Source organism: Chryseobacterium sp. LAM-KRS1 (assembly GCF_013184525.1).
GTDB classification, from domain to species: domain Bacteria; phylum Bacteroidota; class Bacteroidia; order Flavobacteriales; family Weeksellaceae; genus Chryseobacterium; species Chryseobacterium proteolyticum.
Window position 1 is genome coordinate 1 of sequence record NZ_JAAOIZ010000003.1, and the last position, 57,671, is coordinate 57,671.

Annotated in this window: 54 protein-coding genes, 1 pseudogene and 1 riboswitch (1 of these 56 running past the window's edge); of the genes and pseudogenes, 17 read left to right on the plus strand and 38 right to left on the minus strand. The window is 35.6% G+C overall.

Annotation, left to right across the window (positions count from 1 at the left end; genetic code table 11):
• The 5 genes and pseudogenes from G9C87_RS07455 to G9C87_RS07475 all read right to left on the minus strand — a co-directional run.
• Nucleotides 1-209 (minus strand): annotated as a pseudogene (locus G9C87_RS07455) (hypothetical protein); the annotation flags it as partial.
• A 65-nt stretch (nucleotides 210-274) separates the two neighbouring features.
• The gene (locus G9C87_RS07460; RefSeq protein ID WP_172279737.1) at nucleotides 275-1,234 is read right to left on the minus strand and encodes a hypothetical protein; all 960 of its coding nucleotides are present in this window, start codon (nucleotides 1,232-1,234) and stop codon (nucleotides 275-277) included.
• Between the two features lie 299 nt (nucleotides 1,235-1,533).
• Nucleotides 1,534-3,000 carry a RagB/SusD family nutrient uptake outer membrane protein gene (locus tag G9C87_RS07465; protein ID WP_172279739.1) on the minus strand — a complete coding sequence of 489 codons (1,467 nt, stop codon included), beginning with the start codon at nucleotides 2,998-3,000 and terminating at the stop codon, nucleotides 1,534-1,536.
• An 11-nt stretch (nucleotides 3,001-3,011) separates the two neighbouring features.
• On the minus strand, nucleotides 3,012-5,843 hold the full coding sequence (locus G9C87_RS07470; protein ID WP_172279741.1) for a SusC/RagA family TonB-linked outer membrane protein: 2,832 nt from the start codon (nucleotides 5,841-5,843) through the stop codon (nucleotides 3,012-3,014).
• Nucleotides 5,844-6,268: 425 nt separating this feature from the next.
• The gene (locus G9C87_RS07475; RefSeq protein ID WP_172279743.1) at nucleotides 6,269-7,597 is read right to left on the minus strand and encodes a hydroxymethylglutaryl-CoA synthase family protein; all 1,329 of its coding nucleotides are present in this window, start codon (nucleotides 7,595-7,597) and stop codon (nucleotides 6,269-6,271) included.
• An 85-nt stretch (nucleotides 7,598-7,682) separates the two neighbouring features.
• On the opposite strand from G9C87_RS07475, the gene G9C87_RS07480 reads away from it, so the two are divergent.
• Nucleotides 7,683-8,414 carry a class I SAM-dependent methyltransferase gene (locus tag G9C87_RS07480; protein ID WP_172279745.1) on the plus strand — a complete coding sequence of 244 codons (732 nt, stop codon included), beginning with the start codon at nucleotides 7,683-7,685 and terminating at the stop codon, nucleotides 8,412-8,414.
• 85 nt (nucleotides 8,415-8,499) lie between these two features.
• On the opposite strand, the gene G9C87_RS07485 is transcribed toward G9C87_RS07480, so the two are convergent.
• The 10 genes from G9C87_RS07485 to G9C87_RS07530 all read right to left on the minus strand — a co-directional run bounded on the left by G9C87_RS07485 (nucleotide 8,500) and on the right by G9C87_RS07530 (nucleotide 18,813).
• Nucleotides 8,500-11,010 (minus strand): M1 family metallopeptidase, encoded by a 2,511-nt coding sequence (locus G9C87_RS07485; protein ID WP_172279747.1) that lies wholly within the window; start codon nucleotides 11,008-11,010, stop codon nucleotides 8,500-8,502.
• A 2-nt stretch (nucleotides 11,011-11,012) separates the two neighbouring features.
• Nucleotides 11,013-11,240 carry a hypothetical protein gene (locus G9C87_RS07490; RefSeq protein ID WP_172279749.1) on the minus strand — a complete coding sequence of 76 codons (228 nt, stop codon included), beginning with the start codon at nucleotides 11,238-11,240 and terminating at the stop codon, nucleotides 11,013-11,015.
• Nucleotides 11,241-11,244: 4 nt separating this feature from the next.
• Entirely contained in the window at nucleotides 11,245-12,564 is a 1,320-nt protein-coding gene (locus tag G9C87_RS07495; protein WP_172279751.1) for a serine hydrolase domain-containing protein, read from the minus strand.
• 73 nt (nucleotides 12,565-12,637) lie between these two features.
• Nucleotides 12,638-13,432 carry a thymidylate synthase gene (locus tag G9C87_RS07500; protein WP_172279753.1) on the minus strand — a complete coding sequence of 265 codons (795 nt, stop codon included), beginning with the start codon at nucleotides 13,430-13,432 and terminating at the stop codon, nucleotides 12,638-12,640.
• Between the two features lie 166 nt (nucleotides 13,433-13,598).
• Complete coding sequence (locus G9C87_RS07505) at nucleotides 13,599-14,237, minus strand: hypothetical protein (protein ID WP_172279755.1); 639 nt, start codon at nucleotides 14,235-14,237, stop codon at nucleotides 13,599-13,601.
• Nucleotides 14,238-14,240: 3 nt separating this feature from the next.
• A complete protein-coding gene (locus G9C87_RS07510; protein WP_172279757.1) occupies nucleotides 14,241-14,681 on the minus strand; it encodes a hypothetical protein in 441 nt (146 codons plus the stop codon).
• Between the two features lie 125 nt (nucleotides 14,682-14,806).
• Complete coding sequence (locus G9C87_RS07515) at nucleotides 14,807-16,153, minus strand: alpha-amylase family glycosyl hydrolase (protein ID WP_172279759.1); 1,347 nt, start codon at nucleotides 16,151-16,153, stop codon at nucleotides 14,807-14,809.
• A 175-nt stretch (nucleotides 16,154-16,328) separates the two neighbouring features.
• Nucleotides 16,329-16,925, minus strand: a complete 597-nt coding sequence (locus tag G9C87_RS07520; protein ID WP_172279762.1) for an IS1096 element passenger TnpR family protein — start codon at nucleotides 16,923-16,925, stop codon at nucleotides 16,329-16,331.
• 133 nt (nucleotides 16,926-17,058) lie between these two features.
• Nucleotides 17,059-18,090 carry a sensor histidine kinase gene (locus tag G9C87_RS07525; protein ID WP_172279764.1) on the minus strand — a complete coding sequence of 344 codons (1,032 nt, stop codon included), beginning with the start codon at nucleotides 18,088-18,090 and terminating at the stop codon, nucleotides 17,059-17,061.
• Between the two features lie 45 nt (nucleotides 18,091-18,135).
• Nucleotides 18,136-18,813, minus strand: coding sequence for a response regulator (locus tag G9C87_RS07530; protein ID WP_172279766.1), 678 nt, complete (start codon nucleotides 18,811-18,813; stop codon nucleotides 18,136-18,138).
• A 187-nt stretch (nucleotides 18,814-19,000) separates the two neighbouring features.
• On the opposite strand from G9C87_RS07530, the gene G9C87_RS07535 reads away from it, so the two are divergent.
• Both G9C87_RS07535 and G9C87_RS07540 read left to right on the plus strand, forming a co-directional pair.
• Nucleotides 19,001-21,652, plus strand: a complete 2,652-nt coding sequence (locus tag G9C87_RS07535) for a TonB-dependent receptor plug domain-containing protein (protein ID WP_172279768.1) — start codon at nucleotides 19,001-19,003, stop codon at nucleotides 21,650-21,652.
• A 42-nt stretch (nucleotides 21,653-21,694) separates the two neighbouring features.
• The gene (locus tag G9C87_RS07540; protein WP_172279770.1) at nucleotides 21,695-22,918 is read left to right on the plus strand and encodes a hypothetical protein; all 1,224 of its coding nucleotides are present in this window, start codon (nucleotides 21,695-21,697) and stop codon (nucleotides 22,916-22,918) included.
• A 197-nt stretch (nucleotides 22,919-23,115) separates the two neighbouring features.
• Here G9C87_RS07540 and G9C87_RS07545 read toward each other — a convergent pair whose 3' ends face one another.
• The 8 genes from G9C87_RS07545 to G9C87_RS07580 form a co-directional block, all read right to left on the minus strand.
• Nucleotides 23,116-23,640, minus strand: a complete 525-nt coding sequence (locus tag G9C87_RS07545; RefSeq protein WP_172279772.1) for a hypothetical protein — start codon at nucleotides 23,638-23,640, stop codon at nucleotides 23,116-23,118.
• Between the two features lie 285 nt (nucleotides 23,641-23,925).
• A complete protein-coding gene (locus G9C87_RS07550; protein WP_172279774.1) occupies nucleotides 23,926-25,167 on the minus strand; it encodes an amidohydrolase in 1,242 nt (413 codons plus the stop codon).
• 81 nt (nucleotides 25,168-25,248) lie between these two features.
• Nucleotides 25,249-26,094, minus strand: a complete 846-nt coding sequence (locus G9C87_RS07555; protein WP_172279776.1) for an AraC family transcriptional regulator — start codon at nucleotides 26,092-26,094, stop codon at nucleotides 25,249-25,251.
• Between the two features lie 60 nt (nucleotides 26,095-26,154).
• Complete coding sequence (locus tag G9C87_RS07560) at nucleotides 26,155-27,489, minus strand: amidohydrolase (RefSeq protein ID WP_172279778.1); 1,335 nt, start codon at nucleotides 27,487-27,489, stop codon at nucleotides 26,155-26,157.
• A gap of 191 nt (nucleotides 27,490-27,680) precedes the next feature.
• Entirely contained in the window at nucleotides 27,681-28,964 is a 1,284-nt protein-coding gene (gene hemL, locus G9C87_RS07565) for a glutamate-1-semialdehyde 2,1-aminomutase (RefSeq protein ID WP_172279780.1), read from the minus strand.
• Nucleotides 28,965-29,011: 47 nt separating this feature from the next.
• The gene (locus tag G9C87_RS07570) at nucleotides 29,012-30,064 is read right to left on the minus strand and encodes a glucosaminidase domain-containing protein (protein WP_172279782.1); all 1,053 of its coding nucleotides are present in this window, start codon (nucleotides 30,062-30,064) and stop codon (nucleotides 29,012-29,014) included.
• A gap of 12 nt (nucleotides 30,065-30,076) precedes the next feature.
• Nucleotides 30,077-30,988, minus strand: coding sequence for a 1-aminocyclopropane-1-carboxylate deaminase/D-cysteine desulfhydrase (locus G9C87_RS07575; RefSeq protein WP_172279784.1), 912 nt, complete (start codon nucleotides 30,986-30,988; stop codon nucleotides 30,077-30,079).
• Nucleotides 30,989-31,042: 54 nt separating this feature from the next.
• Nucleotides 31,043-31,369 (minus strand): hypothetical protein, encoded by a 327-nt coding sequence (locus G9C87_RS07580; protein ID WP_172279786.1) that lies wholly within the window; start codon nucleotides 31,367-31,369, stop codon nucleotides 31,043-31,045.
• A gap of 38 nt (nucleotides 31,370-31,407) precedes the next feature.
• Between G9C87_RS07580 and G9C87_RS07585 the strand changes: the two genes are divergently transcribed.
• The 3 genes from G9C87_RS07585 to G9C87_RS07595 all read left to right on the plus strand — a co-directional run bounded on the left by G9C87_RS07585 (nucleotide 31,408) and on the right by G9C87_RS07595 (nucleotide 34,114).
• A complete protein-coding gene (locus G9C87_RS07585) occupies nucleotides 31,408-31,590 on the plus strand; it encodes a DUF5522 domain-containing protein (protein ID WP_089027353.1) in 183 nt (60 codons plus the stop codon).
• Between the two features lies 1 nt (nucleotide 31,591).
• Complete coding sequence (locus G9C87_RS07590) at nucleotides 31,592-32,119, plus strand: DUF4136 domain-containing protein (RefSeq protein ID WP_172279788.1); 528 nt, start codon at nucleotides 31,592-31,594, stop codon at nucleotides 32,117-32,119.
• 192 nt (nucleotides 32,120-32,311) lie between these two features.
• Nucleotides 32,312-34,114: an endonuclease gene (locus G9C87_RS07595; protein ID WP_172279790.1), complete on the plus strand. Its 1,803-nt coding sequence runs from the start codon at nucleotides 32,312-32,314 to the stop codon at nucleotides 34,112-34,114.
• Nucleotides 34,115-34,189: 75 nt separating this feature from the next.
• Here G9C87_RS07595 and G9C87_RS07600 read toward each other — a convergent pair whose 3' ends face one another.
• The 4 genes from G9C87_RS07600 to namA form a co-directional block, all read right to left on the minus strand.
• Nucleotides 34,190-35,215 carry an NAD(P)-dependent alcohol dehydrogenase gene (locus G9C87_RS07600; RefSeq protein ID WP_172279792.1) on the minus strand — a complete coding sequence of 342 codons (1,026 nt, stop codon included), beginning with the start codon at nucleotides 35,213-35,215 and terminating at the stop codon, nucleotides 34,190-34,192.
• 194 nt (nucleotides 35,216-35,409) lie between these two features.
• A complete protein-coding gene (locus G9C87_RS07605) occupies nucleotides 35,410-35,730 on the minus strand; it encodes a CCC motif membrane protein (RefSeq protein ID WP_172279794.1) in 321 nt (106 codons plus the stop codon).
• A 19-nt stretch (nucleotides 35,731-35,749) separates the two neighbouring features.
• Nucleotides 35,750-36,040: a DUF2752 domain-containing protein gene (locus G9C87_RS07610; protein WP_172279796.1), complete on the minus strand. Its 291-nt coding sequence runs from the start codon at nucleotides 36,038-36,040 to the stop codon at nucleotides 35,750-35,752.
• 29 nt (nucleotides 36,041-36,069) lie between these two features.
• Complete coding sequence (gene namA, locus G9C87_RS07615; RefSeq protein ID WP_172279798.1) at nucleotides 36,070-37,122, minus strand: NADPH dehydrogenase NamA; 1,053 nt, start codon at nucleotides 37,120-37,122, stop codon at nucleotides 36,070-36,072.
• A 107-nt stretch (nucleotides 37,123-37,229) separates the two neighbouring features.
• Between namA and G9C87_RS07620 the strand changes: the two genes are divergently transcribed.
• The 3 genes from G9C87_RS07620 to G9C87_RS07630 all read left to right on the plus strand — a co-directional run bounded on the left by G9C87_RS07620 (nucleotide 37,230) and on the right by G9C87_RS07630 (nucleotide 40,926).
• On the plus strand, nucleotides 37,230-37,712 hold the full coding sequence (locus G9C87_RS07620; RefSeq protein ID WP_172279800.1) for a cytidine deaminase: 483 nt from the start codon (nucleotides 37,230-37,232) through the stop codon (nucleotides 37,710-37,712).
• Between the two features lie 105 nt (nucleotides 37,713-37,817).
• Nucleotides 37,818-37,994, plus strand: a riboswitch (cobalamin riboswitch).
• Nucleotides 37,995-38,026: 32 nt separating this feature from the next.
• On the plus strand, nucleotides 38,027-39,874 hold the full coding sequence (locus G9C87_RS07625) for a TonB-dependent receptor plug domain-containing protein (RefSeq protein ID WP_172279802.1): 1,848 nt from the start codon (nucleotides 38,027-38,029) through the stop codon (nucleotides 39,872-39,874).
• An 11-nt stretch (nucleotides 39,875-39,885) separates the two neighbouring features.
• Entirely contained in the window at nucleotides 39,886-40,926 is a 1,041-nt protein-coding gene (locus G9C87_RS07630; RefSeq protein WP_172279804.1) for a hypothetical protein, read from the plus strand.
• Between the two features lie 176 nt (nucleotides 40,927-41,102).
• On the opposite strand, the gene G9C87_RS07635 is transcribed toward G9C87_RS07630, so the two are convergent.
• The 10 genes from G9C87_RS07635 to G9C87_RS07680 form a co-directional block, all read right to left on the minus strand.
• Nucleotides 41,103-42,521 (minus strand): CCA tRNA nucleotidyltransferase, encoded by a 1,419-nt coding sequence (locus tag G9C87_RS07635; protein WP_172279806.1) that lies wholly within the window; start codon nucleotides 42,519-42,521, stop codon nucleotides 41,103-41,105.
• 137 nt (nucleotides 42,522-42,658) lie between these two features.
• The gene (locus tag G9C87_RS07640) at nucleotides 42,659-43,207 is read right to left on the minus strand and encodes an L-threonylcarbamoyladenylate synthase (protein ID WP_172279808.1); all 549 of its coding nucleotides are present in this window, start codon (nucleotides 43,205-43,207) and stop codon (nucleotides 42,659-42,661) included.
• A 216-nt stretch (nucleotides 43,208-43,423) separates the two neighbouring features.
• On the minus strand, nucleotides 43,424-43,933 hold the full coding sequence (locus G9C87_RS07645; RefSeq protein ID WP_172279810.1) for a DinB family protein: 510 nt from the start codon (nucleotides 43,931-43,933) through the stop codon (nucleotides 43,424-43,426).
• Between the two features lie 155 nt (nucleotides 43,934-44,088).
• On the minus strand, nucleotides 44,089-44,541 hold the full coding sequence (locus G9C87_RS07650; RefSeq protein WP_172279812.1) for a GNAT family N-acetyltransferase: 453 nt from the start codon (nucleotides 44,539-44,541) through the stop codon (nucleotides 44,089-44,091).
• Nucleotides 44,542-44,553: 12 nt separating this feature from the next.
• On the minus strand, nucleotides 44,554-45,033 hold the full coding sequence (locus tag G9C87_RS07655; RefSeq protein ID WP_172279814.1) for a DUF4440 domain-containing protein: 480 nt from the start codon (nucleotides 45,031-45,033) through the stop codon (nucleotides 44,554-44,556).
• Between the two features lie 16 nt (nucleotides 45,034-45,049).
• Nucleotides 45,050-46,189 (minus strand): cystathionine gamma-synthase, encoded by a 1,140-nt coding sequence (locus G9C87_RS07660; protein ID WP_172279816.1) that lies wholly within the window; start codon nucleotides 46,187-46,189, stop codon nucleotides 45,050-45,052.
• Between the two features lie 92 nt (nucleotides 46,190-46,281).
• Complete coding sequence (gene gldC / locus G9C87_RS07665) at nucleotides 46,282-46,608, minus strand: gliding motility protein GldC (RefSeq protein WP_034687059.1); 327 nt, start codon at nucleotides 46,606-46,608, stop codon at nucleotides 46,282-46,284.
• Between the two features lie 24 nt (nucleotides 46,609-46,632).
• Complete coding sequence (locus tag G9C87_RS07670) at nucleotides 46,633-48,831, minus strand: thioredoxin-like domain-containing protein (protein WP_172279818.1); 2,199 nt, start codon at nucleotides 48,829-48,831, stop codon at nucleotides 46,633-46,635.
• A gap of 11 nt (nucleotides 48,832-48,842) precedes the next feature.
• Nucleotides 48,843-49,745 carry an ABC transporter ATP-binding protein gene (locus G9C87_RS07675; protein ID WP_172279820.1) on the minus strand — a complete coding sequence of 301 codons (903 nt, stop codon included), beginning with the start codon at nucleotides 49,743-49,745 and terminating at the stop codon, nucleotides 48,843-48,845.
• Nucleotides 49,746-49,830: 85 nt separating this feature from the next.
• A complete protein-coding gene (locus G9C87_RS07680; protein ID WP_172279822.1) occupies nucleotides 49,831-50,817 on the minus strand; it encodes a gliding motility protein GldB in 987 nt (328 codons plus the stop codon).
• Nucleotides 50,818-50,975: 158 nt separating this feature from the next.
• Here G9C87_RS07680 and G9C87_RS07685 point away from each other — a divergent pair, with 158 nt between their 5' ends.
• The 6 genes from G9C87_RS07685 to G9C87_RS07710 all read left to right on the plus strand — a co-directional run bounded on the left by G9C87_RS07685 (nucleotide 50,976) and on the right by G9C87_RS07710 (nucleotide 54,303).
• A complete protein-coding gene (locus G9C87_RS07685; protein WP_172279824.1) occupies nucleotides 50,976-51,509 on the plus strand; it encodes a GNAT family N-acetyltransferase in 534 nt (177 codons plus the stop codon).
• Nucleotides 51,506-52,033: a GNAT family N-acetyltransferase gene (locus G9C87_RS07690; protein ID WP_172279826.1), complete on the plus strand. Its 528-nt coding sequence runs from the start codon at nucleotides 51,506-51,508 to the stop codon at nucleotides 52,031-52,033. The genes G9C87_RS07685 and G9C87_RS07690 overlap by 4 nt, the downstream gene beginning before the upstream one ends.
• Nucleotides 52,034-52,047: 14 nt before the next feature.
• Nucleotides 52,048-52,839: an NAD(+) synthase gene (nadE, locus tag G9C87_RS07695; RefSeq protein WP_172279828.1), complete on the plus strand. Its 792-nt coding sequence runs from the start codon at nucleotides 52,048-52,050 to the stop codon at nucleotides 52,837-52,839.
• A gap of 75 nt (nucleotides 52,840-52,914) precedes the next feature.
• Nucleotides 52,915-53,397: a ribonuclease domain-containing protein gene (locus G9C87_RS07700; RefSeq protein WP_172279830.1), complete on the plus strand. Its 483-nt coding sequence runs from the start codon at nucleotides 52,915-52,917 to the stop codon at nucleotides 53,395-53,397.
• A 64-nt stretch (nucleotides 53,398-53,461) separates the two neighbouring features.
• On the plus strand, nucleotides 53,462-53,998 hold the full coding sequence (locus G9C87_RS07705) for a matrixin family metalloprotease (protein ID WP_228456980.1): 537 nt from the start codon (nucleotides 53,462-53,464) through the stop codon (nucleotides 53,996-53,998).
• Nucleotides 53,995-54,303, plus strand: coding sequence for a barstar family protein (locus G9C87_RS07710; protein ID WP_172279834.1), 309 nt, complete (start codon nucleotides 53,995-53,997; stop codon nucleotides 54,301-54,303). Before G9C87_RS07705 ends, G9C87_RS07710 begins: the two co-directional genes overlap by 4 nt.
• Before the next feature lie 86 nt (nucleotides 54,304-54,389).
• Here the strand turns inward: G9C87_RS07710 and G9C87_RS07715 are convergent, their stop codons facing one another.
• Nucleotides 54,390-55,706, minus strand: coding sequence for a T9SS type A sorting domain-containing protein (locus G9C87_RS07715; RefSeq protein ID WP_172279836.1), 1,317 nt, complete (start codon nucleotides 55,704-55,706; stop codon nucleotides 54,390-54,392).
• Between the two features lie 149 nt (nucleotides 55,707-55,855).
• On the opposite strand from G9C87_RS07715, the gene G9C87_RS07720 reads away from it, so the two are divergent.
• The gene (locus tag G9C87_RS07720) at nucleotides 55,856-57,508 is read left to right on the plus strand and encodes a helix-turn-helix domain-containing protein (protein WP_172279838.1); all 1,653 of its coding nucleotides are present in this window, start codon (nucleotides 55,856-55,858) and stop codon (nucleotides 57,506-57,508) included.
• Nucleotides 57,505-57,671, plus strand: the start of a protein-coding gene (locus G9C87_RS07725) for a hypothetical protein (RefSeq protein ID WP_228456981.1). Its footprint extends 967 nt past the window's final position; 167 of the gene's 1,134 nt are visible here — the first part of the coding sequence; it begins with the start codon at nucleotides 57,505-57,507; its stop codon lies off the right edge, out of view. Before G9C87_RS07720 ends, G9C87_RS07725 begins: the two co-directional genes overlap by 4 nt.

Genomic DNA, 57,671 nt, shown 5'->3' on the forward strand with positions numbered 1-57,671 from the left:
ATCTCAGCGATTGTCTTTACCTCTTCAGCTTTAGGTTTTTCTTCGCTCTTGGCCACGTTCTTGAAGTCCTCAGGGGCCTTTTTACCATTCACATCTGTACCTCTGTATCTCTGGTTTCCTGCTTCGTCATACTTGAAGTAGACTTCGGTTTGTGAGAACCCGAAAACACCAATCAACAAAGAAAATAAGGAAAGTAGTTTTCTTTTCATATAAAACGAGTTATTTGTTTAATAAAAAAATCTAGAACTTGAAATAAGCCCTAGATTAAATAAAATTATCTTCTTTCTGACAGAAGTTTTTCTAATTGCTTTTCCAACTTTTCAATCTTCAAAGATTGTCGTTGCAAAGCTTCATTTTCTTTCTGAAGAGTCTTTATTTTTTTATTTTGTTCTATTGAATAAAGAGTAAGTTCTTCAATTTTCTCAAGAAGTTTGCGATCCATTTCTCCAAGGTTGATTCCATTTTCTATAACTTCTTTAGCAGAAGGAATATTTGGTAAATGGCCTTTATCTTTAATATGTTTTTCAATTTCTTCTAATGAGTTTAATTTATATGTATTTTCAAAAACATAATCTGGCCAGTTTTGCAAATCCACTTTAACCTCTTTGGCATGGATCATCCCATTTACATCAAGCTTATTAGTAGGGTTGCTCACACCTAGTCCCATATTTCCATTATCAATTACAGCGAAGTTTGATGTCTTTGCATTAATATCAGAACTACCATAATAGATTCCCTTCGGAAGATTATACATAGCATCATTGATTGATACTGTAGCCAGGTTTAAACCTGCTGCGTCTTGATAAGATCCTGTGTTGGTTCCTACAGTACCGTCTGTATAATAAATAGTACCCCCTCTTAGATAAACAATAATATCATTGGTTGCGCTCGCTGAAAGAACTCTTCCAACAAAACCTATTACTTTAGAATTACCTCCTGCCGTAGTTTCATATCCAGAAGAAAAATTATCAATCCTAAGTCCATGGCCATTTGACCCCCATCCTGTACCTATACCTGTTATTGAAACAATACCGTGGGCTAACCAGTCTCTTCCTTCATGGATGTATGGTCTCGATATAAAAAAAGTTTTGTTACCCCCTCCTGTAACTGGTATCTTAAAAGACACGGGTACATATTGTGCCTGTGTACCTGCTGTTGTAAAGCTAGTAAATGCCTGTGCACGTCCTATGCTAAATATGGAAACAAATAAAATGAATAAAAGTCTTGTCATCATAATAACTATAAATAAATTGTTTTAATAGATTAATTTTGGCATTGATTTTCAAAATAATTAGCTCTGAATTTCAATAAAATAGAATGTGCGAATTTAACTTTTTTTTAAGAAAATAAAACATGATTTTTTCACAGCTTTAAATATTTAAACTTTTGTTAATTTAATATATCGCAATAAAAGTCAATATTATCAAAAGTTTACTCCAGGTTGGCGGAATGGCCAGAACTTTTAAAGGATGGATTGGGTTACAGATAATAAAAGCCATGCTTGAAGCTTGGCTTTTATTTATTGATAGAAGATTAATATCCTTGATTCTGTTTGAGGTTTGGATTAAGATTAATTGCTTCTTGTGGAATTGGCAATACAAATCTGTGACTATTTACCGGTAAAGTTTTCAAAGCTCCCGTTGGAGCATCTGTCCCACTACCATTGGCTGCTGAACCGTAATCTGATCGTACAACCGCCTGCCCTAATCTCTTTATAGTCCAGAACCTATCATTTTCAAAAGCGAGTTCCAACCTTCTCTCCTTGTAAATAGCATTTAACAAATCATTCCCTGTTTCAGTACCCGGAATAAATGTTTCATATCTTTGCTCCCTTAATTTATTAAGCAATGTAAGAGCCAGAGCAGGATTTGGTGTCGGAGATTTCATGTAAGCTTCTGCGACATTCAAATACACTTCCGAAGATCTCAAAAACTTAATATCTACAACCTGTCTTACTGTTGAATTCGCTCTTGTTCTATACTTGATAACATGATTATATGGTGTCGTTCCAAAATTAGCAGTAACAACATAGGCTGTTTTCCGAATATCATTATCTGTGTACTTTGTAAATAAATCATAATTTACGTTATACTCCGATCTTATTCCCGACACTTCCTGATTATAAGCTACTCCTACCGTAACATTATCCGCAGATATATTAGAATTTAAAATGGTGAACAATTCTCCATCATCAGATGCATCCCTCCAAACATTTACAAAACTACTTCTCATTCCTACAGATGGAGACGCTGCTATGCATTGCTCTCCGTATTCAATAGCCTTACTGTAATTACCCCTATATAAGTATATACGAGATAAAAACCCTAAAACGGATGTTTTATTAAGTCTCCCAACCCCTCCATTGGTAGTATTAATTTTATTTAAAGCGTCTTCTAAATCAGCTATAATCTTATCATATGTCATACTTACTGAGGCATCCCTTGCTGGTTTCATAGCAGGATTAAAGGTCGTTACATAGGCAATTCCCATAGAAGAAGATGCATCAGAACTTTGTGTGGGAATTTTTGCATACGCCCGTACCAGATCGAAGTGTGCAATTGCTCTAATCGCTTTAGCCTCGCCTTCTATGTTTCTCATGTAATTACTATAAGGAACTTTATTTAAATTGTCCAGAACAAGATTAGCTTTAGAAATTACATTATAGGCTGATCCGTAAAGTGCAGTAACAGCTGTTGATTGTGGAGTGTAAGACCATTCATAGGCTGCCTTATTCGTTTGTCTGCCTTCTGTATTTAATATAAGATTATCAGCTAATACATCCCCAAGTATAATTGAACTTCCAGTATCTCCATTATAATATGTAGGACTTTTAAAAGCATCATATGCACCGTCAACTACTACTCTGTAATTAGATTCAGAAGTGAAAATGGTTTCCGGAGTATCCTGATTATTGGGAAGTACATTAAATCTATCATCACTACATTGAATAGTAAAAAATGACAGGAGAGATATTATTGATATATTTAGTAACTTTTTCATGTTTCAATTGTTTAAAATTCTATTTCAATTCCAAATAAAAATGTTTTTACAGCAGGATAGCTATACAAAGCAAATGCCCCATTGATGAATGTCTGTCCGGCACCAGTCTGATTTTCACCTGAACCTACTGACACTTCAGGATCTCCTTGAAATTTTGTCCAAGTAGCAAGATTCTGTCCTGTTAATGATAATCGTATCTTATTGACTGGTAATGACTCACCAATTGCCCTTTTATCGAATGTATATCCAATACTCACATTTCTTAATCTGATGTATGAAGCATCTTGTAAGAAACGGTCGGTCGCCTGCAAACCTGTAATACCACCAGGAGCATTAGTTGTATTATTCGGTCTTGGCAATACATTTGTTTGTCCAGGAGCTGTCCAATAGTTCGCTGCATCAACCCTCATATTGCTTGTAGTACCATTACTATAATTTAACATATTAAGAGCCATATAATTATATGTATAATTTCCAGATTTAAAAGTAAAATCAGCCTGTAAATCAAAGCTCTTATAAGATAAACTTGTACCAAATCCTCCGTAAAACTTAGGAAGTGGAGATTTATTTTCGATTAGTACCGCATCATTAGAATTGTAAACTTCTGTGGTGCCCCCATCTTTAGTGTAATATATTTCGTTTCCGTTTGCAGAATTGATTCCGGCACTCCTTACCAGAAAAAATGAAAATGGCTCATATCCTTCCCTTAGAATATTGATTCCATAAATTCTTTCAGTTTCACCATCTCTTAATTTATTAAGCTTATAGCTCATTATGCTTGTATTTGCTCTTAAACTCCACAGAAATCCACTAGATTTTATAACATCTGCAGATAAGCTAATCTCTAAACCTTTATTAGAAAGGTTTCCTGCGTTTATATTTGTGGAATAAGCCCCTCCTTCAGAACTGAAATTAGGAACAGATAAAATAAAATCCTTCTTCTGGTCAATAAAATAGTCTACGGTTCCTCTTATTCTATTCTTTAAAAACCCAAATTCAGCTCCATAATTTTGTGATTTAGTAACTTCCCATTTTAGGTCGGGATTACCATAATTAGCATTTGTAGTTATGGTAGGAAAATTTCCATAAACACCACCGGACATTAAAACGTTATTTAAATTAAGTCCAATATTGTTGTAGCCTCTAGTCCCAATTGATGCTCTCAGTTTTAAAAGAGATAAAATATTGTTGTTTTTCAAAAAACTCTCATTTGTAACATTCCATGCTCCACTTAAAGACCAAAATGGCTCAGATTTAACATTATTTCTTCCAAATCTTGAATCTTTATCCTGTCTGACAGAAGCCGTTACAATATATTTTTTTGCATAATCATAGGTAAGAAAAGCTCCATAAGAAAATGTCCTAAATAGTTCATCATAGCCTGCTACTGCAAAGGGTGTAGAAGCATTCCCTAATTCACTTAAAGAAGGAGATGAAAAGTTTCTCCCTGTACCGCTTATATAATCATTTCTAAATTCAGTGTATTCAACTAGTCCCAGTAAGTCAAAATTATGTTCACCAAATGACTTAACGTAATTAAGCGTATTAGAATTAGTATATCTGAAACGATTTTGATTTTGTTCAACAACACTTCCATTAATCCCTAATATATTATCGAGAAAAGAGCCCCGTAAAACCTTTGATGTTCTTCTGATATTATTAAAATAGCCACCTAATTGACTTTTAAAATTCAATCCTTCAGCAATTTTATACTGAGCAAATATATTTCCGTCAAAAATCAATGAATTGATATTTTCAGGGTTATTCTTAAGAGCTTCTAGTATTGGAAATCCCTGGCGGGTAGGATTATAGCTTCCATCGGCTCTATAAACCGGCTCAAAGCTATTATAATCATACATTGCCCTAAATGGATTTTGAGTATTATTTCGATCTCTTATTTCTTGGGATGCACTGTAATTAACCCCCATTGATGCACCAAAGCTTAATCTATCGGTGGGATTAGCTTCATATTTCATCCTCCCAGTATATCTTTTGTAGGCATGAATATTTTGAACAATTCCATTGTCTGAATCATATCCTAATGAGATTGTATATTTAGATTTATCATTACCACCTCTAATCCCTAGCTGGTACGATTCAATAAATGAAGTTCTTAATATATCCCGCTGCCAATTATGGTCTAATGCGAGTGCAGCACTGGTTGCTTCATTACTCCATTGTTTATATCCGGGGATTCCCAAACCAACCATCTTATTCTCATAATCAATTTTTTCTGCCGAATTCATCATCCGAAAATTAATGTCTTTGATTTTTTCAGAAAATCCCATACGCGAGCTTAATGTAATAACAGGCTTTCCAGATTTTCCACTTTTTGTAGTTAAGACAATAACACCATTTGCCCCCTGTGAACCGTAGATAGCTGCCGCTGCAGCATCTTTTAAAACCGAGATATTTTCATAATCACTAGGATTAATTGAATTAAAAACATCTTGTGCTCTTTGATCATTTCCAACAATAAAACCATCAATAACAAATAATGGATTAGAAGCACCAACTGATGTGGTTATATTTCCTAGTCCTCTAATATTAATGGCAGACCCTCCTCCAGGTTTTCCATTCAACGCAGAAATATCCACCCCAGCAGCTTTACCTTGTAACGCATTACTTCCCATTGTTGAAGCAGAAAAGTTGGATAAAGATTTTCCAGATACCACCGTAATAGCAGAAGTGACCTCATCTTTGCTTTTTTTCTGATATCCGGTTACTACAACCTCTTCAATTTTTGCTTCCTTTAAGGTATCGCTGGCTTTTTTCTGAGCATGTACAGTTTGTCCCGTAAAAAATAAAACAGCAGTTGTTATCATGCATAATTTTACATTCATGTTCTTTTGTTTAGTATTATGGCTGTAAATATGTTAATAAAAATTAACATTAACAAAACTAAAACACTGACAAACAATTAATTATATATAAAAAAAATCATTTTTGTCAACAAAAAAAGCTAATATTATAATCCTTAAACTTCTTACAACCTTTATATTTTTTAACAAATTAATGTTTAAGTAAAAAAAATAAACATCAATAAGACAAATAAAAACTTCACAACTATTAAGAAAGAAATCAAATAATATTAAATAAATAAACTTAAAATATTAAAATATTAAATAAAATAAAGACTACTTTAGGCATATTAAAGTAATTTAACACCTATAACATCCCTTCTTTTTCACCAATTTATGGACGTAACAAAAAAAACATCCCATAAAGAGATGTTTTTCATGAATTCGTTTTTTAATTTACTCCTATTTTATTTCTGATATGAATAGTATCTTGCTCCTTTTAGCAATGGATTTTCAAGCTCTACCGATTGCAATCCGAATCCTGCATAATTTTCATTAACAGATTGATCCAGTTGCTTTCTGTGTAATTTTTCATACGTTTCAAAATTAACAGGTGTCCTTTTCTTTAGGTTGTCAAATAAGTTCCATTGAGAAACAACAGTCTTCCAGTTTCCGGAAATCTTAGCAGCAAATACCTTGGATTTCGACCCACTTCCATAGCCTAAAAATCCTATTTCCTTACCCTCTAATTCTTCATTTTCATTGTATGATATCTGTAATGCGGAAAGCAAAGCCATAAATATGGAAGCAGTATACATATTTCCTATTTCAGAGGATGCCCTTTGGGTTCTTTCTATTTTATTATTGATAAATTGCAGATATCCTTCAGATTTAGCCACTGTTTTTTGTTCTTCAGGGTTTTCGTAGCTCAATCCATTTTCCAGGCTATAAATCTCTGTGAATACCCTCTTTCCATGGAAGGCATAAGGCAGGTGGAAAATCAGATATCTCCAATCTTCATAAGGCTTATCCTTACCACTGATTTCTTTATAATGATCATAAGCTTCTCTAATTCGATCCTGATAACATTGGTTAGAATATTGTCCGTCAAAAACCGGCTCATCCGTAAAAACCTCTATCTTATCCGAAAAAGAGTCGGGAGCATCTTTCAGATCTTCTTTTTTGTAGTGACGTCGGGGTTTGAAAAAGTCAAAAACACTCTCGGTTGCGACTCCCCATTGATTCTCAATCTCCAAAAGGTTAGGTTGGGAAGAGACCAATAGGGCTACAGCTCCTGCTCCTTGTGTATATTCACCCGATGAATCCAGCTCGTATTTTGCGTAATCACTCGCTATGACAATTGCTTTTTTTTCAGGGTTTACCCTCACAAAATCCAGGGAATTGTGCAATGCATCGACAGCTCCTACACAAGCAAAGGTCATGTCCACAACATCACAATTTCTAAAGCATCGTTCTCCATATTTTTCTTCTAACACTTTTTCCACCATCTGCATAGCATAAGATGCTGTTGGTTTTGCGGCATCCAAAGCACTTTCAGTTCCAAGATAAATTCTTGCAATATCCTTAGGATTGATGTTATAGTCTTTTATCAGTTTAAGTAACGCTTCAGCAGCAAAAGTAGCTGCATCTTCATGGACATCAGGAAAGCCCATTTTATGTAAACCCAAGCCTTTTTCTAATTTTGCAGGATCAATTCCCCTTACTTCAGCTAAATCTTTAATTTCCAAATACAAAGAAGGCACATGATAGCTAGCTGCCTCTATTCCAAAAGTCATACAGTAAAATTATAAAAGGCAAATTTAGAAATTATTGATAACAACACCCCTAATTTTCAGATTAATATTATTACTTTGCATTCCGATGTACGCTATTGCAAAAAAAATTCTAAAAAAAATACTGCCTCAAAAATTTCTTTTTGAAAACGAAATATTTTTCAGAAAAGCTTTGTATCCCCTTTACAAGGGAAAGGATCATGAATGCAATATCTGCCGTTCCAAACTTAAAGAGTTTGTAAGATTAGAAAACGGAAATCTATTATGTCCTGTTTGCGGAAGCTTACCAAGATCACGAAGGCTGTATAAAATCCTGATTGAAAATTATCTGAAAGAAGGATTTGCCATTCTAGATTTTTCGCCTTCAAGAGCGATCTTCCGTGCATTAAAACATAAAAAGGGCATTGATTATTTTCCAACAGATTATGAAAATGAATTTTTAGCAGATTATCATTTTGATATTACCAAAATCGATATTGAATCCGAAAAATTTGACCTTATTATATGCTATCACATTCTTGAGCATATTGAAAATGATGGTGCTGCAATGAAAGAATTATACAGGGTTTTAAAAACAGGTAAAACACTTTTAATTCAGACTCCGTTTAAAGAAGGTGAAATCTATGAAAATCCCGAAGTTAAAACATCAGAAGAAAGACTTCAACACTTCGGCCAGAAAGACCATGTACGAATCTATTCCGTTAATGGATTGGTTCAGCGATTAAAAGATTCCGGATTTCAGACAGAGATAAAAACTTATGAAAAAGATAACTATTGGGGCTTTTCTGATCACGAAACCATTATCTTCTGTACGAAATAGATAAAATTCGTGAAAACCAGGATATTTTTTCTGGTCCGGATAGAAAATATAAAAGGGCTGCTCATACTGAGCAGCCCTTATTTGATTATTTGTAATCCTCGATACTTTTATTCAAGGCATCGATTTGTTTATTAATGCTTGCAGCATTTTGTGGGTTTTGTTTTAAAAGTTCCATTTTTTTACTAAGACCATCTTTCAACATTTGAGAGATCATCATTTTAGCCTGAGGATTCTGAGCTACCTGGCCTTTTGCCTGCGCCAGCAACTTGGTAATGCTTTGTGTTGCCGCAATATTGTCGGAGGTCATGATCCAATTGAAACCTTCTTCTGCAAATTTTCCTAATTCAGGATTCTGGAATTTAATGAATGGATAAAATGCAGCAATAGGAGCTATATTGGCCATTTGTGAGGAAACCTTATTCTTTACGACAATGGGTAATAATTGTGCCAGAAGTTCATCAGAAGCTCCTTTTAAATCAATTTTATCCGCTAATGTACTGGCTTTGGAAGGATCAACAGTAAGTATAGCTGACAGGGAATTACCGCGTACAGAATTAGAAACAGCCCCCACTCCTTTTTCAAAGACCGGAAGATACTTTTTATCTTTTGTTTTTGCTAAAGCAGCAACCGCAGCACCCTGAACTAATGTTTTAGGGTCATTTGTTGCTAGTTTTTCAACGTCAGCAGCCAAAGCTTTTGCTTGCTCAGGGTTCGAAAGATCCATCAGTTCCAAGGCTTTCATTCTTACTCTGAAATAAGGGTCTTTCAAAGCAGCAGACAATAATTTTGTAGCTGCAGGGTTTTTACCAACCTGATCTTTAATGGCTTTTAGCGCTGTATATCTGCTCTTAAACTCTTTGGACCCATTGAATTGTATCAGATTCTGTTCAGGAGTTTTTGTTTCCGTAATTTCTGAAACTAATATTCCGTCAGCATTGATATTAACCAGATCCGGAGTTTTTGAAACATCAAAATTAAACGTATTCTTTGCTTCAGCATTTACCCACACATTATATCTTTTCGGTTTTCCGTTTTCATAAACATCTATTGCCAATGGAAACTGAAAAGGCTGTTCCTGGCTTTGACTGATCACCAGGCTGATCTGTTTTTTAACGGGCTCAAAAGTATAAGAATAACTCAATTTGGGATGCCCGCTTCCAAAATACCATTGATTGAAGAACCAATTCAGATCCTTTCCGGAAACCTTTTCAAAAGAAAGTCTTAGCTGATGAGCCTCTCCGTTTTTGTATTCATTCGTTTTCAGATAGTCATTCATTCCGGCAAAGAATGCGTCGTCCCCAAGATAGTTCCTCAACATATGAAGGATGCCACCCCCTTTCTGATAAGTTACCAAATCAAAAACATCTTCACGGGAATCATAATTAAAACGAACCAGGTTTTTATTAAAATCAGCCGGATTATGAATGTACATATTCACATCGCTCATCTGATGATAGTCCGCCTGATCTTTACCATATTTATATTCGTTCCATAAGTACTCTGAATAATTGGCAAATGATTCATTTACGGTAAGATTACTCCAGCTTTCCGCAGTTACAAGATCCCCAAACCAGTGGTGGAATAATTCGTGAGCAATTGTATCTTCCCATTTATTTTCGTCAATTAATTGTCCCGGTTTCTGTAAAATATCACTTCCATGCAGTGTTGCTGTCGTATTTTCCATAGCCCCACTTACATAATCCCTTCCGGATATCTGTGCATATTTTGCCCAAGGATAATCGTAACCCATTTTCTTTGAGAAAAATTCGATCATTTCAGGAGTATTTCCATAGATCTGCTTTGCATAAGGTTCATATTCTTTTTCAATATAATAATCCACCGGAATATTCTTCCATTTATCTTTCACGATCGCATAATCCCCCACTCCCATAAAAAACAGATAAGTTGAATGTCTTTTATCCATGACCCAATGATCTGTTCTCAGTCCATTCGCTTCTTTCTGGGAATCCTTTAATAATCCATTAGAAAGAGTCACATATTTTTCAGGAACCGTCATATAAATTTCCTGCGTTGTCTTTTGATTCGGTTTATCAATGGTTGGAAACCAGGCGGAAGAAGATTCGGTTTCACCCTGTGTCCAGATTTGGGTTGGTTTATCCGGATCTTTCCCCTGAGCATTAATGAAATATAAACCTTTTGCATCATTGATGGCTGCACTTCCTTCTTGTTTTACTTCATTTGGACGGGAAGTGTATTTGATGTACACTGTGTAATCCTGATCTTTCTGATATGTTTTATCCAAAGTAATGGTTAACACATCATCTTTATATTCATACTTTAAAGGAGATTTCTTACCATTGTTATCTAAAGCGACTTCATGGATCAGCATACTTTTCGCATCAAGAACCAGCTGATTGGCGGAATAAAAATAAGGTGAAGCGGTAAGCCACTCCTCTCCGTTCATCTGTTCTTTCTGGTAGTCAAAATTGACTTTAAGTTTGGTATGCTTTAGTTCTGTTACTTTAGTGTGTGTGGCCCTGTAGACTTTTTCTCTACCTGAAGTTTCAGTTTGTGCTGATACGTTTGCAGAAAAGAAAATCGCTAGTACCGCAATCGATAAAATGGCTTTTTTCATTATTACTTAGAATTATTTTTAGTTAAAATCTCAAAAATGTCATTGACTAATGTTTCATAATCACCTTTTTTAAGTTGTTCTTTTGTTTTTGCAAAAGCTTTCTTCAACTCGCTTTCAGGGTTTTCTTCATCAATAATTTCAGCAGAATTCACTCCTTTTAATTGTAGAATGGCATTCCTTAGCATTTCGAGATCTGCTTTTTGATCTGTATTTATTTTTATATATTTCATTATATTATTCTTTAATAAATTTCACTTTATTACCTCCCTGCAAAATTAGAAGCTGCCTTTTTGTAACATCAAAATCAATAACAATTCCCGCAGCATCAAACTTAAAACTTGTTTGAGAAGTTGCTTCTAAAGGAAAAGCACCCTGTCCCGTTGCCTGGGCCATTAATACTTTATCTTTAATGAAAATGGTAATTTTCATCGGCATTTGTGCCGCCGCGTATGTTCCGGTAAATTTTTGAAGCTCACTTTCCGGAAGGTTCACTACATTAAAATTCGGAATTTCAAAGCTTTTTCCATAAGCTGCACTTAAAGCGGTGATCGAAATATTATTATTGTCAAAATTACTTTGATTACTGATCATAGCAAAAGTTTTCTCGCCATCAGGGAAGTAATACAATATAGAGCTAAAATGATCTATTTCTCCGTTATGCCCAAAACCTGTTTTTCCCATAAACGGAACTTCGGCCAGGCCAAAACCATAATGGTCTTTAAAATTACGCATTTTATCTAAACTTTCTCTGGAAATCAATTTTCCTGAAGCCAGTGCATTTATAAAAATAATCAATTCTGAAGGAGTAGAAACCAAATTTCCTGCGCCCAAGGGAACAGACATATCCGTTTCGGCACTTCTTACATAATTCCCATTCTCATAAGTGTACGAATGGGCCATGTTTTCTAAATATTCTATCTTTCCTCCTGCTTTTGTATATTTTAGTTGTAAAGGTTTTGCTATAAACTCTTCAATAAGCTTTGCGTAAGATTTTTTATAAACTTTTTCCAGAATAAAACCCAGCAAAGAATAATTCGAGTTGCTGTAACTGAATTGAACACCAGGTTCAAAATCCGAGCCTGCCTTTTGAATAATATCGATAAGCTTTTCCTTGGAAACAGGTTGTAAATAGTAGGATGCATACAAGGCATCATCAGTGAAATTATGAATCCCGCTTCTATGATTTAAAAGATTTTCTACTTTGATCTTCTCAGCGTTCTTTATTTGAGGAAAGAATTGGCTTAATGGGGTATCCAGTGTTAGTTTTTTGTCCTCTACCGCCTTCATGATCAAAACGGCTGTAAAAGTCTTTGTTATGGAACCGATCCTGTAAACCGTATTAAGATCTGCTTTTTTCCTAGCCTCAACATCAGAAAATCCAATCGCATTGGAATAAATTATTTTTCCGTGATCTGCAATGGCAAAACTTCCCATCACCTTGTGCTCGCTATCCAGAGCTTTAAAATAATTGTCCAGTTTTTCCTTATCAATATTCTGGGCAAAACTGAAACTGAAAACTCCGATGGAAACGCAAAGAAATATCTTTTTTAACATACTAATGACATTTCATTAATAGGTCATAAAATATGAAGATTTGTTACATATTCAGTAACGTATGAAAATAGTACTAGATCGCCACAGGAGCCTTAATTCCAGGATGTGGATCATAATTCTCCAATGTAAAATCTTCAAAATTAAAGTCGAAAATATCCTTGATTTCAGGATTTAATTTCATTGTCGGAAGAGGTCTTGGGTCTCTCGAAAGTTGTCTTTGAACCTGTTCGAAATGATTATTATAAATGTGGACATCTCCAAAACTGTGGACGTAATCTCCAACTTCAAGATCGCATACCTGAGCCACCATCATTAACAACAGAGCATAGCTTGCAATATTAAAAGGAACTCCAAGGAATACATCAGCACTTCTCTGATATAGTTGTAAAGACAATTTCCCGTCAGCAACGTAAAATTGAAATAATGCATGGCAAGGTGCTAATGCCATATCAGGAATTTCCGCTACGTTCCACGCAGAAACGATCAATCTTCTGGAATCAGGATTTTTTTTGATCTGATCGATCACTTCTGAGATCTGATCAACCACTTTATTATCGGCACCTCTCCAGCTTCTCCACTGCGCTCCGTAAACAGGACCTAAGTCTCCATTTTCATCTGCCCATTCATCCCAGATGCTCACTCCGTTATCTTTTAAATACTGGATATTGGTGTCTCCTTTTAAGAACCAAAGCAATTCATAAATTATAGATTTCAAATGCACTTTCTTGGTGGTTACCAAGGGAAAACCTTTTGACAAATCATATCTCAGCTGATATCCGAAAACGCTTCTTGTTCCGGTTCCTGTTCTATCAGTTTTATCTGTTCCGTTATCCAGAATATGCTGTAAAAGGTCTAAGTAGTTTTGCATTGTGAAAGTTTAATTATTGTGCTTTTAGTAAATTCTAACAGATGTCAAAGTTAATAAAAAAACAGTTGTGAATTTATTTTTCACACTGTTTAACTTTTATTTTTATCCGGCTTACGATTCCCAGATCTCATGACAGGAAATCAATTTTCAGCCATTCAATAAGTAATTAACGTATAACTACCGCAACATCCTTTGTGTTTCCCTCTACTGATTTGATTTTTCCAAATTTTTTCTTTTCCATTATGGTATCATTCCAATAATCCAGAGTGACATTTCCAAATTTTATAAGTTTTTTATACTTACTCTGATCTATAATTTCTTTTCCACCAAAGTCTATTGATATATCTCCAATTGACTTTAATTTTCCAAACTTACTATCATCTATAATATCATGATCCCAATAATCTATAGATAGATTTCCTATCTTTTTTACCTTTCTGTTCTTTTCCTGATCAAAACGATCCCAGTAATCTATAGCAATATCTCCAATATTTTTTACTTTGCCATCTTTATCTGTATCAAATTGATCATAATAGTCAACTTTAGAATTTCCTATCTTTTTTATTTTTCCCATTTTCTCCCGGTCGAAATATTGATCATCATAATAGTCGATATTCCCATTTGAAATGGAGTTAAATCCTGCAATTGATCCGTCATTATTAATGGTAATAATTATATCTCCCATTGTAATATCCACAGATATGAGATCGTAGGATTTCCCAGAAATATTAGCTCTTACCTGAGCCAGCAATAAAGAATTTGATATCAGGAATAAAAAGACGAATAGAATGTATTTTAGTTTCATAGCTTACCAGATATTTTCAATCGTTTGATGAACATTATTGATCTCAAACTTCTCTGCTATTTTCTTGCCAAACATTGCTTTTACTAATGGAGATTCAGCAGAAACGGTCATGATCTTCTGATTTTCAAATGTAATTTCTCCAATTGAAACCGAAACATAAAACAATCCCTTATTCGTTTTTATTAATGCTCCATTTTGAACTTTAAAAGATGGTTCCGTAACTATTTTTTGAATCAGAGCCTGTTGATTCAACACTTCATTGAGCTGCCTTTGAAGATGATTAATTTCCTGTTGCAACATCTCACGGCCAGTTTCATATTTATCTCCCATGGAGCTTTTAGTATCATTATTTGAAGCGCGGGTTTCAGCAATCAGCAATTCAAATTTTTGTGCTCTTTCTGAAAGTTTTTCCTTAATAATATATAGTAGTCCTTCTTTATTCATATGAATTAAATGCCGTTATCCGAATTAAAAAGCGGACCTTGGCCCGCCTGTGTAAGTATTATTTTTTTTTTTAAATATAATAAAAATGTTCTTAGATTTTAAGCCAGAATCAGAGGCTCTGGTCTTCATTTTTCAAAAACCACATAATCAGAAACTTTAAAATTAAACTCTTTTCCTGTGGTGAAATCCCTTTTTGTACCATCAAAAACGTTTCGGAAAACTCCTGACAGATTTTCATCTTGGATGCTGAAACTTACATCTTCTTTAGACATATTCAATACAACAAGAACTTCATCTTTACCATTTTTCCTGACATAAGCTAAAATTTTGTCATTGGCCGTTGTATTTAAAAGATAAGTTGTTACATGAGTGTCTCCACCTCTTAAGGCAGGATTTGAAGATTTCAAAGCCAGTAAGGTCTTATAAAAATCTGCCACCTGATAATTGGCAGTCCACTCAATAGGATCTTTTTCAAAGAATTCCAATCGTTTCATATTAGGTAATTCCTGTCCGGAATATAACAACGGAACTCCATTCCAGGTCGCCGAAAAAACAGCCATAGGTTTTGTGATGACACCATACTTTTCATATTCTGTTCCGTTCCAGGAGTTTTCATCATGATTGGTCGTGAACCAGGCTCTCATTGAAGCATCTCCAATGTTGGAATATTTCAATAATAAATCTTTCAGATCTTGTAATGGCAGGTTCTTTTTATAATAATCTTCAGATTTATGCATCCAGGTCCACGAGTAACTTGCGTCAAAAATTTTCCCGTATTCTGGATTCTCCAATTCGTCAAATTCGCCTAACCAGAAAAGGGGCTTTAGGGTCTCTACCTCAGGACGGGCCTGCTGCCAGAAATCAACCTCAACCCATGAAGCAAGATCGCACCTGAAACCATCAATATTAGTTTCTTTAACCCAGAACTTCATTGCATCAATCATTTCCTTACGCATCTCCTGATTCTTATAATCAAGTTCGATAATATCATCCATTCCCGATGCAATATGGAATTTTCCATCCGGATCTTTTAAATAAAATTCAGGATGTGTTTTTGTCCAGACATGGTCCCATCCAGTATGGTTCGCCACCCAGTCTATGATTACCTTAAATCCTAATCTGTGGGCTTCATTTACCATGTGCTTAAAATCATCGAGTGTCCCGAATTCAGGATTAACAGAAGTATAATCTGCAGCAGCATATGGACTTCCCAGGCTTCCTTTTTTATTTTGCTGAGCAATCGGCGTAATCGGCATAAACCAAAGAACTTTTATTCCCATAGACTTTAAACGGGGCATCTCTTTTTCAAAAGCTCTAAAAGTCCCTTCTTGTGTATATTGCCTTACATTGACTTCATAAATATTTGCAGAGTGTTTCCAATCTTTAGGTAAATCCATAGTCTTATTTGTATTTTGTACAGCACAGGAAACAATTCCCAAGCCAATAATTGCCAAAAAAATTAATTTTTTCATTAATTCCGGTTTTAACAAAAGTAAGGATTGTTTTATGATTAAAAGAGGAAAGATAGAACGGAAAAAGGGCTAAAAGCAAATTTAATTCTAGCTTTTCAGCATTTCCGCCTGGCATAATTTACAAAAAAGCCCCGGACATCAATCCAGGGCTCTATATTTTTTATTGTGTTACCAATTATCTTTCATCATCGTTGTCATCATCTTCATCGAATACATCGTCATTGTAGTCTTCTTCTTCCTCATCATCAAAACTGTCGTCTTCATCGGAAAAATTACCTCCGCTTTCGAAATCGTCATCAAAATTAAATTCATCATCGATAAGAGGCATTGCAGATTTCTTTTTAGATCCACCCCCGTTTCCGCTCTTGCTTGGAGCTTTTAACGGAACGTTTCCAAATCTGTATACTGTTATAGGATAATTAACTCCTTTGGTTTCCTCGATTACTTCAATTAATTCACAGAAGAATTCCCAAAGATCCAGAAGTCCATATTGAAACTGAGCTTTATTTCCTACACTTGCAAAAGCTTCATCAATATAAACATCTGACATAATTTCCCCATCACCGTCATCACTCATATCTTCTAATGGAACACTTTTTACTATCGTACCATCTTCTTCCAATAAATTAAAAGTGGAAAGTTCATCTCCCTGCAAGCTGAACGCACTCTTAATTCCCAGATGTAAATTCCATAGTGTCTGTTTTCCCTTCACTTCGATATCACGGAAAATATCTTCTTTCGCATCTAATATTACGCGGATCTTGTAAACCATATCAGTCTTTAAATTACTTTTTGCCTTTATTTATTATGATAAATTTCTGTTGCAAATATATAATAAATGACATGTCACAAAAAAATATTTCAAGATTTTTTAAAATATTTTTTTTCCTTACATTTTGCCCAGATTATTTACTTTTTTCAAGCATAAAACTGAATTTTGTACCTTCAAGGTACACGCTTTCAACTGTAATATTTTCTTTATGAGCCTCCAGAATATGCTTTACAATAGCCAAACCTAATCCCGAGCCTCCTTCTCTACGATTCCGGCTGGTTTCTACACGGTAAAAGCGCTCAAATATCCTCGGAAGAATTTCTGACTTGATTCCCATACCGTTGTCGATAACTTCAATTAAAACTTTATTCTTAAGGACGCTGGTTTTCACTACAACCTTTGCTTCCTGCCTGTTAGCATAGTGAATAGCATTAGATATCAAATTAATAAAAACCTGTGAGATTTTTTGTTTATCTGCTTCCACAAAGATCTGGGGATGCAGTGTCTGAATTTGTAATGTAGTATTGTGCTTTTCTGCTTCAAGATCAAGCAGATCAAAAACTTCTTTGATTAACAAATTAACATCAAATCTCGAAACCGTAAGATTGATCTCTCCGGCCTCAAGCCTGTTGATCATATCCAGATCGGTAACAATAGCAATCAGTCTTTCTACGGATATATCTATTCTTTCAAGATATTTATCGCGAATAGTCAGGTTATCTACTCCCCCATCCCTCAACGTTTCTACATATCCCTGAATTGAAAACAATGGAGTCTTAAGCTCATGAGAAACATTTCCTATGTACTCCTTACGATAGCTTTCCATTTCCTTCATCATATCAATCTCAGAAACTTTTTGCTGATTGAGGTCTGAAAATCTCTCTCCTAATTCTTTAATGGTAATATTCTCGTCATTGGTATTTACAATTTCCTGTGGCAGGAGCTGGGAAAGCCCACGAACCTGTTTTTTACCATAGTAATTGAACAGCAGTTCAAGAACGAGGTAGTTCACAATAAATATAACAACGAGACATATGATCAGCCCTATTTTAAAAAACGGTGTTTTATAATAAATATCCTTCAGCGAATCAAAGATGATCACCAATAGAAACATCACCAATGTGATAAGACATGATGCTACAAGAGTAAGCCTGTAAAATTTCAATTTTACAAATTTTTATGGTTATAAGGTAAAGGTAGGCTATTTCAATTAAACGATCAGTTTATACCCTATTCCTTTTAAAGTCTGAATGGTATTAATTCCTAATTTCTCTCTTAATCTTCTGATATGAACATCAATGGTTCTTTCTCCGACAATCACATCATTTCCCCAGACTTTCTCAAGAATTTCTTCTCTTTTGAAAACTTTTTCCGTATTGGAGGCTAAAAGATATAGCAGATCAAATTCTTTCTTAGGAAGTAAAAACTGCTGCCCACTTTTAGAAACCCTGAAGTTATCTTTATCAATAATCAAGTCTCCAATTTCAATTAGCTTAGCATTGTCTGACACCTGAGATGTTAGCTGTAACAGAGCATTTACTTTAGAAATAAGGATTTTCGGTTTGATCAGCTTTACAATATAATCATTGGCTCCGGCCTGGAAACCTGCTAACTGAGAAAACTCTTCACTTCTTGCAGAAAGGAATACAATCAATGATTTTTGAAGTTCCTTTACCTTTCGAAGTTCCTGACAAGTTTCGATACCATCTTTTTCAGGCATCATTACGTCTAGTAAAATTAGATCCGGAACAATTTCTTTGGCTTTTTCTATTCCTTCGTTACCATTGGTAGCGGTATAAATGTCGTAGCCTTCCTTTTCTAAATTGTAAGACAGAATCTCTAAAATATCGAGTTCATCGTCTATTAAGAGTATTTTCTTTTGGTTCATTTTCAATTTTTACGTGTCAAAGTTAATAATTTTTGTACCATAGAATAACAAATCATCCATCGTTCATATAAAGTTAACAATTATATTGTTTTGTTAATGTTTAGTTAAGGAAAAATTAAATTTTAATAAACCATTAAGACCGATAAACTTTTATTCCTTTGCACCGAAAGAATATAGTAAAAATAAAATGAATTTTAGAAAAGCTAGTATAGCGGTTATCTTTTTAACCGCCTCATCGACTGCGTTTTACGCTCAAGATACCAGGCAGGACACCATCAAGAAAGAGAAGAAAATCGAAGGTGTTGTCATCCAGGGAAGTAGCAATAAAAAAACTGAAACTGCTGTATTAGGAGAACAGAAAAAAGCAATTATCCAGAAACAGGCTGTAAGTGCTGAGGAAATTTCCAGAAAGGGAATCTCTAACGTAGAACAAGGCCTTACAAAAGTAACCGGAATCACTACAGTGGAAGGACGAGGGCTTTTCGTAAGAGGTCTAGAGGAAAGATATAATTATCTTTTAATTAATGGTCTTGGCTCTCCTTCCAATAACCCTTTCCAAAAAATCATTGCATTAAAGCAATTCCCTACCGACGTTGTGGGTAAACTCAATATCTACAAAACATTCAATTCTAACCTTTACGGAGATTTTGCCGGAGCTACTTTTGATATCGAAACTTTAACGATTGATAAGCCCTTTTCGAAAATTGAATTTAGTGTTGGGGTTAATACATTGAGTACATTCAGAGATAACTTTAAAGTGGCTGAAGGTGCAGATGGGATGAATGGATACTTAGGTTTAAATTCAAGAGATAGACGATTACCTGGCGAAATCAGAAATTCAAGGCCAAACAACTACAGATTTTCTGCTAATGAATCTCTAAACTCTTTTAAAGATTCCTGGAATGTAGACAACGTAAAAGCATTACCAAATACCAGTATTGGTTTTACAACTGCTCAAAAGGTAAAAATGGGATCTGGAAATTTAGGAATTTTATTCTCGTTAAACCAGGGAACTAAATTTGAATATAAAGAAGGAGCTAATAACCAATTCAGATCACAAGGTAAAGATTCTTTCATTGATAATATGAACTTTCTTAATCGTAAACAATACAATTACGAAACAGAATCTTCGGCATTGCTAGGTCTTGGATATAAAAACAAAGGAACTGTTGTTAATCTTAATGCAATTTATCTACAAAACACTAATAATATAATTGAAGATAATTTCGGATATAAAGACAATTTAGTTCAAAATAAAAAATCTGGTTTCTTTAGAACCAATCAATTGGATGTTTCAAGATTTTTGGATCTACAATTAACAGCTTCACAAAAAATCACCGATAGACATCAGGTAAAAGCCGGGGCAAGTTATGTCATTAACAACTATAGCCAACCGGATAGAAAAATTATTGATGGTAACCGTACGGACCCGAAGACAGGAGCTATTCTTCCTGAAAATATGATTCAAATGCGTTATGGCGGAAATAACCTTATCCGTCAATATTTAGATGTAGACTCTAGATTCTACGGTTCAGCATTTGCTGAATACCAGTTGTCTTTAGGAGAAAAAGGGGATCGAAAAGATTATCCTATACAGATAGCAGTAGGTTATAATGGATTCTCGGATTTCAGAAAAACTTCTTATAGATTCTTGTTTGGACGTACCTCCAATCCATCTTTGGCTCCGTTCGTTGTTAACATTGATACCCCACAAGATACATTTGATACATCGATAAGAAATGGAGATTTATTCTATCAGGAAGGTTCTGATGTTTCCCAGTTCTTTTCGAGTTTTTATCAGATTATCAACGGAGGTTATGCCAACGTTAATTTTAAACCCACCGACTCTTGGGACGTTTTATTGGGGGCAAGATATGAAAATGATATGACGCTTATCCGTTATTCTGATCAAGGTGCGGCTAAAAAGAATAACCTTGAGAAAAATAAGGATTTCTTTTTACCATCGTTAGCAATTAAAAAAGCACTTAACAATAAACATAATTTAAGATTTGCTTTTAGTAAGACCGTTACACGTCCTATCCTTATTGAGACAATGCCTATTAAGTATATTAGTCCTGATAATGTAAATATTGTAGGAAATCAAAATATTAAAAATAGTGAGAACTACAATTTTGATTTAAAATGGGAATATTACCCAAGTACAAAAGAGATGTTTGCGGTGAACTTATTTGCAAAAAGAATTGATAACGCAATTGAACGTTCTCTAACAGCATCGGCAGACGCAACGGGTTCTACAATTACATTCTTTAATGCAAAAAAAGCTGAATTATACGGTGTAGAACTAGAAGGAATTTTAAGCTTAAACAGAATCTCTGAAACCCTTAAAAACTTCACACTAGGTGCTAATGCTACTATTATGCATTCAAATGTTGAGAGAAGCCAAGAACAATTAAACATGGAACAACCAACCTGGTTTAAAAATACCGGGGAAACACTTCATAAAAGAGGTTTACAAGGTGCAGCTCCTTATACAATCAACGCAGATTTAAAATACGAAATAAAGAATCGTAATAATCTGGCTCAAACATTCTCTCTTGTATATAATGTTTCAGGAAGTAAAATCTATGCAACGGGGGGAACAGGTACAGATAACTATTATGAAAAACCTTTCCATCAGGTAGATTTCGTTTATCAAGGACAACTTACTAAAAACTGGAATGTGAAGTTTGCTGTTCAAAATATTCTTGACAGTAAATATAGAATCCTGTTGGGAGAAGACAAAAGCTATTTACCTCTAAGAGTAGAAGACGGAAGCAATGTCCTTACAGATTATTACAGAGGTGTTACATTCAACCTTACGGTTGGTTACACATTCTAAATCAATTTAATTTATAAAGAAAGAATAAAAATAAGTATAAAAATGAAAAGAAGAGTTTTATCATTATTATCGTTAACAGTGGTGTTAACATTAGCCTTAAATTCATGTACTATTGATGTAAATGATGGCTTGGGAGAAGGAAATACGGTTACAACTCCAGGAACTACTGAAAGTGTTCTAAGCGGAAGCGGAACTTTATCAGGAACTATTACAAAAGACCTTTTAATAAAAAAAGGAAATTATACATTAGATGGAATTGTAAAAATAACTAACAATGCTACCATCACAATTGAAGCAGGAGCTACATTCAATGTTGTAACTACAAAAACAAGTGGTTTAGTTGTTCTTCAGGATGGTAAAATAAATGCAGTTGGAACAGCTTCTGAACCAATTGTATTCACTACTTCAACAAAGACTCCGGGTGATTGGGGTGGAATTACATTATATGGAAATGCACCTATTAAAGCAGTAAACGGAAATACTCAGGCACTTTCTGAAGACGGAAATAATGTTTATTATGGAGGAAGTGATGCGAATTCAAATTCCGGAACTATGAAATTTGTTCGTGTTGAGTACGCTGGAAAGAAAATCGGTGATGGTACTTCAGAAACCAATTCAATGACTTTCTACGCTGTAGGAGCAGGTACTACCTTAGAAAATCTTGTAACTTACAAAGGAACAGATGACGGGTATGAATTCTTCGGAGGGACTGTAAGTGCTAAAAATATTGTTTCTTATGGCAACTTCGATGATTCATTTGACTGGCAAGATGCATGGAGTGGTCAAAACAATACCAATTGGTATGCTTTTCAGACAGGAACAGGAAACTTTGGAATGGAAATAGAAGCTTCCAGTAACATAGATAATGTTGCTCCAAAAATTTCAAATATTACATTAATTAGAGATGCAAATACTAATCCTGAAGCAGCTAATTCTCCGGAAATTTCTGCAATCCAATTTAAAAAACATGGAACAGGAATTTTCTCAAATGTTTATATCAGTGGATATAAAAATATTGGTAACCAAAAAGCGTATGCTGTTCTTATTCAGGATGCTGCTACGGAAAATAGTCAGGTAAACAATAATAAAGTAAAAGTAGAACCTCTTACCTATTTAAACTCTGACAATGCAGGAGTTTGGGGATATGCATATAATCCAAACGGTGGAAAAACTTTCACAAACGCAACAACAGTTACAAAAGTTACATTGGTACCAGGAGCTTGGGCTACGGTAGATGGTGTTAACCTTTTAGCTGGATTACAATAAGCAAGTAATAGTTTCTCATATCACATTAAAAGCCATCAGAAAACTCTCTGATGGCTTTTTTAATTTATTACACAAAAAAGACATTGAAAATCTTCAATGCCCTTTTATATAATACCGTTTTCTAGGAAATCACAAGATATATCCTAACATGTTTAAATTAGTAAAGTTTGGTCATAGTTAATTAGTTTCGTTGTTGATCAGATCGTAAAAAAATCTTTTGGAATTACTTCTTTCATTTCCTTTGTCTTGAGCAGTCTGTTTTGTCCATAATGCTCTATGGCAATCACCTTCTTCAAATCACTTTTAGTAATTTTAGGTTCCAGAAGTAAGGAGTAAAATTTTGCAATGTCTACCCTTAAACTTTCAGTCTCTATGCTGTATTTTTCTTCACCCGACTTAAGACATTGATCAAATAATTTTAGCAGCTGATGAAAATGAATCAATTCTTCTTTTGAAAGAGTCGTTTTTTTGTTGAAAAGCTTAAATTTACCTTTACTGTTCCTGGTCTCTTCCTGGGCAGGAAAGTCGTTAAAATCCCCATCGGGAACATTCAACTTAATCTTCAGATAGCTAATCATTTGTTCAGGGGATATTCTTTCCTGATAGTAATCGTGGAGTTCTTTAAGGGAAGTCCACCTGCTTCTATCAAGTGATAAATCCACTTGTCGCAGAAAAGCATAGAAGAAAAGAATTTGTTTGTAATCTACTTCTAATTCATTCATAATATACAGTAATTTATAAGGGCTTTCCCCCTATTAGTAATAATGTTGGGAAAGTAAAAAAATAGTTTTCCGTAAAAATATTTGTGTGTAAGGTGTGTATTGTGTACTGCAAAAGTACACGGTAATGACAATGCGAATTTATTTCATTATTAAATAATAAACATATATTCTTATGTAAAATTAATATTAAAATTACCTTAACTGTATTTTTTTCAACATAAAATAAAAACACCAAAGTAAATTACAATGGTGCCCGGTTACAAAAACAAGTATTAAAAAATTATATTAAAACTCTTTCCAGAGTAAATGATCCTGGATCAGTAATCCCTCTATTTTAGGGACTCTTGCTACAGCTTCTGCAGAACAGCTCGCATTTAAAAAGACAGCATTTGCCTGGTCTCCTGCTTTTGGCCACAGCATGTCTCCTTTTTCATCCAGAGGTAAAATATTTTGTGTTGCAAATCCTAAAGTCCTTGAAAGTTCGGATTCTGTTTCATATCCATATAACTCAGCAATCAAATTAGCTTTCTGAAGCATATTTCCGGATCCGAAAGTGCTCCAGTGATCCTGGACATTATCATTTCCTACCAGAATATTCACTCCATATTTTTTGAGCGCTGGAACAGGCATAATTGTTCCTCTGAAAGGAATAGAAGAGGCTATTCCCACCTTAGCATTCGCAAGTCTTTCAGCGATTTCATTTGTTTCCTTTAAAGATAAATGCCCCAGGGCAAAAGCATGGCTGATGAAAGTTTTTTCCTTGAGAACCGGATTTTCAATAACCTTATCGATCAGATAATTGATGGTTTTCATCCCCGATTCACCTATTTCATGCAAATGAATATCAATTCCTTTCCCATAATCCAGCGCCAACTGAACAGTGAAATCAATTACCTTTTCAATATTCCCATCAATTGAATAGGGGTCTAAACCACCTATAAAGCTTACACTTTTTAAGGCAGCCGCTTCTTTCATCAGGTGAGCCGAATCGGTATAATACAATCCATGTTGAGGGAAAGCCACCAGTTCAGCGCTGAAAAAATCTTTTTTATATTCTAACGCTTTTTCTAAGTTTTCCAGGGATTGTAATCCTGAAGTAGGATCGACATTAAAATGAGTCCTCGCAAAAGTGGTTCCGTAAGACTGCAATAAAGAGATCAGCTCTCCTCCTCTTTCAACCGATGTCTTTAAAAGCTCAGGAATGATTTCCTGTTCATAAGCAATCATGTTTTTCACTGTTTTTCTTTTCGGCGATATTGCCTGCCATGGAAGCCCATATAAAGTTTTGTCCAGATGGATATGCATGTCACTAAATGCAGGGAGCATCAGTTTGCCATTTACATCAATCCCATCGGAATGTGCATTACCAGATAGGATATTTTTTATTGTTCCTTTTTCAATTTCAACACAAAACAAATCCGTTTTTGTTCTGATAACGTCTTTCTCATCGTAATCGAATCCGGTTTCCAGGCGGACGTTTTTCAACAGATAATTTCCGGAGGCAATAACCTTATAGTCTGGCTGCATAGTTCTCATTTTATGATAACAAAGTTAAGCCCACCATCTCCAAAACAGGTGTACCAATTATATGATGCTTTGTACGGATTATTACTCTTTAAATTGTGAAGGTGTCATTCCGGTTTGAGCCTTGAAAAATTTTGAAAAACTGGCGTGATCATAAAACCCAAGATCATATACAATATCTTTTACAGACATTGCAGACACTTTCAGCAGACGCTTGGCCTCAAGCAAAATGCGATCCTGGATTAACGAGGAAGCCGATCTGTTCAGGTTCTTTCTGCATATTATATTTAAATAGTTGGCAGAGATATTTAATTTTTCCGCATAAAAAGAAACTGAACGTTCCTCTTTAAAATATTGGTCAATAAATGACAAAAATTTAGAAATTACGGGGTTGGAATTAAAAATTTCAAAATCATTAAAAGCTCCTTCTACCGATTTACTGATCAGCAAACCAATCACTTCTCCTCTTTTTTGAATCAGTTCCCAAAATACAGGCTTATTATTTAAAGAATCTTTAATGGCCTTAAATTCGTACAAAAGCTGCTGAAAGATTTCTTCAGAGACATCAATCACGGGATGATTCTGATAATACGATGCTGAAAACCGTAATACCGGAAGAAAACTTTCAAACCATTCACGGCTGATCATCAGCTGATATCCTATTGTCTCTTTCTCTATTACCCATTGATGGACCTGTCCGGGAAAAACCAGGTGAATCTGACTATTTTCAACTTTGTACCCCACAAAATCAATCGTATGAAAACCTTTACCTATTTCAAAAAGGTTAATAATGAAAAAATCATGCTTATGAGGCTCATCGATTGATCTTTCACCATGCAGCTCATTAAACAAAAGATGACAACCTTTTGACTGGTCCTCGCTGAATTCATGAATACCTAAGACGGGAAAATAATCTGACTGATGGCTCATTCCGCTTTTAATTTACTCTCTAAAATAAGTAAATTCTGCCAGAATAGATCACAACCTCTATCAAAAAACAATCGTACCCTGATGAACGAGAGATTCGATATGGGAAATTCTTGAAACCGCCTCAGCAGAACAGCTCGCATTTACAAACACCATATTGGCATCATCCCCTTTTTTAGGCCACTGCTGATTTCCGTTATCATCCAGCGGAAGTACATTTCCTGTTGCCAGTTTTAAACTCCTTGATAGTAAAAATTCTGTTGAATATCCATACAATTGCGCCATCAGATTTGCTTTCTGCAATACGCTTCCTGAGCCGAAAGTATTCCAGTGATCAACAATACTGTCATTACCCGTCAGAACTGTTACACCATATTGATACAATAATGGAATCGGCATAACAAGGCCTCCGAAAGGAATGGTAGAAACAATTCCTATTTTAGCGGCAGCCAGCTTTTCTGCAATTGCTTCCTGTTTTGGTTTTTCAAGCTTCCCCAAGACAAAGCAGTGGCTCAAATAGGTTCTTCCTTTGAGAGATGGGTTTTCATTCACTTTATTAATAAGATACTCTACTGTTTTTAAGCCGGATTCTCCGGACTCGTGCAAATGAATATCAATTCCTTTGTCGTGATCCAAGGCAAGCTGAACTGTAAAATCAATTGTTTTTTCAATAGCTCCGTCAATCGTATAAGGATCTACCCCTCCTATAAAATCAATATCCATAGCAGCTACTTCTTTAAGATAAGGCACCGAATCCGTATAAAAAACACCATGCTGAGGAAAAGCAACCAACTCCGCTCCAAATGTTTTCTTTTTATTCTCCAATGCTCTTTGAAGGTTTTTCAGGGAATCCAGTTTGGATGTAGGCTCAATATTGACATGGCTTCGCGCAAAAGAAGTTCCTTTAGATTGTAAGAGCTCAATCATTTTTTCTGCTTTAAAAGCTGAATTCTTCAACATTTCCGGAAGTATCTTCTGCTCCAGGGCAATCATTCCCTTTACTCCGCCTGTTCTTTTCCTTACAGCCTGCCAATGATCTCCATAATATGTTTTGTCTAAATGAATATGCATATCTTTAAATGCAGGCAGCATTAAAAATCCCTTTGCATCAATCGCTTTAGCATTAGGCTGGTTTGGAGTAATGCTTTTTATTTTTCCATTTTCTATATCAACGCAAAACAGATGGGTCTGCGTAGAAATCACCTCCCCTTCTTGATATTGAAAACCGGTTTCCAACCGAACATTTTTAAAGCTCAATTTTCCATTACTTAAAGTTTCATTTTCAAAAAGCAGGCTTGCAGCATTCATTGTTCCGGATGTTAATGTTGTTAAACCTGCCATTGCCAAGGCAGAGCTTTTAATGAAGTCTTTACGGGTTATATTGCCTGAGGTGTTCATATCCAATCTATTTATTACAAAAATAAATATAACAGAGATGAAGGACAGGTATAGTTTATAACAATGTCTGTACAATTTATTGTGAAACTCATTTTGCGGAAAATTTTATGTATACCGGTATCTGGTGTATTTAAAAACAAAAAGGACAAGATTGATAAATCCTGTCCTTTTTTATTTTTGTTTCTATTGAGTTAAGAATACTCAAATTTCCTTACAGCTTCCAGCGTCATATCGATTTCCTTCTCTTTGATCGCATCACTGATAAAATACGTTTCATAACCGCTTGGCGGAAGGTAAATTCCATTGGTTAGCATTTGATGGAAAAAGTTATTGAACAAGGAATGATTCGCTTCCTGCGCTTCATCAAAGTTTGACACTCTGTTGATATGAAAGAAAACAGACATCATAGAACCTTTTCTGTTGATTTTATGAGCAATCCCTTTTTCATTTAAAATTTTTCCAATTTCAAAATCTAAAGTTTCCGTAGTTCTATTAATTCTTTCAAAAAAGTTCGGATCATTTTTAATCAGCTGAAGTGTTTTTAATCCGGCTCTCATAGCTAAAGGATTTCCGCTCAGTGTTCCAGCCTGATACACTCCTCCTTTCGGAGCCAGGTGATCCATGATCTCATTTCTTCCCGCAAAGGCTCCTACAGGAAGTCCTCCTCCGATTACTTTTCCGTAGGTAACCAGATCTGCTTTTACATTGAACAACTCCTGAGCACCGCCAAAAGCTAATCTGAAGCCGGTCATTACCTCATCAAAAATTAATAAAGCTCCATTTTCATCACAGATTTTTCTTAAATTCTGTAGGAAATTATTTTCAGGTAAAACACATCCCATATTTCCGGCAACCGGTTCTATGATTACGGCAGCTATTTCTCCCTGGTTATGACGGAACAGATCTTCTACCTGCTCAAAATCATTGTAGCGGGCCAAAAGAGTATCTTTAGCAGTTCCCTGAGTTACACCGGGTGAATTTGGGTTACCAAAAGTAGCAGCTCCACTTCCGGCTTTGATCAAAAATGAATCTGAATGTCCGTGATAGCATCCTTCAAATTTTACAATCTTATCTCTTCCCGTGTATCCTCTTGCCAGCCTGATTGCACTCATACAAGCTTCAGTTCCAGAAGAAACCATCCTGATCTGATCAATGTTCGGAACATTTTCTACGATGAATTTTGCAATTTCCGTTTCCAGCTCTGTAGGAGCACCAAAGGAAAAACCTTTTTCTGCCTGTAATTTAAGTTCTTCCAATACCTCAGGATGGGTGTGTCCAAGAATAGCGGGTCCCCATGAATTAATGTAATCCACATAGGTGTTGTTATCCTCATCTGTAAGATATGCACCTTTTGCAGACTTCATAAAAACGGGAACACCTCCCACTGATTTGAATGCCCGTACCGGAGAATTTACTCCGCCCGGAATGTATTGATATGCTTCATTGAATAAAGCTGAACTTCTTTGATATCTCATGTTACGTAAAGAAATGCGCCTCTCGGCGCATATATATTTTTTATTATTTAATTTCTCGGCTTTTTATCTATCAGATAAATCAATTGTCCAGGCGAAGGTTGTTGTCCTTCATCCATTCTGTTTTTTGCGTATAGCTTGTGTAGTTTGATCCCGAATTTCTGCGCGATGTCATGCATATCTTCACCAGACTCGGCTTTATACACGGCCGTATTTCCTGTGGAATTTTTAGATTCAAGAAATACGATATCATTTTTCTTTAAAGCAGTTCCTTCCAATTCGTTCCATTTGATCAATCTGCCTTCGCTAACTTTAAATTTGTTGGCAATGTATTTTACATCTGTATCCTCAGGAATAACGATATATTTCAGTCCGTCATTAGGATGGCTTTTTATCAGTATAGAATTAAGGATTTCAGCTTTTGTTTTAATTCTTTCTACCCTTTTCTGCTGTTGTGCATAAGAAGTCTGCTTATAAGGTACATTCACTGTAACAGGATCTTTTTTTGCCACTTTAGAAGGTTCTAATTGTGCCATGAAAGTTCTGTCATCCTTAAGGTTCGGATATAAGCTTAGTACGGCATAAAGAACCTCTTTGGAATTGGTATTGTCAAACTCATACAGTTTATATCTTTCAATTTTACCGATCAGAATGGAAGCATAACGCGGATTGGTTGCATATCCTGCTTTTTTTAATCCGTACGCCCATGCTCTGTAATCTTTCATATCCAGCTTGAAAAGATTGGTGTAGTACTTTCTTGTTGAAAGGAATATGGAATGATCTTCATAAGACTGCCTTGGATCTTCATACACACGGAAACATTCATTCGGAGCATCATCCGTATGCTTCATTGTTTTCCCTGTCCAGTCTTCTTTACATTTTATCCCAAAATGATTTTTCCCTTCCAGAGCCAATCTGCTTTGCCCTCCCCCTGTTTCCAGAAGCCCCTGAGCAAGCGTAATAGAAGCAGGAATTTTATATTTTTCCATTTCTTCTACTGCATATTGTGCAAATTTCTGGATGTATTGGTCTTCAGTAGCCCAGGTCTGAGCTGAGAATTTTGATAAAACTAAAAGGCTTACGAGTAAGAAAAGTCTTTTCATGTTTTTCAATTTTTACTTTATAATTAATTTTCTATTTTGTTTTTCTAAAAGCAAATTTGCGCCTTCAATTCCCTGCAAACCGCCGGTATGGAAGCATAAAATTCTACTATTCTCAGGAAAATATCCATCTTCTATCAGTTCAAAAACCTTCTGCATCATTTTCCCTGTATAAATCGGCTCCAGAGGAATCTGGTATTTCTCTTTAAAATCATTTATAAAACGGATATTCTCATCCGTTATTTTCCCATAACCTCCAAAATCAGAATCTATTAGATGATAATTTTTCTTCAAGGTTAATTGGGCTATGGTATCCTCCAATGAAGAATCACCAACCACCTTAAATCCTATAACCTGCTGATTATCTTCACAAAAATTAGAGATCCCGGCAATTGTTCCTCCGGTTCCAACTGCGGTGCAAAGATAATCAAAATCTTTTGTTTCATGATTCAGCATCATTTTCACGCCACGAACGGCATCTTCATTGGTACCTCCTTCGGGAATGATTAGGGCATCCGGAAATTCATGCTGCAAAAACTCAGATAATTTTTCTTTATTACGATATTCCTCACGCGAAACAAATTTCAGATTCATTCCATTCCTGAATGCAAAGAGAAGTGTTGGATTATCACGCCATTTTTTAGAGAGTTCTTCTCCTCTTATAATTCCAACTGTACGAACTCCTGCTAACTTCCCTATCGCTGAAACTGCTGAAATATGATTAGAATAAGCACCGCCAAAAGTGATGATGAGTGGATTTTCAATTCGTTTTTGAAGATAGGTATTAACATTATGAAAAAGTTTCCAATACTTATTCCCGGAAATCAGTGGGTGGACAAGATCTTCTCTCTTAAGAAAAAGACTGATATTCTTATCCATCTTTATTTCATCAATCGGAATAGGCTCTGCAGGAATCTGTAAAATCATTTTGTTTTAAAGTAAGACTGAACTAAGGGCAAAATTACCATTTTTAAATCTTATCTATCTGTAATTCCAAAAACTCCAAAGTTTTCTGCTCTTAAGATAACCTCCATCATCTTCCATAGCATAGGCTTCTTTTTCAAATGAAATACTCCGGTAAGCCAGATAAGCATCTTTTAACCTGAAAAAGTGATAGTAATATTCTATAACATAAAAGATATAAAAGAAAATAATCAACAGTTCCAGTTGTTGTCTTAAATGAATTTTTTCGTGATTGATCAATACATTATTTTCCTTATCTTCGGGTTTTCTTACGAAGATAAAAGGAAAAAGAGCAATACCATTAATTTTTAATTTTTTTAATGGTTTTTGGCACACAATTATCATAATAACAAATATAAAAGTTTTTGATCAAGATTTAACTTATGGCTCATTTTGACATCAAAGAACATGAAGACTTCTACTATAACGAACAGGGATATAAAGTCTTTACAGAAAAGTTTCATCTGAAGCGAGGATATTGTTGTAAGAGTGGCTGTAGACATTGTCCTTACGGATACGATAAAAAGACTGATACATTCATTAAAAACGATAAAAAAAATAAATAAAATGAAAAAATATATTTTTATTTTGTTAGCCGCGGCTACTTTAGGTTTAACCTCCTGCAGCCCTTTTCAGGTTCGTTCTGACTATGCCGAAACTGCTAATTTCACTTCTTATAAAACATACAAAATAAGAATTGATGATTTGAAACTTAATGATATTGATAAAGACAGGGTTTTGAATGAATTATCAAAACAGCTGCAAAGCAAAGGTCTTTCATCGGGAGAAAATCCGGATCTTATTGTTAATGTAAAAGCTAATCATAAAAAAGTAACGGATATCAACAGTTATTCACCATACGGAATGTGGGGATGGGGAGGACCTTTTGGATGGGGTATCGGAATGAACAGAACATGGACCAGTAACTATAATGAAGGAGCATTAATTGTAGACCTGGTAGATACGAAAAGTAATAAGCTGGTTTGGCAAGGTATAGGAAGCGGAATATCTGTAGACTCACCAAGAGCTAAACAAAGACAGATCCCTGAAATTATGGCGGAAATTATGAAGAACTATCCTCCACAAAGAAAATAAAGATTATTTAAATCAATTATACCGAGCCAATGCATGATTTTGCATTGGCTTTTTTTATTAATTTGTAGTTCATCACGGTAGTTATCTTATCAAATATATACCATACATAATATAAACGGTCAAAATTAACAGAAATGTAATTTTTCATTTCATAAAAATGTAGTAATCTTACACCCTAAATTTTTATTAAATATGAAAAAAATTATCTTATTTCTTGCTTTAGCAGGTATTGCTAAAGCCCAGGCTCCTGCAGGATACTACTCTTCTGCCAATGGATTAACAGGAGCTGCTTTGAAAACAGAACTCAGCTCCATTATTACCAATGGTCACCAGGACAAAGGTTATGGAGGACTTTGGACCGGATATAAAACTACCGATATTGATAAAACTTATGAAAACGACGGATCTATCATGGATATTTATTCCGAGAAGCCCAATGGCGCGGATCCGTACAACTATACTCCGGTGACGAATCAATGCGGAACTTATTCAGTAGAAGGAAATTGCTATAACCGTGAACATATTGTACCACAAAGCTTGTTTAATGAAGCAGCACCGATGGTTTCAGATATCAACTTCATCAGAGCTACCGATGGTAAAGTAAACGGAATGAGATCCAATTATCCTTTCGGAAAAGTAGGAACAGCAACATTTACATCCAAAAATGGATCAAAATTAGGGAACTCCGTATCTTCAGGGTATTTGGGAACAGTTTTCGAGCCAATTGATGAATTCAAAGGAGATGTGGCTAGAATGATCTTTTATTTTGTAACGCGTTATCAAAGTAAGCTTTCTTCTTTCTCTTCAGGTAATATGCTAGGAAACACAGCTTTTCCGGGGTTACAAACCTGGGAGCTTAATGTTCTTTTAGCATGGCATAATCAGGATCCTGTTTCTCAGGCAGAAATCTTAAGAAATAATGCTTCTTATACTTATCAGGGCAATAGAAATCCTTTTATTGACAATCCTTCTTATGTAGATCAGATCTGGGGATCTCAACAACCATCAAACGATACTCAGGCACCTACAACAGTTACGGGCCTTAGTGTTTCAGGTAAAACATCAAGTAGTGTATCTCTTTCATGGACTGCCTCAACGGATAATGTTGGCGTTTCCTCTTACGACGTTTATATGAACGGAAGCTTAAAAACCAATGTAGCTTCAACTTCTGCAACAATTTCAGGATTGAGTTCATCCACAACTTATACTTTTTATGTAGTAGCTAAGGATGCGGCTGGAAATACATCTTCCGACAGCTCAACAGTTTCTGCAACTACAGAATCCGGAGGAACAACGAATCCAGGTACAGATTGTGTCAATGAAAATTTTGAAACCATTCCTACGGGAAGTTCATCAAGCTATTCTACAAGAACATGGACCAATGGTGGAATTACCTGGACCGCAACAGATGCAAGAACCGATCAGACGATTTCCAATAAGGCGATTACTGTTCGTGATGGTTCTTTAAAATCGAGCAGCTCAGCTAATGGTATCGGATCATTAACGGTAACTACTCAATTAAAATTCAGCGGAAGCGCAGGAACGTTTAATGTTTTGGTAAACGGAGTACAGGTGGGAACAATTCCTTACAGTGCAACAACTGCAACCACAACAATCAATAATATTAATGTTTCCGGAAATGTAGTAGTGACATTGGATAATAATTCATCAAGCAATCGTGTAGCTCTTGACAACCTGAGCTGGACTTGCTACTCAGGGACAGGAAAGCAAAGCAAGAGTATCTCTTCTGATGTTCAGCCTGAGTCAAAAGATTTACAGGTTTATCCTAATCCCATTTCAAATCAGGAGATTTTCATAAAAGGAGAAACTCAGAATATTAAAAAAGCTGAGATCTATAATTTGCAAGGAAAAGTAATGCAAACGATTAACAGCCCCTTCAAAAACAGCAGGAATTCAATTAAAATTAAAAATCTTGAGCAAGGTATCTATATCTTAAAACTGGATAATTCCAGTCTTAAGTTTATCGTTAAATAAGCTTTCAGGACTTTATTTTAAATAAAAAAAGCCTTCTCTTTATTAAGAGAAGGCTTTTTATTGGTAGTTTAAATATCAGGGAATCAAGACCGCTCTGCCTTTGATTTTCCCTTCTCTTAGCCGGTCATAAACCTCATTAGCCTGATCGAGCTTATATTTTTCAATTTCAATATGGATTTTCTTTTGTCTGGCAAGTCCTACAACCTCCATCAGTTCCACCCGGGAGCCCCAGTAAGGATTAGTCATACTTACCCCAAATGGCAATCCGGACATATTGTATTGATAATGTCCTCCTCCCAATCCTACAATGGTAAGGTCTCCGTCAAGGCTTACAATCTTAGTTCCCAACTCAATGGTCGAAGTTGCTCCAACAAAATCCAATACTACTTTAGCCTTTTTTATTCCGGTAATCTTTTTGATCTGTTCTGCAGCATCGGCATCTTTGGAATTAATGGTGTAAGAAGCTCCAAGCTCTCTGGCAAAGGCCAGCTTATCTTCTGTGACATCACATGCAATAATTTCAGCTCCGCTGATCTCCCGTAAAATCTGAAGTGCAACATGCCCTAATCCCCCAACACCGATTACCACCACATACTCATCTGCCATCAATTTATCCAGTGACCTTTTGATCGCTGAATACGGGGTTAAAGCAGCATCGGTAAGTGGTGCAGCTATAACGGGATCGAGATCATAAATAGGAACCAATAAACGGGACGATGGAACAAGCATATATTCTGCCATCCCGCCATTCAGTCCTAATCCTCCACCATACGCCATTTCTGACTGATGGTCACAATAGTTCTCTTTTGATTGCTGACAGGGTTTACAATGCCCGCATCCCCAAGGTCCATAGACTAAGACAGCATCCCCTTTTTTATATCCTTTGACATCTGAACCGATTTCTTCAATCCATCCCGCATTCTCATGTCCCAAAGTAAAAACAGAACCCGAAACTGTATCTTTATCTATAATATGCAAATCCGAATGACAAACACCTGCACCTCCAATCTTTACTAACACTTCTTCTCCTGATGGTTTTGGGATTTCCATATCATCTACAATACGGACATCTTTATGTCCGAAAAAACGTACTGCTTTCATACAATTAATATTTGAAATTTATATACTTCAATTTACTAATAACATACTGGTTTACATGAATAAATACCATTAAATAAATCATTTTTCCGATAAAATTTCCTATATACGTATTACATTAAAGAAAATTACAAACAACCCACCAACAAAAAATGACCGCAAAATTGAGGTCATTCAGTTCGATCATATCATTAAAGTTATTTTCCCATATTTTTAAGCTGATTAATCTGCTCCATATATCCGTCCCAACCGACAGTAGAAAGGACAAAGATCATATAGGCAAGACTCAGAACTCCTATAATCAGACCAATGATGCATAATATTCTTCCTGTTTTAAGGTTATCATAGTCTGAATATACTCCCGGATTCTGAAGATACAGCGTATTATCCTTATTGTACAGATTCATTCCGATTAATCCACAGATTACACCTACAATCCCGTTACAACAACAGCTTCCGAGGATAGCGACGATTCCTAGTACTAGTACGGTTGTCGCGTTTGGTAATTTTTGATTCATAGTTAGTTATTTTAATAATTTAATGTAATGTTAAAGGATGTTTATAAAAATAAGAAACCACCATGATAATTGAATTAATAATGGCTAAAAAAACCAGTATATTACCATAGCTTCTTTTTTTATCAATAAAGTTCACTCCTACCATAAGCAAAAAAAGAAGTAAGGTGTACACCGCAGGAAACATATGAAAAGCCTCTGAAAATTTTCCTTCAAAGACTAAAACAATTGCTCTTTGGGTACCACAACCAAAACATTCAATTCCTAAGAATTTTTTGCTTGGACAAGGTAGCATAAAATCTTCAATCTTCATTTCCTGAACTTTTATTTTGGTTTCTAAAATTAAGAAGAAATTTTAGCTCTTAGATATTGATGTGGGAAAAAACAGTTTTCATTCATTTCAAAGGATCCCTGAACTGCAATATATGGATTTCTAAGAATTTCCCTGGCTACAAAAATAAGATCGGCATCACCCTTCTGTAAAATATCCTCAGCCTGCTCTATTTTTGTGATCAAACCTACTGCTCCCGTCTTCACTTCAGCTTTATTTTTTACCTGTGATGATAAAGGGACCTGATAACCGTCAAAGACAGCAATCTTTGCTCCATGAATATTCCCACCACTTGAAACGTCCACTAAATCCACCTTATGCTGCTTCAGTATTTTTGCAAGCTCTACACTGCTTTCGATATCCCATCCATTTTCAGCATATTCTGTTCCTGAGATTCTCACAAACAATGCAGTATTATCATTCAGTTCCTCGTTTACCGCATCTACTATTTCTATTAAAAATCGTATTCTGTTTTCGAAGCTGCCTCCATATTCATCTGTTCGTATATTCGAAAGCGGAGATAAAAACTGATGAACTAAATATCCATGTGCCCCATGGATCTCTATAATGTCAAATCCTGCTTTCACAGCTCTTCTTGCAGCTTCTTTAAAATTCTGAACCTGAGTTTTTATTTCTTCCAGCGTCAGAGCGTGTGGAATTCTTTCTGTAGGATGATAAGGAATCGGGCTAGGTGCCAGAGTTTCCCACCCCTCTTCCACTGGAATTTGAATATTATTCCAGGTAGAGCCTTTTCTTCCGGCATGTGCCAGCTGGATTCCGATTTTACTCTCAGAATTGGAGTGGACAAAGTTGACAATCTGCTGAAGTTTTTCAGCCTGTTCGTCATTCCATATTCCCATACATTTATTAGTGATCCTTCCCCGGGGTTCAACACCCGTTGCTTCAATCATTATCAGTCCGGTACCACCTTGTGATCTGCTTCCGTAATGTACGAAATGAAAGTCATTAGCCATTCCGTTTTCACTTGAATACATACACATAGGTGACATAACCCATCGGTTAGAGAGTTCAATATTTCTGAATTGTATCGGAGTATATAACATTGTCTATTAATTTTTGAATTTTACTATTGAAGAGGAAATAATCCCGGGTTGCCCACGTGATTAAAAAGAACTAATTTTACCTCCCCTTTTTAGGCTCCAATAAATATATGAAAAAAGATATACAGATCGGCTACGAATATTTTAAAAATAGCTCTGAACTGAACGATATAGAAAAAAGACTTTTCGAAAGAGCAAAACAAGCCCGCGAAAATGCTTATGCCCCTTATTCCCAATTTTTGGTCGGGTGCTCCGTATTACTTGAAAACGGAGAAATATTTTCCGGTAACAATCAGGAAAATGCAGCTTTTCCATCCGGACTTTGTGCTGAAAGAACAGCTCTATTCTGGATAGGTGCAAATTTCCCTGAGGAAAAGATCAAAAAGATTTTTATCGTAGGAGGCCCTAAAGAATCTTCTGAGAAAACACCACCGATTCCCCCATGTGGCGCCTGCAGGCAAAGTCTTATTGAATACGAAACAAAACAAAAAGAAAATATTGATCTTTATTTTTCCAGTATGAATGATGAAATCATTAAGGTAAATTCGATTAAAGATCTATTGCCATTTTACTTTGACTCGACGTTCTTGTAATCGTGAAACTCTCAATTCTGAGGTTCTGGGAAACGTTATTTTTTCTGCAGACCATTGTTTTGATTACAAATTAACAGATACGACTGAGATTTCTTTTTAAAAACTTATCTTTGCAAAAATTTTGGTTTTCAAGCTATTGAAATAATAGGGAATTGGGTGAAAATCCCAGACTGTCCCCGCAACTGTAGATCGCAATTAAAATTTCTATAATAAACCACTGTGAAAACGGGAAGGTATAGAAATGCGAAAGTCAGGAGACCTGCCAAAATGATAATACCAAAAATATATTGCTTTCGGTGGAAAAGTAAAATAGTATGAAAAAAACCTTAGTACTGCTTTTATCGTCATCTGCTTATTTTCTTTGTCTGGGACAAGAGAAAGCAATCGATACCGTTTATATTTTTGACAATCAGATGAACAAGGTAAAACTTTTTCATAAGGTTACTCCCATTACTCCTCAGGATGCTGAAAAGAATTCCACGAATCTTTCAGAACTTTTACGCTTCCAATCCAGTATTTATATCAAGGAAAACGGACGAGGTGCAGTTTCTTCGCCTTCGTTCAGAGGAACCTCCGCTCCACAGACAGCCTTTGTTTGGAATGGAATCAATATCAATTCGATATTTCTTGGTCAGGGAGACATTAATAATATTCCTCTTTTCGGATATGATGAGATCGGAGTGAAAGCCGGTGGCGGAAGTGTAATATACGGAAGTGGTGCAATCGGCGGAAGTATACATCTCAATAATAATCTGGATTTCAATAAAGGTTTTAAAGCCTCCCTGTATTCTGAGGGTGGATCATTTGGTACTTTTAATAATTTCGGAACGGCCTCCTACAGCAATGAAAAGCTGAGTTTTAAAGTCTCAGGAAATCATTCGATCAGTCAGAATGATTATAAAGTCGAAGAAAAAAACTATATTAATAGAAACGGCAAATACTTTAACAGTACCTTTAATGTTGGAATCTCCTATAAAATTGCGAGACATCAGACGATCTCATGGCAAAGTCAGTTTTTTGATTCGACACAGAATTATCCGATTTTTGTAGAGAATGGCAACCGTACAAAATACGAGACACAAAGCACCAGAAGCTTACTTTCCTGGGATATTACTAAAAATAAATTTTCAAATAGCTTAAAAGCTGCTTACACAGAAGAAAATTTCCAATATTTTGGCAATTATAATGCCCCGAAGACCAGTGGTTCAACAGGGAAAAATTATATCTTTAAAAATGATTTTAATTATTTCATCGTACCTGAACTTAATGTCAACATCATCACCGAATTCCAGGTAAACAAAGGTGAGGGTTATCAGCCTGATCTCCAAGGTGTAAAAACTGAAGGAATTGGTAATGTAAGTAGAAATGTAGGCTCTTTAGCGGGATTAATACGATATTTTCCGACGAAAGATCTGCGTTTTGAAGCTGGTGTTAAAAAGGATTTTGTGGAGAATATAAGCTCACCATTGCTTTACTCATTCTCAGGAAAATGGAGTCCGGTACAATGGTATAATCTTGGAGTAAATGTATCCAGAAATTTCAGATTTCCAACATTCAATGATCTGTATTGGAATCCCGGAGGAAATCCAAACCTAAAACCGGAAAGGTCTTACCAGATGGATATGGACCATGAGTTTAAATGGGGTAATTTTAAACTTGCATTAAGTCCGTATTATCTTTATATATCGGATAATATAGTGTGGTTGCCGACAGCTTACGGATATTGGTCACCAGTTAATATCAATAAAGTGAAATCTTATGGTTTAGAATCACAGATTACTTTTGATAAACAGCTTAAAGAACACCATTTTAGATTTAATATAGGATATACACTTGCAAAATCCATCAATCAGGAAACTAAAAAGCAAATGATGTATGTCCCTCTCCATAAGGTTTTTGGAAATTTTGATTATCAGTATTCTTTCCTAAAACTTTATGTTCAGGGAGTTTTTAATGGTCTTACATACACTACAACAGATGAAAAAAGAGAAGATGCTATAGATTCTTATTTCGTCATGAACACGGGTGTATCAGCAACGATCTTAAAAAAATATGTCTTAGGTTTTAAAATCAATAATTTAACCAATACTGTTTATGAAACGGTGTCTTATTATCCGATGCCAAAACGTAATTACAGTATTTCCGCAACGATAAATTTTTAATAAAAAATAACATGAAAATAACTAGACTTTTACAACTTTTATTTGCCGTAGTACTACTTTTCAATATTTCCTGTAGTACTGATAGCGATAATACTTTGCCTGTAGTAACTTATGAAAACGGATATTTAATTTCGAACGAAGGAAATTTCGGAAAGCCAAATGCAGAAGTAACTTTCGTTTCAAGAGACTTAACTTTTAGTCAAAACAGCATCTTTTCCAAAAATAATAATGGAAACCAATTGGGTGATGTTTTACAAGCTATGGCATTCAACGGGGATAAAGCATATCTCTTGTTAAACAACTCAAATAAAATCCAGGTAGTAAATCGATATACTTTTAAAAGTGCAGGTGAAATTACCAATCAAATAGATAATCCCCGTTATGTTGCAGTTGCCAATAATAATATCTATGTAACCAATGATAAATATCAGGGAGCTAAATATGTAAGTATTTATAAAAATTCAGATCTATCTCTTGTTAAGAAAATTACATTCACGGATAACGTTGAAAGAATTGTTGAAGCAGGAGGAAATATTTTTGTTCAAAATGCAAGCTTTGGATTCGGAAACAAAATAACTTACATCAATACTTCGAACAATGATGTACAATCTGTAATTACATTGCCCAATGTAAACATCAACAAAACAATTTCCTACAATGGTAATGTATACGTTATTGCTACAGGAACTACTGACTCATATATTTATCAGATTTCAAGTACCGGAAGCATTACGAAAACAACAACGTTGACAGGTATTCCTAATGCAACCAATCTTCAGATTGATGGTGGAAGATATTTCTTCTCTTCAGCAAATAAAGTATACTCAATGGTTATGGCGGCAACTACTTCTCCTACAACTCCTATTATTACCGCTGTAGACGGAGGACAATACTATACACTTTACGGATTCAGTGTTGTAGATGGAAAGATCTTTACGTCTGATGTGAAGAACTTTACTGAAGACAGTGAAGTTACAGTATATACTACTTCAGGATCAAAAATCAAATCCTTTACAACAGGTAAGGGTACTAATGGCGTGTATTTAAATTAAGAAGTTTTTACTTTTTAATAGACTAATAAATTTTATTTTTTTTCATCATTTGTGTTTTTTCCGGGCTGCCTTAGGCAGCCCGGATTTCTTTTACAGAAACCAGACAACATCCAAATAAAAAAGATCCGGAAATGAAATCTCCGGATCTTTTTCTTTTTCAATTGATAGTTTTGGACTCAGATGATCAATCCTAACTTTTCAGCTTCTGCAATAACATACTTTTTTGCTTCTTCAGGATCATTCTGGATTTCACCTTCAAGAATAGCTTCTTTAACCTTCTCTTTCAGAATTCCAATTTCACGTCCGGGCTTCAGCTGAAACATCTCCATGATTTCTTCTCCGGATATAGGAGGCTGAAAGTTCCTTACCTGGTCCTTCTCTTCTACTTCTTTTATCTTTACCGCTACATATTCGAAGTTCCTCTTGAACTTTTCCTGTTTTTTTGAATTTTTCGTGGTGATATCAGCCTTACAAAGCGTAAACAGATCTTCAAGATCTTCACCGGCGTCGAATAAAAGTCTTCTTAGAGCAGAATCAGAAGCATCATCCGTAATCAAAGCGATCGGGCGGGATGAAAGTTTGACCATTTTCTGTACATACTTCATATCTGGCCCTAAGGGAAGTTTAAGCTTTTGGAAAAGGGTTTTCACCATTTTCGATCCCAAAAATTCATGACCATGGAAAGTCCACCCGGTTCCTTCAACAAATTTTTTTGTGGGTGCTTTTCCAATATCATGAAGTAACGCTGCCCAACGCAACCAAAGTTTGTCTGTATTGACGGAAATATTATCTACAACCTCCAAAGTATGGTAAAAGTTATCTTTATGGGTCTGTCCTTCCACCTCTTCTACCCCTTTCAGTTCAATCAATTCAGGAATGATGTATTTTAAAAGACCGGTTTGTTCCAGCAGGCTTAATCCAATAGACGGCTTTTCAGAAAGCATAATCTTATTGAATTCTACCATAACCCTCTCCTTCGAAACAATTTTAATCCTTTCTACCTCCCGGCTGATTGCGGATAACGAGTTTTCCTCTATCGTAAACTGTAAGGTAGAAGCAAAACGAACCGCTCTCATCATTCTCAAGGGATCATCAGAATACGTCTGTGCAGGTTCTAAAGGGGTTCTTAATATTCCCTTTTCTAAATCTTCTACTCCATTAAACGGGTCTATAAGTTCCCCGAAATTATCTTTATTTAAAGAAATTGCCATTGCATTGATCGTGAAATCCCTTCTCTTCTGATCATCTTCCAATGTTCCCCCTTCCACTTCCGGCTTTCGGCTGTTTTCATTATAGCTTTCCTTTCTTGCTCCCACAAATTCCAGCTCAAGATCTTTATATTTGATCATTGCGGTTCCATAGGTTTTGAACACGGAAACCTTCATTTTCGGATCAATTTCCGCAGCCACGCTTTGTGCAAGCTCTATCCCGCTTTGTTCAGTAACAAAATCAATATCTGTAGACGCTTTTCTTTTCATCAGTAAATCCCGCACATATCCGCCAACAATATATACTGATTGATTATTCCGGGCTGCAACCTCCGAAATGATTTTAAAAAGCTTTAGATTTTTATTTTGATTGAGATTAATGAACATATTTATTATTTAATGTAAAACCATTAAGAAACCAGGTTATTGGACTTGTTTAAAATTCCATGCATTTTAAACAGACTCCACTTCCCACTCTCTTAATGGTTATAATGATTTTGCAAAGATAATTAAAATCTTGTTTTCTACTCCCGAAGTACCTTGATTCTATTATCACTCCATATTTTGATAACTGAAGATCCGGAATACTTGGAAACCTTTTCCCTGTCTTCTTCCACTGCATAATCAACCATGTTAATGATCTCCGGAGAGATATCCGAAAATTTTAACGGACTCTTGTCTCCGCTAAAATTTGCTGAAGTAGAAACCAAAGGTTTATTCAGTTTTGTGATGAGTTTTTTACAAAAATCATTTTTCACTAACCGAATTCCAATACTTCCATCTTCTGCCAACAATTCTTCAGGTAAGCCTCTAGGATTTTCATAAACAATAGTTACCGGTTTTTCACTTAAATCAATAATTTCCCAGGCCATTTCCGGAACATCAACCAAGTCCTGAAGCCTTTTTTCAGATTCCACCAAAATGATCATCGACTTGTTTTTTTCGCGCTTCTTAATCTCAAAGATCTTATTAACAGCCTCTATATTAGTAGCGTCGCAACCAATTCCCCAAATTGTATCTGTAGGATAAAGAATAGTTCCACCGGATTTTAATATATTGATAATGTTTTCCATTTTTAATATTTAGAATTATGAGAAAAATGAAAGAGAAAGAATCTCTTATATACAATTTTTCAAATTGAATTTACATGTCAAAAATACGGATTTTCCATTAGGTTTTGGTTGAAGCCATCGGAATAAAAAAATACATCAATACAATTTTATAACAAGAGCATATAATCAATAAAGGTGGGCTAAAGCCCACCCAAAAAATGATAAAAAAATATCATTCTATTTTTTCAAATTTGGTAAATACCTCTCTTCAATAACATTCAGATGGTGATAATTATGCCCTACAATTAACTTACCTACTGTCTCTGCTGAAATAGAATTTCCGTTAGCGTTTCCTACCGTAGCCAAAGCATCAGGCTGTAAACTTTCAAGGAGGATCTTAGAAGATTTCCTTACCAGCTGATACTCATCCAGTAAAGATTTCAGGCTTCTGTCATTAGCATGAGAATTATTTGCGTATTCATTTTCATCAAAACCTGGTAAATCTTTCTGCTCGCCTCTGGCGATCGCCAAAATCCTGTATTGAAAAACTCTTTCTGTGTCGGAAAGGTGTAATAATAATTCCTTTAAGGTCCATTTTCCTTCTGCGTACGCAAAATGAGATTGCTCTTCAGAAAGGGCGGAGTAAATATTGGTTGTCTTTTCTTCTGATCTTTGTATTTCTTCCTGCCATTTTCCGGAAGGAATAAGATCGAGGTATCTTTGAATGTATTTTTGAAATTCAGTCATATGTGAGTGATTATGGGTTATTGATGATAATTGATGTGTGATGAGTGATAAATGATGAAATTTAGACCAATGTTTATATGATGTTTATTACATCAGATCTTGATTTCTGGCTCTTGGTTCTTGGTTCTCGGTTCCTAAATCTGTCCCTCCTCTTTCTATTCTTCCGGATTACTCCATTCATAGAAATTAACAGAATCGTAGAGCTTAAAACCACAAGCCGGATATAATTGATTTCCTATGTCATTGCTTTTTCCTGTTTCCAATAACACTCCGCAGGCATCCGAGGATTTGCAAAGCTCCTTTGCTTCTTCTATCAACTGTTTTGAATAGCCCTTTCCTCGATATTGGTCATTAACATAAAGATCATTGAGCAACCAATAGCGTTTCATTCTGGTTGAGGAAAAAATAGGATATAGCTGAACAAAACCAATTAATTTATCTTCTTCCTGAGCAACAAAAATTTCAGAATCCTGATTCAGGATCCTTTCTTTTAAAAAGTTTTCAGCAGCCGGGATATCAGATACCTTATGGTAGAAAATCCTGTATTGATCAAACAATCCGGATAACTCTTCTATATCCGAAATATTTGCTTTTCTTGTATTTTTCATATGATATAATGCTTATCGGTGATCATAGCTCAGCACCCGCTTGAGTTTCCACTGGTTATGGTCGAAGATCCACAAGTGGGTAAATTTTGCTTTTCCGGTCTTATTCCATTTTCCATTGTTGTTTTCGAAAAACTCATGGTCACCTTCCTGTATAAATCCATATAAGGTTTTATTATTATACAGAGGATACACTTTCATACTTCCGGGAACAAGTTCTCTTTTTATTTTACCGGGAACGCTGCAGATGTTATTTTTTACAGAAGCTATAAACGCTTCTTTACCCAGAGTAATACCTCCAATATCATGATAGAATTCAAGGTCATTACTTATGATATCATTATAGTGGGAAGGATTACATTTATTAAATCCTTCTTTGAAAACCAAACTATCCAATTTCATGGCGGTTTGAAAGAGTTCATCAGTAGATTTAACCTGTGCATATAATAGCTGGTTAAAAATACTCAGGATAAAAATAATTGTAATCCTTCTCACTACTATATTATCTCAATTAAGAAAAAGCTCTTTCCAGGTCAGCGATAAGATCTTCAGCATCTTCAATTCCAACGCTTAGACGAACCAAATCATCCGTGATGCCTAATTCAGCTCTTTTTTCAGCAGGAATGGAAGCGTGAGTCATCAATGCAGGGTGATTAGCAAGAGATTCTACTCCACCTAAAGATTCAGCAAGGGTGAAGACTTTTACTCTTTCCAGGAATTTGATGGCATCTTCTTTCTTTCCGGATTTAAAAGTAAATGAAACCATTCCTCCAGCTTCCTTCATTTGGGATTTTGCTAATTCATACTGTGGATGAGATTCCAATCCCGGATAGATTACCTTATCAACTGCAGGGTGGCTTTCAAGATATTTTGCGACTTCCAGTCCGTTATCCGAATGTCTCTGCATTCTTAATGCCAGGGTTTTAATCCCTCTAAGAACCAGATAAGAATCATGTGGTCCTAAGATACCTCCACTTGCAAATTGGATGAAATGTAGTTTCTCTCCCAATTCAGCATCTTTAGCAATAAGAGCTCCTGCAATAACGTCTGAATGTCCTCCTAAATATTTTGTTGCGGAGTGCATAACAATGTCAGCTCCCAGATCGATAGGTCTTTGTAAATAAGGCGTTGCAAAAGTATTATCTACGGCTACCAAAATATCTTTTCCTTTAGCGATATCAACAACAGCTTTGATGTCCACTAATTTCATCAGAGGATTCGTAGGTGTTTCTACCCAGATCAGCTTTGTTTTATCTGTAATAAATTCTGAAATTTTAGAAACATCATCAAAATTCACGAAAGTAAATTTCAATTGGTATTTCTCAAAAAGTCTTGTAAACATTCTGTATGTTCCACCATACAAATCATCAACAGCTATTACCTCATCTCCCGGGTTCAGTAACTTCAAAACACAATCGATCGCTGCAAGACCTGAACCGAAAGCAAGACCTCTTGCTCCATTTTCAATACTTGCCAAAGAATCTTCTAAAGCCTGTCTTGTAGGATTGGCAGCTCTCGAATATTCGTAACCGGAATGAACACCCGGACTTTTTTGTGCAAAAGTAGAAGTTAAAAATACAGGAACATTTACGGAACCTGTTGCAGATTCATGGTGCTGGCCACCGTGAATAACTTTTGTATTAAAATTCATAATATTTTTTTTAATCCAACAATCCAACAGTGTAATTATTTAAAAATACTACTGATGCATTACACTATGAGATTGATATATTAGTAATTGGTTTACATTTTTATCGCAGATTTTACCGCAAATTCTTCTGCCATTTGTTCGATCCACTGCGCCACATCTTCTTCTCCCGTCGCTCTCTGATAGGTATTCCCTAATGAAACTAAAATCTGGTGAATGAACATTTTCATCTGATCCACAGGCATTTCTTTTGTCCAAAGATCAATTCTTAATGCTTCCATTGCTTTTTCATCCCAAACAGAAATCATCGTTGCCTTAGTTTCTTCTTTTTCAATTCCTCCATCCTGAGCATTCCATGTTATGGTTTCCGGAATGTGATTTTCATCTAATTCAACGTCTATCGTTATCTGAGTCTTTCTCATATCAATTTTAAATTTTTCACAAAGTTAATACTTCTTGAGCTTATCTAAAATTTCTACGAAATTATCTTCATCAGGAAAAGGGCTGTTCATGTTAAAAACTTTTCCATCAGGATCTATAATAATAAATCTGGGAATAGTTTGAATTTTATACCTGCTCATAAACTCCTGAGCATCCGCCAGCCAGTATTGAGGTACTTTGGATGGTTTTGTTTTTAGATAATTTAGCCATTTTGATTTATCCTGGTCAAGACTTATTGAAATAAACTGAATATTACTATAGTATTGATATTTAATGCTTCTCATGTCAAATATCGGCCGGATCTGTTTACAAGGGCCACACCATGTTGCCCATAAATCAATGATCACATATTTTCCACGGTATTGCGAAAGCTGGTGCGACTTCCCTTTGTTATCCAGAAATTTTAAATCTACAAATGCGGCTCCTTTTTGAGAGATGGTCAGCTGTTCATATTTCGATGTTGCCAGCTTTTTATAATCATTATCTCCTAACATCCGGAATTCTCTTTCAAAAAGCTGCTTCCTTAAAGTACTATCCGATTCCAGCTCCATGGTCTTTATAAGATGTTTACTAACCAAACGGTCTTTGTCGATATTACCGGGTAACGCATTTAATTTCACAAAAAGAATACTGTCAGGATTGGACAACCGGTCCCTGTCGGTAAGCATTTTATCCAATCTGTATTGTAAGTAATCATCATTTTTACTTAACAGAACCGTCGGATTTTTAATTTTAGAATTTAGTTCGTTTAAAAATTCTTTCGGAGCAGTAAATTTAGGGTCATCCCAGGAAGTCATTTTCCGATAGTTATTAATCTCGTTCAAATACTGAATGGCAAGAAGCTGCTTCCTGTAAGATTTATATTCATCAGATAAGGCATTATTTTCAGCATCTGTATAATGTTCCAATCTCTTAATATTTTTATTCCAATCGGATTGCGCTAGCTGATAAAACTCTGAAGGATTATCATTGTATTTCTGTTGCTCCACAGCATATGAGAATTCATATCCGAATCCATCTTCTTCTGTATTATACTGCTGTTCGGCAGACCTGTTGGAGATTAGAAAATATTGAATTTTTAAAGGATTACAACGGATGTCAAAATCAAAATGGTCTCCGCTTCCCATCATGAAATCGATTCTTTTGGTTCCAAATTCAAGACTATATTGATCAAATGGAATCTGTTGACGGGTTTCCCACAGGAATGATCCGTTTTTTACAATGGCACTTCCTACCTGCTTATGAAAATCCTTAGAGAATATTTTTACAGAATCAATCTTCAGATCAGTATGTAAGGTACCTTTGATAACAACCCCTGCACCTTTACTTTTGTAATCTTTAGGTTGCTGTATAATGAAAAATATTCCTGCTGAAACTATAATAAAAACAGATGAAAGTATTATCTGCTTTTTATGACGTAGAAATGCAGATTTAAACCCTTTTCCTCTGTACCAGAAATAACCTATAATAAAAAATACAATGGCCCAGAATATACTTAGATATTCACTGTAAGTGATAAAATAATTCAGGTTTCTTACATTAGGCGTTTTGGAGAGGATATACATAGAGTTGTAGGGGCAAAAAGGAAATGCTGCTCTTTGTACCAGAGAATAGGTATTGACTATAAGCCCTAAAATACCCACCAAAAAAGCCCATATAAAACCTGGAAAAGCTACTGATATGCAGAGCTGAACAGCCGCCACACCCAATACTCCGATGCATAATCTTATGAACATCTTAAGCATCCAGATTGTATCGAAGCTTAACAATTTTGTTGTACTTGGGTGAATATAATAATCCAGAAATGAAAAGATATTACTGAATGTAAAATAAGAAGCAATACATAAGAAACTTAGTAATAACAATACCACATATTTTGCGAGATACAATTGCAGTTTGCTGATGGGCTGAGTTTCCATAAGCTGCCATCCATTATTTTTATGATCTACCTGAGCGATCCTGTTGGCCGCAATAACGATATAAAGCAAAAGAAAAAAGATGGAAAAGGCTTTAAAACTATCCGTTATAGAGCTTTCAAAAACAGAAAGAGGAAGCTCTTCCTCTGTAATAAATCGGGGATTAAAAGTGCTGGTCAAAAAAGCAAGAAGAGGAATCAGCATACCAAGTACTATTGCTAAATAAACCAATCCCAAACCTTTTATTTTAAGCCATTCCGTATTGATGAGTGTTGTTAACTTTTTCATTTGTGCTGTTTTTAATTTTTTGTTATTTCCATGAACCAATCTTCCAATCCCGCACTATTTTTGATTTCAAAAATCTCGGCTTCATTTACAACCAGTTTCTTGGTAAGTCTGATGATGTCTTCCCTTGATTGCACGGTAATTTCTAAAGTATGATCATCAATTATCTGAGGGGCATAATATTCAGGAATATGTTGTAAAAATTGAGGTGCATTATTGAGTCCTATCCTCATATGGTTATGGCGGTAATGGGTGTTAAGCTCTTCAACACTTCCGGAAAATTTGATGGCTCCATGCGATATAATAGCAAGGTGGGTGACCATTTTTTCCACTTCCTGCAACAAATGACTTGAAATGAATATCGTAATCCCCTGTTCTTTGTTGAGTTTAAGCAATAGTTCTCTGATCTCTAACATCCCGTTAGGATCAAGACCATTCACCGGCTCGTCGAGGATCAGAAGTTCGGGATTACCAAGAAGTGTCATAGCGATTGCAAGCCTTTGCTTCATCCCTAATGAATATTTCTTCATTTTCATTTTCCTGCTGTCCCAGAGATCTACCAGATTCAAAACTCTTTCACACTCAGAATCAGGGAGGTTTCTTAATTTGGAAAGAATAGTAAGATTATCCCAGCCGGACAAATGATCATAAAAGGCAGGGCTATCTATAAGGCTTCCGATCCTTTGAAACCCATCAGGATAAAGTTCAGGTAATTTCTGACTAAAAATTTCAATGGTATTGTTTTCATCGGGAATACTGCCCAGCATAAGCTTCATGGTCGTTGATTTACCCGCTCCGTTAGCTCCCAGGAACCCAAAAACACTTCCTTTCGGAACCGAAAGGCTCACATTTTTAAGAATAAGTTTATTTTTTGAAAATCCGTAACTGAGGTCCCGGATTGTAATCAGATTTTCCATACATAGGTATTTTTGATTAGTGTCTAAAAAATAGAAAAGACCTTTTGTTCTTCACAAAAGGTCTTATATAGGTCTTAAAAATAATCTATTTTGTTACAGCAGGCTTATAACCAGATTGGTTAAAAATTTCAGTTGCATCCATTTTAAGAAAATCTGTAAGCTTTACCTCAGGCTTTTCTTTCAAATATTTTTTACAGATCTGCCATCCTGTATAAATACCGATCTGCGGAGACGATTCGTTGTCGATATCGGTATAAAATTTAGAAAAAGGTCCCGGAGAGATAAAACGCTCCTCCAGTCTGTGATCATCCCCAAACAATAAATTATTCTCGACAAAATAATTCCAGATGTTGCCTTCATTACTTACTGCCCACTCATACTGCTTTTTCGTATAATTCATTTTAAGGTAATCAGGAGTATCCGGAAGAAATGCGTCCTGGAGGATCATTACTTTTCCGTTATATATCAGCTGGTCAATAAACTTCTGATGATCTGTAGAGAAAGGAACAATGTTTTCGGCAAACATCCTTGATACTTTAGGGACAATATTGTTTGGATTCATGGATTTCTGGAAATACAATTCCAGTCCTTTGTAATTTGGGTTTTTGTCCCCCATGAACCCGGTAATATCTATAAACAAAAGGTTTCCTTTTTCATCATAAAAAACCGGATCCTGAATCATTTGCAACGCTGATGAAAAAAGATACACTTTAGGGCTTTTAAATTTCGGGAAATAATGCCTGATATGTGAAAACAGGTCCTGAAGCTCTTTTTGGAGTTTCTTCTGATCAATTTTTGCAACGGCCTCTCTATAAATCTTTATTTCTTCTGCGTCAGCTCTTCTCTTTCCAAAATCTTCATCAGAAACAGTACCCTGAAACCAAGGAAACTCCGATTTAAATTTTTCCAGAGGGATATTCTGGTCGTAGAATTGACTGGAAATATCTGTCATCTCCACTTTTTCGGCAGGTTCCTTTAATTCTACTTTCCATACATTGTCCGGTTCTTTCTTGCAGGAATACAATCCTAAAACTAATATAGAAGAAAGCGCTATAGTTCTAAAAATCTTCATTATTTTTACAGAAATTTAAGGTTACGAAAATACGGATTTAAACATAATATCATCATGAAAAATAAATAAACAGCTTGCTTTGCTGCAATATTTTCCTTTTTTATGATTTAAAATACCCATTCCATTTCGAAATCTGTTATTGATTAAAAAATAAACATATGCAACTGGAAACTGAAAGACTGATTCTAAGAAAATTCGAAACTGATGATGCCGAGCGTCTTTTCCTTCTGGATTCCGATCCGGAAGTGGTAAAGTATGTATGTACTCCCCCGGCAAAAGATATCAGTGAATCTGAAAATGTTATTAAAATGATTCAACAGCAATACGAGGATAATGGTGTGGGAAGATTTGCAGTGATTGAAAAGAAGAGCAATCTTTTAATCGGATGGAGCGGTTTAAAATTCATCACTACAGAAATAAATGGCTACAAGAACATTTACGATCTCGGTTATCGTTTTATTCCTGAATTTTGGGGTAAGGGATATGCGATTGAATCTGCAAAAGCTTCTTTGGATTTTGGGTTTTATGATCTTGATCTCCCCGTTATATATGCCTGTGCGCATTCTGAGAATACTGGTTCCAATCATATACTGAGTAAGTTAGGGTTTGAAAATAAAGGGGAATTTGAAGAACCGGACGGTATATGCTTTTGGTATGAACTGAAACGTGAAAAATACAATTCAAAAAAATGATTGTAAGACAGGAACTGGAAAAAGATTATCCACAGGTTTTTGAATTGGTGGAACAGGCATTTAAAAATGCGGAACACAGCGACCATCAGGAACAGTTTTTAGTAGAAAAGCTAAGAAGATCGGATGCTTTCATTCCAGAATTATCCATTGTCGCCGAAATAGAAAACGAAATTGTTGGCCATATACTTTTTACCAGGCTGTCCGTTAAAAATAATGACAAAGCCTTCAATTCATTGGCTCTGGCTCCTGTTTCCGTGAAACCTCAATATCAGGGACAAGGAATAGGTAGTCAACTGATCAGTTATGGACATAAAATTGCCAGGGAATTGGGTTATGAATCAGTCATTTTAATAGGCCATGAAAAGTATTATCCGAGATTTGGATATAAAAAAACAAGTAATTTTGGAATATCATTTCCTTTTGACCTTCCGGAAGAAAATGGGATGGCTATAGAATTGATACCCGATGCTTTAAAAAATGTAACCGGGATTGTAACATATCCTAAAGAATTTGGAATAGATTAAAAATATCATATATAATGCAGACACAAAAAGTAATTGATCATATTGTAAGCTGGTTAAAAAATTACGCAGAAAAATCAAAAGTAAACGGATATGTGATTGGAGTATCGGGAGGTGTTGACTCAGGAGTAGTATCAACACTAGCAGCTATGACCGGTCTGAAGACTTTATTAATAGAAATGCCGATCCGTCAGAAAGAAGATCAAGTAAATCGTGCATGGGAGCACATGAATGATCTAAAGTCAAGATTTCCTAATGTAGAAGCCATGTCTGTTAATCTGACTCCTGCTTTTGAAGAACTGTACAAGACTTTCGATGTAAAGGATGATTTGTATCCGAATGAAAAATTAGCTTTTGCCAATACAAGGTCACGTTTGCGTATGCTTACCTTATATTATTATGGACAGCTTAACGGCTTATTGGTTTGTGGAACCGGAAATAAGGTCGAGGATTTCGGAATCGGATTTTACACCAAATATGGAGACGGAGGTGTTGATGTTTCCCCTATTGCAGACCTTTATAAAACAGAAGTTTATACACTTGCAAGAGCTTTGAACCTTGTTAAAAATATCCAGGAAGCTATTCCTACAGATGGACTTTGGGATGTAGACAGGACTGACGAGCAACAAATTGGTGCCACCTATCCGGAACTTGAAAAGATCCAGAAGGAATATGGTTCTAAAACTGCAGAAGATTATGAGGGACGTGATCGCGAGGTATTCTTAATATTTGACAGAATGCATAAAGCAGCCCAGCATAAAATGAATCCTATTCCTGTTTGTGATATTCCTGAAGAATGGAGATCATAAAATAATCAGTATGCTAATATCACCGTCTTGGTAAAATTGGTAGATTGTTTATATTGGTAAAGTATATAATAGCGTATGAATAGTAAAATGAGACTCGTATTTTTTGCCTGCATCGGCCTTCTGTTTGGAATGTCTGTGATGTATATTTTCAATAAGTTTTCTGGTACAGAAAAAGGTATTCAGAATCCAAAAGCTGAATACAGCACAACTGCCGGTACAGCAAATCAACAATCTATCGATCAGCTTACCGCAGAAAAAACGGTAATCAGTTATGTAAAGGAACATCATCAGTTACCTGATTATTACATTACAAAAAATGAAGCCAGAAAGCTTGGCTGGAATCCTTCGAAGGGAAATCTTTGCGATGTTCTCCCCGGGCGTGCCATCGGAGGGGATCGCTTCGGAAACAGAGAAAGAAGTCTTCCGCAAGGCAATCAATACTATGAAGCTGATGTAAATTACAGTTGTGGAAGTAGAAATGCCGACCGTATTATTTTCACAAAAGAAGGGGATGTATATCTTACCAAAAATCATTATAAAAGTTTTGAAAAACAGTAGCTGCTTAATCAGCATACTGATGCTTATTCTATTTTCCTGTTCAGATAAATCGCATAAGCTGACAATGGAAAATAAAGGATTGATAGTATTGGTTCAGCCGTTTAATGATTTAAAACCTGAAAGTGTAAAATTCGTAAGCAATGAGATCAGGAAAATATATCCGGATATAAAAATTCTGAATGCTATAGATTTACCGAAAGAGGCTTATTATCCGGAGAGAAAACGCTACAAGGCCGATTCTGTTATCAGATTTTTAAATAACAGAACCGACAAAGGTTATGTCACAATCGGCTTAACATCAAAAGATATAAGCACCACTAAGGGTAAAATAAAAGACTTTGGTATAATGGGACTCGGTTATAGACCCGGAAAAGCATGCGTAGCATCAAATTTCAGATTAAATAAAGCAAAAGCTGATGAACAGCTTTTTAAAATTGCCATTCATGAACTTGGTCACACACAGGGATTGGAGCATTGCCCTGAAAAAACATGTTTTATGAGGAGCGCAGAAGGTAAAAATCCCACAGATGAAGAGGTGGATTTTTGCAAAAAATGCAAAGCCTTTTTAATAAATAAAAATTGGAAATTCAATTCAATATGAAAACAGTATATATAGATTTTACAGATATAGGAGATTATGAAGATTTCTATAGCCAGTTGAAAGAAAAAATCAGTCTTCCGGAACATTTTGGGGACAATCTTGATGCCCTTTATGATGTTATTACGGGTGATCTGGAAATGCCTCTGCATCTTGAGTTTGTTAATTTAACGGTAGATCAGCTGGAATTATTTGAGGACCTGCTCACCACCCTAGAAGATGCAGAAGAAGAGCTTGAGGGTTTTACTTTCAGCTATTACCTGGAGCAATATGAAGATGATGACGAAGAAGCTCCCGAAGAAGACTAAACTTAAATCCCATCAAAAAAATAAAACTCGCAGATATATCTGCGAGTTTTTTTGGCCTGAGTCAAATAAAAGTGTCCAATTTTTATCTACTGTTTAATGAATTTTAGACTTTGTAAAATTTCCCCCTTCACAAAAATCTGCAGTATGTAATTCCCTGTCGACAATGAGGAAACATTAATCTGATTTCCTGCAGAATCTGAGGTCATTACTTTCTGACCGACCATATTATAAATTTCAGCTTTTTCTATTTTTTCAATTCCCTTCACGTAGAGGATATCTTTTACCGGATTGGGATAGACAGATATTCCCTGACCTTTTTTGATTGTTTCGTGGGTAGATAAGAATTCAGAAAGGTCCAGATAGAATGCTACAATCTGATTGGAAGAATTCGTTCCAACACCTGCTATTTTTTTTCCATCATGGGAAATAGCCAATGGCAGGGACATGGTTACTCCCTGAGTATTGATCCCCAGGCTTGTCGCATAATCATTTAGATTGATTCTCCCCACGGCAGCAGTCCATATAAAGCCTTCTCCAGACATCGGAGGTGCTGCAAAAGGCCTGAAATAACCTATTACCGTTCCGCCATCAGCAGAAATTCCGGTTGCACCGCCTCTGAAGAAGGCTGAGGAATTAGGATGTGTAATGTAAGTAAGTCCTGAAGTACTGTTCCATACATAAGGATTGGGCATACCTGCCCCAATTATTGTGTTTCCGTCGGCAGAAACGGCTCCTGCTTCGCCAACATTATTTCCGTTACTGTCTGTAATATAGCTTTCTGTTCCATTCACCCATTTAGCACCACTTCTGGTTCCGTTGTCTTCATCCTGCCAGCCAACCACAACCGTCCCATCAGCATTTACGGCATTAGCCCTCGAACTTCTTCCCGAAACCATGCTTCCCAGGTCTACCATTCCGTTTTGTGCAGTCCATTTTACCGCATGAGCATTGGCAGCAGTTAACCATCCTAATCCTACAATGATACTTCCGTCATACGACAATCCCCAGGTAGAACTTACAGAACCGTCCCATCCTGTAGGAACAAGTCCTCCCAGGGAAGTCCATGTTGAATTAGCGATATCATAAACTGATATCTCATTAAATCCCGTACCCGTATTGGTCATTGTAGAGGCAATTTTTGTCCCATCATTAGAAATTACAGCCCTCCCTGCACCGGGATAGCCATTAGAGGTTGCTCCGATCTGAGACAACCCGTTAACTGCGTCCCATTTAAAAATCTGGCCACCACTACTCTGCATGCTTACAACCCCGTTATCAGATACTGCACCCGGTGAGTAATTGGCTGTCGCCATCACCGTCACCTGAGCATTCACGACCGAAAACAGGTTGAATAAAAAGTAAGCGTATACCGTTTTTGTTAAAATCTTGTAAAAGTTTTCCATATTTATTTGGTTTTAATATTTTGAATTGGCGGAAACAATATTAATATTATATTTACCATTTAAAAAGAATTTGGCTTACATAATTCGTGAAATCCAAAAACATTTAAAATTTAAATAATTAAAAATCAACATATTATAAAAATTCAACTTTGAGGACAGATTGTAAGACGATTGAAAAAAGAAAAGCAAAAAACGAATTATTTTTATCTTGTAGTGTCATAAAATGTGCGATTTTACTCCTGACTTTTTTATCCTCCGTTTTTTACCATGCCCAATCCGGCCCCGATTTTTCCATTTTAGCAGATAAAGCATTTCAGAAGCTTTACCAGAATCCGGATAACTGTATCAGTTATACCCAAAGCTTATTGATCAGCGACCAGAATACAGAGCATAAAATGGTTCTGCAAAATATAATCTCACAGGCTTACGCCATGAAAGGGGATTATGTACAATCCGTTACAACATCAGCACAGCAAAATGATTCCGAAAGAAAAAACCTTTCTTATTTTATGCAGCTGTTCAGCGATTATAATCTCGCGGATCAATACCAGAATTTAGATCTGTATAACCAGTCCGGAGAGATTATTTCCCGTCTTTTATCAGATTCTAAACTATTAAAAAATGACAGCCCGAAGTCTAAAATTACCGTTGCCAAACTGTATCAACTGCAAGCCATCAATTCTGCCATTATAAGAAATTTTGATACCGCTTTTGCGAATCTTAACAAAAGTGATCAGTATATTGATCTTCATAATGAGGAAAACCGCATGATCAGCATAGAAAATAAAATCTTCCGTGCCTCCTATCTGCTTCGGCAAAACAAGTATATTGATGCTAAAAAAATATTGGATCTTGTTATTTCTGATGTTGAGAGAAGCCCCGACCAACCTTTTCTCTCCGCTTTAGCCAATGAAAATTTATCCCGTTATTATTTTCTTAACGGAAATTATAAAACAGCCCTTGCCCATCTTGAAAAAGGACTTTCTGAAATTGAAGATCTTCCTTATAATAATTTGAAACTGAAGATATATGAATCACTGGCAAAAACCAATTTCGCTTTACATAATGATATAAAATATCACCAATACAATAAGCTGTATATCGAATTAAGATCTAAACTGGATTTCAATCAAAAAGAAGGTATACGGTATATCGTTAAATTGGTAGAAACTTACCAGAATAACAACCTTGAATTCCAGAAACAGAATGAGTCCAGGAAATTATGGATTTTAACCTTTATCATTCTTGCAGTTATTACAGCATTGGTTATCTATTTCTTTCTGGAAAAAAACAAAAATAAGGACCTGAAAAAACAGCTGTACTTTTTTGAAAAACAAAAACTGCGGGCACTTTCCGTTCCTCTTAAAACAGATCATGTGGAGACCGGAAAAGAAAACAGAATTGACCTTAACTCTGAAAAAGACACCCATAAAATTTCGAAAGAGAAAGAAAAAGAAATTCTCCAAAAATTGAATGAGTGGGAGCAATCTCACCGGTACCTTAACCGCAATATGTCTCTTTCATCTTTATCCGCACAGATGGGAGTTAACACCAAATATTTATCTGAAGTAATCAATACCAGCAAAGGTAAAAATTTTAATGGGTACATCAACGAGCTCAGAATCAACCATATCGCTCATTTATTAAAGACAGATCCCAGCTTTCTTCACTATAAAGTAAGCTATCTGGCAGAGTTTTCAGGATTTTCGTCGCACAGTGCTTTTACAACAGTATTTAAATCAGTAACGGGAATGTCTCCCAATGTATATATTCAGGAAATCACAAAAAATAAAGCATTATGAGAATAGAATCCCATACCATTTTTATGATCATATTATTTGTTAACTCTTTTTTCGTATGTGCTCAGAGCATTTCTCATGATTCACTGCTCAAAAAGGCCCGCCTCGATATTTATGATAACCCCGATCACGCTATAGCCATTGGAAAAAATTTATTGAAAAAGGA

Excerpts from the sequence above, each read along its gene's own strand:
- G9C87_RS07460 (WP_172279737.1), bottom strand. The coding sequence starts at position 1,234 with ATGATGACAAGACTTTTATTCATTTTATTTGTTTCCATATTTAGCATA.
- G9C87_RS07465 (WP_172279739.1), bottom strand. The coding sequence starts at position 3,000 with ATGAAAAAGTTACTAAATATATCAATAATATCTCTCCTGTCATTTTTT.
- G9C87_RS07470 (WP_172279741.1), bottom strand. The coding sequence starts at position 5,843 with ATGAATGTAAAATTATGCATGATAACAACTGCTGTTTTATTTTTTACG.
- G9C87_RS07475 (WP_172279743.1), bottom strand. The coding sequence starts at position 7,597 with ATGACTTTTGGAATAGAGGCAGCTAGCTATCATGTGCCTTCTTTGTAT.
- G9C87_RS07480 (WP_172279745.1), top strand. The coding sequence starts at position 7,683 with ATGTACGCTATTGCAAAAAAAATTCTAAAAAAAATACTGCCTCAAAAA.
- G9C87_RS07485 (WP_172279747.1), bottom strand. The coding sequence starts at position 11,010 with ATGAAAAAAGCCATTTTATCGATTGCGGTACTAGCGATTTTCTTTTCT.
- G9C87_RS07490 (WP_172279749.1), bottom strand. The coding sequence starts at position 11,240 with ATGAAATATATAAAAATAAATACAGATCAAAAAGCAGATCTCGAAATG.
- G9C87_RS07495 (WP_172279751.1), bottom strand. The coding sequence starts at position 12,564 with ATGTTAAAAAAGATATTTCTTTGCGTTTCCATCGGAGTTTTCAGTTTC.
- G9C87_RS07500 (WP_172279753.1), bottom strand. The coding sequence starts at position 13,432 with ATGCAAAACTACTTAGACCTTTTACAGCATATTCTGGATAACGGAACA.
- G9C87_RS07505 (WP_172279755.1), bottom strand. The coding sequence starts at position 14,237 with ATGAAACTAAAATACATTCTATTCGTCTTTTTATTCCTGATATCAAAT.
- G9C87_RS07510 (WP_172279757.1), bottom strand. The coding sequence starts at position 14,681 with ATGAATAAAGAAGGACTACTATATATTATTAAGGAAAAACTTTCAGAA.
- G9C87_RS07515 (WP_172279759.1), bottom strand. The coding sequence starts at position 16,153 with ATGAAAAAATTAATTTTTTTGGCAATTATTGGCTTGGGAATTGTTTCC.
- G9C87_RS07520 (WP_172279762.1), bottom strand. The coding sequence starts at position 16,925 with ATGGTTTACAAGATCCGCGTAATATTAGATGCGAAAGAAGATATTTTC.
- G9C87_RS07530 (WP_172279766.1), bottom strand. The coding sequence starts at position 18,813 with ATGAACCAAAAGAAAATACTCTTAATAGACGATGAACTCGATATTTTA.
- G9C87_RS07535 (WP_172279768.1), top strand. The coding sequence starts at position 19,001 with ATGAATTTTAGAAAAGCTAGTATAGCGGTTATCTTTTTAACCGCCTCA.
- G9C87_RS07540 (WP_172279770.1), top strand. The coding sequence starts at position 21,695 with ATGAAAAGAAGAGTTTTATCATTATTATCGTTAACAGTGGTGTTAACA.
- G9C87_RS07545 (WP_172279772.1), bottom strand. The coding sequence starts at position 23,640 with ATGAATGAATTAGAAGTAGATTACAAACAAATTCTTTTCTTCTATGCT.
- G9C87_RS07550 (WP_172279774.1), bottom strand. The coding sequence starts at position 25,167 with ATGCAGCCAGACTATAAGGTTATTGCCTCCGGAAATTATCTGTTGAAA.
- G9C87_RS07555 (WP_172279776.1), bottom strand. The coding sequence starts at position 26,094 with ATGAGCCATCAGTCAGATTATTTTCCCGTCTTAGGTATTCATGAATTC.
- G9C87_RS07560 (WP_172279778.1), bottom strand. The coding sequence starts at position 27,489 with ATGAACACCTCAGGCAATATAACCCGTAAAGACTTCATTAAAAGCTCT.
- hemL (WP_172279780.1), bottom strand. The coding sequence starts at position 28,964 with ATGAGATATCAAAGAAGTTCAGCTTTATTCAATGAAGCATATCAATAC.
- G9C87_RS07570 (WP_172279782.1), bottom strand. The coding sequence starts at position 30,064 with ATGAAAAGACTTTTCTTACTCGTAAGCCTTTTAGTTTTATCAAAATTC.
- G9C87_RS07575 (WP_172279784.1), bottom strand. The coding sequence starts at position 30,988 with ATGATTTTACAGATTCCTGCAGAGCCTATTCCGATTGATGAAATAAAG.
- G9C87_RS07580 (WP_172279786.1), bottom strand. The coding sequence starts at position 31,369 with ATGATAATTGTGTGCCAAAAACCATTAAAAAAATTAAAAATTAATGGT.
- G9C87_RS07585 (WP_089027353.1), top strand. The coding sequence starts at position 31,408 with ATGGCTCATTTTGACATCAAAGAACATGAAGACTTCTACTATAACGAA.
- G9C87_RS07590 (WP_172279788.1), top strand. The coding sequence starts at position 31,592 with ATGAAAAAATATATTTTTATTTTGTTAGCCGCGGCTACTTTAGGTTTA.
- G9C87_RS07595 (WP_172279790.1), top strand. The coding sequence starts at position 32,312 with ATGAAAAAAATTATCTTATTTCTTGCTTTAGCAGGTATTGCTAAAGCC.
- G9C87_RS07600 (WP_172279792.1), bottom strand. The coding sequence starts at position 35,215 with ATGAAAGCAGTACGTTTTTTCGGACATAAAGATGTCCGTATTGTAGAT.
- G9C87_RS07605 (WP_172279794.1), bottom strand. The coding sequence starts at position 35,730 with ATGAATCAAAAATTACCAAACGCGACAACCGTACTAGTACTAGGAATC.
- G9C87_RS07610 (WP_172279796.1), bottom strand. The coding sequence starts at position 36,040 with ATGAAGATTGAAGATTTTATGCTACCTTGTCCAAGCAAAAAATTCTTA.
- namA (WP_172279798.1), bottom strand. The coding sequence starts at position 37,122 with ATGTTATATACTCCGATACAATTCAGAAATATTGAACTCTCTAACCGA.
- G9C87_RS07620 (WP_172279800.1), top strand. The coding sequence starts at position 37,230 with ATGAAAAAAGATATACAGATCGGCTACGAATATTTTAAAAATAGCTCT.
- G9C87_RS07625 (WP_172279802.1), top strand. The coding sequence starts at position 38,027 with ATGAAAAAAACCTTAGTACTGCTTTTATCGTCATCTGCTTATTTTCTT.
- G9C87_RS07630 (WP_172279804.1), top strand. The coding sequence starts at position 39,886 with ATGAAAATAACTAGACTTTTACAACTTTTATTTGCCGTAGTACTACTT.
- G9C87_RS07635 (WP_172279806.1), bottom strand. The coding sequence starts at position 42,521 with ATGTTCATTAATCTCAATCAAAATAAAAATCTAAAGCTTTTTAAAATC.
- G9C87_RS07640 (WP_172279808.1), bottom strand. The coding sequence starts at position 43,207 with ATGGAAAACATTATCAATATATTAAAATCCGGTGGAACTATTCTTTAT.
- G9C87_RS07645 (WP_172279810.1), bottom strand. The coding sequence starts at position 43,933 with ATGACTGAATTTCAAAAATACATTCAAAGATACCTCGATCTTATTCCT.
- G9C87_RS07650 (WP_172279812.1), bottom strand. The coding sequence starts at position 44,541 with ATGAAAAATACAAGAAAAGCAAATATTTCGGATATAGAAGAGTTATCC.
- G9C87_RS07660 (WP_172279816.1), bottom strand. The coding sequence starts at position 46,189 with ATGAATTTTAATACAAAAGTTATTCACGGTGGCCAGCACCATGAATCT.
- gldC (WP_034687059.1), bottom strand. The coding sequence starts at position 46,608 with ATGAGAAAGACTCAGATAACGATAGACGTTGAATTAGATGAAAATCAC.
- G9C87_RS07670 (WP_172279818.1), bottom strand. The coding sequence starts at position 48,831 with ATGAAAAAGTTAACAACACTCATCAATACGGAATGGCTTAAAATAAAA.
- G9C87_RS07675 (WP_172279820.1), bottom strand. The coding sequence starts at position 49,745 with ATGGAAAATCTGATTACAATCCGGGACCTCAGTTACGGATTTTCAAAA.
- G9C87_RS07680 (WP_172279822.1), bottom strand. The coding sequence starts at position 50,817 with ATGAAGATTTTTAGAACTATAGCGCTTTCTTCTATATTAGTTTTAGGA.
- G9C87_RS07685 (WP_172279824.1), top strand. The coding sequence starts at position 50,976 with ATGCAACTGGAAACTGAAAGACTGATTCTAAGAAAATTCGAAACTGAT.
- G9C87_RS07690 (WP_172279826.1), top strand. The coding sequence starts at position 51,506 with ATGATTGTAAGACAGGAACTGGAAAAAGATTATCCACAGGTTTTTGAA.
- nadE (WP_172279828.1), top strand. The coding sequence starts at position 52,048 with ATGCAGACACAAAAAGTAATTGATCATATTGTAAGCTGGTTAAAAAAT.
- G9C87_RS07700 (WP_172279830.1), top strand. The coding sequence starts at position 52,915 with ATGAATAGTAAAATGAGACTCGTATTTTTTGCCTGCATCGGCCTTCTG.
- G9C87_RS07705 (WP_228456980.1), top strand. The coding sequence starts at position 53,462 with ATGGAAAATAAAGGATTGATAGTATTGGTTCAGCCGTTTAATGATTTA.
- G9C87_RS07710 (WP_172279834.1), top strand. The coding sequence starts at position 53,995 with ATGAAAACAGTATATATAGATTTTACAGATATAGGAGATTATGAAGAT.
- G9C87_RS07715 (WP_172279836.1), bottom strand. The coding sequence starts at position 55,706 with ATGGAAAACTTTTACAAGATTTTAACAAAAACGGTATACGCTTACTTT.